Genomic DNA, 56869 nt, shown 5'->3' with positions numbered 1-56869 from the left:
TGTCGATGACCTGGGGGGACGACGACGAGGGCAGCGTGGCGCACCCGGTCGCCGCAAGCCCGGTCGCGCAGGCCAGCGCCACCGACACGAGCAGGGACCGGGGCCGGGTCATGGCCGGCTCTCCCCTGCCCCGGGGACCCGCTCGAGGGGGGTCGGCGAGCCGGTACGCACGAGCCTGGCCTCGTCCTCGGGGGTGAGGGGCAGCGGGCTGGAGGTGAGGGTGCCGCCGCGGCGCCGCGGGATGGTCAAACGGAAGCAGGACCCCTCCCCCGGGCTGCCCCAGCAGTCCAGCCGGCCCCCGTGGAGCTTGGCGTCCTCGAGGGCGATCGCCAGGCCGAGCCCGGTGCCGCCGGAACGTCGCACCCGTGAGGGGTCGGCGCGCCAGAAGCGGTTGAACACCCGGGTCTCCTCCCCGGGTTTGAGCCCCACCCCGTGGTCGCGGACCGAGACGGCGAGGGCGGCGTCCGAACACCGCAGGGTGACCTTCACCGGCTTGGACTCACTGTGGTCGAGCGCGTTCGCCACGAGGTTGCGCAGGATCCGCTCGACGCGCCGCGAGTCGACCTCGGCCATGACCGGCTCGTCGGGCATGTCGACCTCGACCTCCACCCCGGCGGCTTCGGCGATGTGGGCCACGGTGCCGACCGAGTCCGCGACGGAGGTGCGCACGTCCATCTCGGCCGTCGCGAGCTCGGCCATGCCGGCGTCGTGGCGGGAGACCTCGAGCAGGTCGGTGAGCAGGCTCTCGAACCGGTCGAGTTCGGATTCGAGCAGCTCCACCGCGCGTTTGGCGGGGGCGTCCAGGTCGGCGGCGGAGTCGGAGATGATGTCCGCCGCCATCCGGACGGTGGTCAGCGGGGTGCGTAGCTCGTGGGAGACATCTGAGGTGAACCGCTTCTGCAGGTCACCGAACTCCTCGAGCTGGGTGATCTGGTCCGAGAGGCTCTGCGCCATGTCGTTGAACGCCATGGCCAGGCGCGCGACGTCGTCCTCGCCGCGGATGACCATCCGTTCCTTGAGGTGGCCGTTGGCGAAGCGCTGGGCGATGGAGGCCGCCTGCCGCACGGGCAGGACGACCTGCCGGGCCACTATCCACGCGATCGCCGCGGACAGGACGATGATCGCCAGGCCCGCGGTGGCGACGATCCCCCGCATGATCCCGAGGGTCTGTTCCTCCGCGGTGAGCGGGTAGACGAGGTACAGCTCGAGTCCGGGAATGGAGGAGTCCGTCGGCGTGCCGAGCATGAGCGCCTTGGCCTGCTCGCCACGGAAGTCGACGGTGACGTACTGGGAGGCGATCCTGCCCCGCTGGACCAGGGACTGCAGCTCCGGTGGCACCTGCGCCCCGGAGGGGCTGACCACCTGGCCGCGGCCGGTCTGGTCCGGCACCACGAGGATCGGGTCGAAGGTGCCGGCGTGGACGGAGTCCCCGTCGGAGGCGAGCCCGCGGTCGCTGATGGCGCTCCGCGCCTGGTCGATCCGGGACTGCTCGCTCGTGCCCTCGTCGGTGGCGGCGATCTGCGCCTGCACCGTGAGGCGGAGCCTGCTGGCCTGCTCGATGGCCGCATCGAGTTTGGTCGACAGCAGCTGGGCGGCCATCTGGCTCTGCAACATGAACGCGATCGTGAGGATCACGCCCATCGACAGCGCCAGCGTGGAGGTGACGACCCGCAGCTGCAGCGACCGCCGCCACAGCCGCGCGATCCGACCGCCGATGGCGGCCGGGTCGAGTTCGGACAGTCGCTCCCGGAAGGTCGGTGACGAGTCGGTCACGTCCCGGGTGTCGGGCTCGTCCCCGGTGGACGCCACCGCGTCGTCGGGACGAGCGGTGGTCACGAGACCGGACCGGCCTTGTAGCCGACGCCGCGCACGGTGAGGACGACCTCCGGGTTCTCGGGGTCCTTCTCGATCTTCGCCCGCAGGCGCTGGACGTGGACGTTGACCAGCCGCGTGTCGGCCGAGTGGCGGTAGCCCCACACGTGTTCGAGCAGGACCTCACGCGTGAACACCTGGCGGGGCTTGCGGGCCAGTTCCACCAGGAGGTCGAACTCGAGCGGGGTGAGCGGGATCGGCGTGCCCTCGCGGGTGACCGTGTGCGCGGGGACGTCGATCGTCACGTCGCCGATGTGCAGGACCTCGCTGGGCTCGTCCTCGCCGCGACGCAGGCGGGCCCGGATGCGGGCCACCAGCTCCTTCGGCTTGAAGGGCTTCATGATGTAGTCGTCCGCGCCGGACTCCAGGCCGAGCACCACGTCGACGGTGTCGGTCTTGGCCGTGAGCATGACGATCGGCACCCGGGACTCGGCGCGGATCTCGCGGCACACGTCGATCCCGCTCTTGCCCGGCAGCATGAGGTCCAGCAGAACCAGGTCGGGCTGCACCGCGCGGAACGTCTCGATGGCCCGGACTCCGTCGCCGACGATCTCGGTCTCGAACCCCTCGCCCCGCAGGACGATGGTGAGCATCTCTGCCAGTGCGGCGTCGTCGTCGACGACGAGGATCTTCGGGGTCATGGTCACCACTTGTGTCGGCGTGTCGTGTAGGCGTCGTCAGGCTCACCACCCGTGGGCACGCACCGCGGGTCGTGTTCCTGCCCTCTCAGACCTTACCCGGCCGACCCGACGGACCGGGGTGCGGCGCGGCGGCCGGAGGGGGGACGACGACGAGGTCGGCCAACTCCCGCACGTGGGGGTCCGCCCCGATCACGCGCCAGGTCGAACGCCACCCTGCGGCGGCGAGCCGACGGTAGACCCGCCCGGTCGCCGCCTGCAGCTCCGCGTCGCGTTCGTAGCGGTCGCGGACGCGCGCCGGATCGGCGGCCTCCCGGGAGCCCGCGCGCCGTGCCGCCAGCTCCACCGGGGTGTCGAGCAGGATCTGCAGGTCGGGGACGGGCAGCCCGAGCCGGTCGAACTCGAGGGTGCCGATCCACTCGACCACCTCGGACTCGCGGTCCGGACCGAGCCGGGCGGCGGTGTACGCGGCGTTGGAGGCCACGTACCGGTCGAGCAGCACCACGTCGTCGGTGGACCCCAGCTGCGCGAGCTCGCCCAGCGCGGCGTGCCGGTCCATCGCGAACAGCAGTGCCATCGCGTGGGGCGAGTCCGCGGTGCCGGCCTGGCCACCGTGCAGTGCGTCGGCGGCCAGGTCGGCGTGCAGGGTGCCGTACCGGGGGAAGGCCAGGCGGCCGACCGAGAGACCGCGGGAGGCGAGCTCGGCGACGAGCGCCGTCGTCAGCGTGTTCTTCCCCGCGCCGTCGAGACCCTCGACGACCACCAGCCGTGCGACCATCCCCGGCGTCGCTCAGTAGCGGTAGTGGTCGGGCTTGAAGGGGCCCTCGACGTCCACGCCGATGTACTCGGCCTGGTCCTTGGCCAGCGTGGTCAGGGAGCCTCCGAGCGCCTCCACGTGCAGGCGGGCGACCTTCTCGTCGAGGATCTTGGGCAGCAGGTGCACCCCGATCGGGTACTGGTCGGCCTTGGTGAACAGCTCGATCTGGGCGATGACCTGGTCGGAGAAGCTGTTGGACATCACGAACGACGGGTGCCCGGTGGCGTTGCCCAGGTTGAGCAGACGCCCCTCGGACAGCACGATGATCGAGCGGCCGTCGTCGTCGAAGACGAACTCGTCGACCTGCGGCTTGATGTTGATCCGGGTGACGCCCTCGGCGGACTCGAGCCCGGCCATGTCGATCTCGTTGTCGAAGTGGCCGATGTTGCCCAGGATGGCCTTGTTCTTCATCCGCGTCATGTGCTCGAACGTGATGATGTCCTTGTTGCCCGTGGCGGTGATGATGATGTCCGCATCGGCGATGGCCTCGTCCACGGTGACCACGTCGAAGCCGTCCATCAGCGCCTGCAGCGCGTTGATCGGGTCGATCTCGGTGACCTGCACGCGCGCGCCCTGCCCGGCCAGCGCCTCCGCGCAGCCCTTGCCCACGTCGCCGTAACCGCACACCAGGGCCTTCTTGCCGCCGATGAGGGCATCGGTGCCGCGGTTGATGCCGTCCAGCAGCGAGTGGCGGGTGCCGTACTTGTTGTCGAACTTGCTCTTGGTGACCGCGTCGTTGACGTTCATCGCCGGGAACGGCAACACGCCCTCGTTGTGGAAGTGGTACAGGCGGTGGACGCCGGTGGTGGTCTCCTCGGTCACGCCCTGGACCGACTCGGCGATCGCCGTGTACTTGCCCGGGTTGGCCGGAACGGACTCACGCAGCAGCGCGTGGAAGACCTTCTCCTCCGCGGACCAGGCCGAGTCGTCCGAGGGCACGGCGCCGGCCTGCTCGAACTCCTTGCCCTTGATCACGAGCATCGTGGCGTCGCCACCGTCGTCGAGGATCATGTTCGGCTCGGTCTCCGGCCAGGTCATGATCTGCTCGGTGCACCACCAGTACTCGGTGAGCGTCTCGCCCTTCCACGCGAACACCGGCACGCCCCGCGGAGCCTCCGGGGTCCCCTCCGGGCCCACCACGACCGCCGCGGCCGCCTCGTCCTGCGTGGAGAAGATGTTGCACGAGGCCCACCGGACCTCCGCACCCAGCGCGGTCAGCGTCTCGATCAGCACCGCGGTCTGCACCGTCATGTGGATCGACCCCGCGATCCGGGCACCGGCCAGCGGCTGCTCGGCCGCGTACTCCTCACGCAACGCCATCAGACCCGGCATCTCGTGCTCGGCCAGACGGATCTGCTTGCGGCCCGCCTCCGCCAGCGACAGATCCGCCACCTTGAACTCGACACCGTTGACGGACTGAACCTGCAGATCAGCGGACATGTTCCTCGACCAGCTCCTCGTTGACTCGCGAAAGACTTCCGCCCCACACTAGCGGGACGGCCCGCCGGGGTGTCGGCCCCGTCACCCGCCGGCGACGCGGGTCCGGAACACGGTGGCCCCGGCGGTACTGCGCAGACACACCCGGGAGGTCGAGGCCGGTACCCACACGGCCCGCCCGGGCGCGAGGGCCTCGCTCGTCCCGTCGGAGTCCACGACCGCCTCGCCGGAGGTGCACAGAAGCACCTCGGGGCCCTCCGGTCGCCAGGCGGCCGGGTCGCCGTCGGCCGGCACGTCGATGCGCGACAACGCGAAATCGGGTTCGGGCGTGGGGTAGTCGACCTCGCCGGGGATGTCGCGGTCGGCCTCGACCGCCCGGACGGTGGGGTCTGCGAGCGGGCTGAACTCGAGCACCCGCATCAGTTCGGGGACGTCGACGTGCTTGGGGGTCAGGCCGCCGCGCAGGACGTTGTCCGAGTTGGCCATGACCTCCACGCCGACGCCCCGTAGGTAGGCGTGGAGTTGCCCGGGCCCCAGGTAGACGGCCTCACCGGGCTGCAGGATGACCCGGTTGAGCAGCAGCGCGCCCAGGACCCCCGGATCGGTCGGGTACCGCTCGGCGAGTTCGGTGATCGTGGCGGCCACCGGGGACCACGGGCCCTCGACGCCGTGCTCCGTGAGGTAGGACACCGCACAGGTCACCAGGTCGGGCACGACGCCGGCCAGTACGACGTGCGGCATCGTGACGAAGGTGGTGAAGACCGCGCGCAGACCCTCGGCGTCGGGCTGCCCGGCGAGCATGTCCCGGTAGGGCTTCAGGGACGCGACGCCCAGCGCGTCGAGCAGGGCCACCGTGCTCTCCACCGGGCGGAAGCCCACGAGGGCGTGGAACTCGGTGAGCGCGACGAGGATCTCGGGCTTGTGGTTGGCGTCGCGGTAGTTGCGGTCCGCCGCGTCGACGGCGATCCCGCGCGCGTCCTCCGCCGCGAAGCCCTCTCGCGCCTTCTCCGGGGACGGATGGGCCTGGAGCGACAGTGCCTGTTCGGCGGAGAGCAGCTTGACCAGGAACGGCAGTCCCCCGCCGTGCTCGGCCAGCACCCGCGGGCCCAGCTCGCGCTCGGGGTCGGCGGCGATCCGTGCGTCGAGACCACGACCGTCGGAGCACCGCGAGGAGCCGGAGTCGTGCGCGCCGAACCAGTGCTCGGCGACGGGGTGGGGCGCCGGCGAGGTGGTCCCGCACAGCTCGGGAAGCGCGGTCCGGGAGCCCCAGGCGTAGGCCTGGACCACCGGTTCGAGTGCGACCACGGACCTACAGACCTCCGACGAGGAGGTAGGCGGCGGCCAGTTCCGTGCGGGCCATGAGCGCTGCCACCTTTCCGCTCAACGGGGCCGGGGCGTCGCCGGCCGTGTCCCGACCGCGATCGGTGATCCACTCGACATCCGCGAGCGGGCCCGCGGCCAGCCGGACGATCTCCTCGTCCGCGCCCAACACCATACCGACGTACCTGACGGGCAGATCGTCGCGTGGTCCGTCCAGCTCCTCGTCGTGGAACAGGCTCGCCAGCGGATCCGTCGGGGGACGCCCCTGGGCCCGTTCGGCGTGCGCACGCACCGCGTCGGGGACCGAGGACGCGGCCGTGACCCTGCCGGCGTCGCAGAACGCGGCGACCGCGCGGTCACAGTAGGCCGCGGACACCGGGTCCGAGTGGATCCACACGAGCGGGTCACGGCCCGCCACCGATGTCGCGAGCAGCTTCGCCGGGTTGACCGGCGTGGCCAGTTCGGGGCCGAGCCCCTCGAGTTCGATGTCGACGGCGTCGGCGGCGGCGGCCACGTCCAGGCCCTGGGCGCCCAGCGCGGCGAGCACGGCCATCCCGGCCGCCAGGTGCCGCAGCACACCACGGTGGGGCGGCACGTACGGGAGTGGTTCGAGCCACGTGGCGCGGCCGCGGCCGGACTCGGCGACCGGGCCCTCCCGGGGTACGTCCACGATGACGGTCGCGCCGCGGCCGGCGGCGGAGTCGATCGCGGTCACCAGTCGAGGGTCGCCGGCGTCGTCCCCGGAGACGAGGACCACGTCGAGAGCGCCGACCCACGCGGGCAGGGTGCGCGCGAGCACCAGCGGGGGGACGGCGGGGCCGCCGCCGATCTCCGCCAGTGCGGCCACCACGCCGGCCGCGTGGCGTGCGCGGTCGGACCGTCCGGACACCCAGACCACCGCGCGCGGACGAAACCGGTCGAGGGCGTCGAGCGCCCCACCGTCCACCGCGGTGGCCACGGTGCGCAGCTGGGCTCCCGCCATCGACGCGTGGAGCAGGGCCCCCGTGGCGTCGGCCGCGCGCAGCGACTCGGAGTCGTCGAGATCGACCCGTCCCGCCCCGGTGTCGCTGGTCAGGTCAGGCACGGACGATCGCGAGGACCTCGTCGACCACCGCGGCGACGCCCTCCCTGGTCGGCGCCTCGGCGTTGAGGCGCAGCAGCGGCTCGGTGTTCGAGGCGCGGAGGTTGAACCACGACCCGTCACCGAGGTCCACGGTCACACCGTCGAGCCGGTCGATGGACTCGGCCCGGTCTGAGAACGCCGCGAGGACCGCCTCCATGCGCTCGGTCTGCGCCTCGGCGGAATCCAGCGTGGAGTTGATCTCCCCGGAGGCGGCGTACCGGGTGTACTCGGCCATGAGCGCCGACAGGGTCCCGTCCTGCCCGCCCAGCGCCGCCAGGACGTGCATCGCGGCGAGCATGCCCGAGTCGGCGCCCCAGAAATCGCGGAAGTAGTAGTGCGCCGAGTGCTCCCCTCCGAAGACGGCACCGGTGTCGGCCATCTGCGCCTTGATGAAGCTGTGCCCGACCCGGGTACGGACGGCGACGCCGCCCTTCTCCTCGACGAGCTCCGGGACGGCCCGGGACGTGATGAGGTTGTAGATGATCGAGGCGCCCGGGTCCTTGGCCAGCTCACGCTCGGCGACGAGGGCGGTGATGGCCGACGGCGCGACCGGCTCGCCGCGCTCGTCCACCACGAAGCACCGGTCGGCGTCGCCGTCGAACGCCAGGCCGATGTCGGCCCCGCTCTCCCTGACGAGGGCCTGCAGGTCGACGATGTTGGCCGGCTCCAGCGGGTTCGCCTCGTGGTTGGGGAAGTTGCCGTCGAGCTCGAAGTACAGCGGCACGATCTCGAGCGGCAGACCGCCCAGGACGGCCGGCACGGTGTGGCCACCCATCCCGTTGCCGGCGTCCACCGCCACCGTGAGCGGGCGGATGCCCGACAGGTCGACCAGTCCGCGCAGATACTCGCCGTAGCCGTCCAGGACGTCCCGCTCGGTGGCGGTGCCGGCCTCGCCGTCGTGGGCGGGGACCCCCTCGATGACCTCGTCCGCGATGGTCCGCAGGCCGGACTCCTGCCCGACCGGCTTGGCGCCGGGGCGACACAGTTTGATGCCGTTGTAGGCGGCGGGGTTGTGGCTGGCGGTGAACATGGCACCGGGGCAGTCGAGTGAACCGGAGGCGAAGTAGAGCTGGTCGGTCGAGGCCAGGCCGATGGTCACCACGTCCAGTCCCTGGGCGGTCACCCCGTCGGCGAAGGCGGCGGACAGGCCCGGGGACGAGTCCCGCATGTCGTGGCCGATCACCACGGTGCCGGCACCCTCCGAACGCATGAGGCGGGCGAACGACGCCCCGACCTCGCGGACGAAATCCTCATCGATCTGTTCGCCGACGACACCACGGACGTCGTACGCCTTGATGACTGCTCGGACGGACTCGGCGCTACGTGCCACGTGTTGCTCCAGGGGTGTGAGACGGGTCGGTCGGTGTTCTGCCTGACCCTACCCGCGCCGTACTGGCGGCGGACCGACCTCGTGGCCCGCGGCTCAGCGGGGGGCGGGGCCCGGCTCCGGTCGGCCGTCACCGGACCCGCCGGCCCCGGCGTCGGGCGCGGTGGCCATGTCCGGCACGACCCGCAGGTGGGGACGTCCGGTCGCGCCGGGGGAACCGGTGGCGGGGCCGGACCCTTCCTCCGTGCGGCTCCGTGCGTCGTCGAGGACCGGCCCGGGATCGGAGACCCCGAGACGGCGCAGGCGATCGGCGTCGACCAGGGCGGCGCCGGTCCTGCGTCCGCCGACCGGGCCGCCGGTGACCGCGTCGAGCAACGCCGTGAGGTCCGAGTCCTCGGCCGAGGTGTCGATGTCCGGGTGGCGCACCAGGTCCCAGCCCCGGGGGGCGGTGATGCGCAGTGCGTGGGCCGCGCAGAGATCCCAGGCGTGCGGCTCGCGGACCGCGGGCAGCGGACCGATGACGGCCGTGGAGTCCGCATAGACGTAGGTGAGCGTGGCAACCGCGCGGTTGGGACATCCCGGACGGCAGCAACGACGGTTCTCACTCACGAGGCCCCAGGGTAGTCCCGCACCCGGGGCGGAGGGGCCGCGACCCGCCCACGCCGGTTCGACGCACCCGCCACGAGCGGGGTTATCCTCGCGCCATGACCCCCACCGCCCCGGTACCCGGCCGACCGCCCACCGGCACCGCGATCCCCGGTGCCGGCCAGAGCGACGTGTGCGCCGGCAGCCGGATCTCGGTCCGAGATTTCCCCGGGGACCCGGGGCGTCGCGGCCCGCGTGTGGTCACCTCCCGGCGGGCGGACCGACGCGGGCACGGCCCCCGCGGCCCGATCCTGCCCCCGGAGGTGCCGAGGTGGCGCAGCCGGTCGGCCGAGTTCGACGCCGCCGCGCTCGAGGCGTTCGCGGAGATCGACCAGCACTGGCACTCCCGACTGGTGCATCTGGACCTCGCGGTCGACATGGTGCCCCGCATGCGACTGCGTCCCGGCGAGACGTGGCCCGAGGAGGTCGTGGCCGACGGCGACGTCCCGCTCGCCCGCCTGGTGCCAGCGGGCGTCGACCGCTCGGGGCAGCCGACCCGGGCGCGGCTGGTGTTGTTCCGCAAGCCCCTGTCCCGGCGCGCGCCGGACAGCGATGACCTGCGGGACCTCATCTACTCCGTGCTGGTCGAACTGGTCTCCCAGCACTTGGAACTCTCCCCCGACGAGGTCGAGGCCGGCCCCGACGAGAACTGACCGCCCGGTACGGGGCGGTCAGGGGTGGGAGGTGGCGCCGGAAGACGGGGCCGGGTGACGGGCTGGGATGACCCGCACGCGGCTCACATGACGGCGTCGCGCTTGATGCGCCGCCGCTCACGCTCGGACAGCCCGCCCCAGATGCCGAAGCGCTCGTCATTGGCCAGCGCGTACTCGAGGCACTCGGCCTTGACCTCGCAGCCGGTGCAGATCTTCTTGGCCTCGCGGGTCGACCCGCCCTTCTCCGGGAAGAACGCCTCGGGATCGGTCTGCGCGCACAGAGCCCGTTCCTGCCAGCTCTCCTGCTCGTCCTCGACGAACAGGCCGGAGACACCGAGGTCGACCAGGGCCAGCTCGGGTCCCGCGACGGTGCGTGACTGTCGATCCACGGTCATCCCTTCGTGTTGCATGTTCGTGCGCGATGGTCCGCGTCGGAGTGCCCGTCGCTGACACGGCCGAGGGAGCCCTGCCGGATCGCGGATTGTCTGATGTCTGTGCGATGTTTACCGTCACCCACCAGGGAATGACACACCTGTGATTACACACATGCAAGCCGCGTAGGTCAAGCGAAATCGGGGATACCTACCATTTTCCCCACCCGCCGCGGCCGGTGACACGCCGCCCCGATTGTGGCGTGGGACACGTCCCCGGCGCGCCCGCCACCCTCCCGGACCGGGCCTGTCCGGCCCACCGGCGCAGCGTCGCACGCACCGTCACTACTCTCGTCCGTGTGAAGATCTGTGTTCTGGCCGGCGGCGTCGGTGGCGCCCGTTTCCTGCTCGGCGCCCGCCGACTACTCGGACTGGACGCCGAGTCCGCCCGAGCGGGTTCGCCGCATCGTATCGACGCGGTGGTCAACGTCGGCGACGACGCCTGGATGCACGGGGTCCGCATCTGCCCCGACCTCGACACCTGCATGTACACCCTCGGCGGCGGCATCGACCCCGAGCGCGGCTGGGGCCACGCCGGGGAGACGTGGAACTGCCGGGACGAACTCGCGGCATACGGCGTGCAGCCCGACTGGTTCGGGCTGGGCGACAAGGATCTGGCCACCCACCTGGTGCGCACGCAGATGCTCGACGCCGGCTACCGGCTCACCCACGTCACCGAGGCGCTGTCGACCCGCTGGTCCCCCGGCGTGCGCCTGCTGCCCGTGACCGACGACCGCTGCGAGACGCACGTGGTCGTGACCGGCGGCACGGCCGACGACGGGACCGGCGCGGGCGACGCGGCGACCCCCGGCGACGGCCCTGACGCGGACGCCCCCGGCCCGCGGGCGATCCACTTCCAGGAGTGGTGGGTCAAGCACCGGGCGCAACTGACGCCTTCCGGCTTCGTGCAGGTCGGCGCCGATGCCGCCACGCCGACCCCGGAGACGCTCGAGGCGATCGAGACGGCCGACCTCGTCGTCGTCGCCCCCTCCAACCCCGTGGTCTCCGTCGGCGCGATCCTCGCGGTGCCCGGGATCCGCGCCGCGCTGCGGTCCACCCCCGCCCCCGTGGTGGGCATCAGCCCGGTGATCGGCGGGGCGGTGCTGCGCGGCATGGCCGACACGTGCCTCACGGCGATCGGAGTCGAGACCTCCGCGACGGCCGTGGCGCGCCACTACGGCGCCCGCTCCGGCACCGGCCTGCTCGACGGCTGGCTCGTGGCCCCGGGCGACGCGCCCGCCGACGGCTCCGGCGCGGTCGACGGCGTCGCGATCCGGGAGGTCCCGCTGCTCATGACCGACCCCGACGCCACCGCGGACATGGTCGCCGCCGCGATCGACCTGGCCGGCCTTGAGGTCCCCGCCCGGACCGACCGATGACCGACGGCGCGCTCCCCGAGATCCGCCGCTGGACCGTCGAACACGCCGCGCCCGCGGACGTCGTCATGTGGGCACCCGACGGCCTGCCCGAGTTCCGGCCCGGTGACGACCTCGCGCGCGCCCTCGCCGACGCGCTCACCGCCGACCGGCACGGCCTCGTCGACGGCGACGTGGTGGTGCTGACCTCCAAGGTGCTGTCCAAGACCGAGGGGCGGATCGTTCCCGCCCCCACCGACCCGGACGAGCGCGACGCCCTGCGCCGGCGGCTCGTGGACGCCGAGTCGGTCCGCGTGGTCGCGCGCGTCAACCGCACGCTCATCACGGAGAACCGGCTGGGGATCGTCCAGGCCGCCGCCGGGGTCGACGGCTCCAACGTCGAGGCCCGCGAGCTCGCGCTGCTCCCCGAGGATCCTGACGCCTCCGCCGCCGCGCTCGCCCGCGAACTCCGACGCCTCACCGGCGCGCGCGTCGCCGTCGTCGTCACCGACACGATGGGGCGGGCCTGGCGCACCGGCCAGATCGACATGGCCATCGGCGCCGCCGGACTGCGGGTGTCGGTGGGGTACGACGGCGCCGTGGACCGCCAGGGCAACGAACTGTTGGTGACCGACGTCGCCGTGGCCGACGAGATCGCGTCAGCGGCGGACCTGGTCAAGGGCAAGCTCGGGGCGCGACCGGTCGCCGTGGTGCGCGGGATCGGGCACCTGCTGCTGGACGACGGTCACGACAACGGCGACGACGACGACACCAACAACGACGACGACGAGGTGGACGTCCCCCGGCGGGCCCGTGACCTGGTCAGGGACGGGTCCTCGGACCTGTTCCGGTTGGGCACCGCCGAAGCGGTGGCGCTGGGGCGGCGGGAGGCCGTTCCCGCCCGTCGCTCGGTGCGACGGTTCTCCGACGAGTCCGTCGACGCGGACCTACTGGCCGGCGCCGTGGCGGATGCGCTCACCGCCCCCGCACCGCACCACTCCACGCCCGTCCGGTTCGTGCGCGTCGCGGGCCGCGCGCGCATGCGGCTGCTGGACGCCCTGCGCGCGGACTGGGAACGCGACCTGCGCGCCGACGGGCACACCGGCGAGATCCTGGCCCGTCGACTCGGGCGCGGTGACCTGCTGCGCACCTGCCCCGAGCTGATCCTGCCGTTCGTCGACGACGACGCCGGTGCACACGACTACCCGGACGCCCGCCGGGCCGCCTGCGAGGAGACCATGTTCACCGTCGCCGGAGGTGCCGCGGTGCAGTCGCTGCTGGTGGCGCTCGCCGCGCGCGGCCTGGGCTCGTGCTGGGTGGGGTCGACGATCTTCGCCGCCGACACCACCCGCCGCGAACTGGGGTTGCCGGGCTCGTGGCGGCCGCTCGGCGCGGTCGCGGTGGGCGTGCCCGCCGAGACGGTCCCGCCACGGGAGCCGCGGCCGGCAGGCGACGCCTACCTGACGGTCGAGTGAGTCGGTAGCCGCCATGAGCGCCACCTATCCGATGTCGCGCCACCTGCCGGATCCGATGGGTGGCGAGACATCGGATGGGTGGCGAAGGCCGGCCGGGCCTACATGTCGGTGGAGTAGCGGATCCCGCCGTCGGGGATCTGCACCCCCGGCCACACGCGGGCACCGCGCAGGAGCTCGCAGCGCGCACCGATGTCGGCGCCGTCACCGATCACGCCGTCCCGGATGAGCGCCCGGTGGCCAATTCTCGCGCCGAATCCGACGATCGAACGCTCGACCGTCGCCCCGGCCTCGATGCGGGCACCGTCGAAGACGACCGCGCCGTCCAGTCTGGCCCCGGCCCCGATCTCCGCGCCGCGCCCCACGACGGTCCCGCCGACCAGGACGGCGCCCGCCCCGATCCCGGCACCCTCGTGGACCAGGGACTCCCCCGCGTGGCCGTCGAGCGCCGGCGACGGAGCGATGCCGCGGACCAGGTCCGCCGAGCCGCGCACGAAGTCCTCCGGCGTGCCCATGTCCCGCCAGTAGGCGGAGTCGACGAACCCGTAGACGCGCCGGCCCTCACTGAGCAACTGGGGGAAGGTCTCACGCTCGACCGACACCGGCTGGCCCTCGGGGATCTGCTCGATGAGCTCACGGCGGAACACGTAGCAGCCGGCGTTGATCTGGTCGGTCGGCGGATCCTGGGTCTTCTCCAGAAAGTCCTGGACGCGCCCGTCGTCGTCGGTGGTGACGCAGCCGAACGCGCGCGGATCGGAGACGCGGACCAGGTGCATCGTCAGGTCGGCGTTCTTCTCGCGGTGCAGGGCGAGGATTTCCCGCAGGTCGGTCCCGCCGAGGACGTCGCCGTTGAACACCATGACCGTCGAGGCGGTGAGCTCGGACAGGACGTTGCGGATGCCGCCGCCGGTGCCCAGGGGTTCGCTCTCCACGACGTAGGAGATGTCCAGGTCCAGGGCCGACCCGTCGCCAAAGTACTCCTCGAAGACCTCGGCCTTGAAGGAGGTCCCCAGCACGACGCGCCGGATGCCGGCCGCCCGGATCCGGGAGAGCAGGTGGGTCAGGAAGGGCAGGCCCGCGGTGGGCAGCATCGGCTTGGGCGCCGAGATCGTCAGGGGCCTGAGCCGGGTGCCCTTGCCGCCGACCAGCACCACCGCCTCGGTGTCCGCGATCAGGTCGTCGTCGGCGGTGGCACTCCCGGGGGTCGTCGAGGTCACGGTGAAGGCTCCTGCTGTCGAAAGGGCCGCGGGCGGGGGCGCGCTCGCCCCGCTCCGGTGGCCGGTGGATGGGTCTCGGTTCCGGGGTGTCGGGCTCAGCCCGCGGCGCGCCGGGCGGACCGGATCGCCAGGCGACACCGCAACTCCAGGCCCGCTCTGAGCGCCCAGCGTATCGGTGCCTGCCAGGCGTGTGGGTGCCTGTCCGCCTGGAACAGGTACGCGCTGCGGTGGTGCGCCCGGAGGGTGAACTCCGGCACCGCGTTCGCAGCGTGACCCTGGTCGTGGTGGATGACGGCGGCGGGCACGTAGACGTTCTGCCACCCGGCCCTGCCGAGACGGTCGCCCAGGTCGATGTCCTCGAGGTACATGAAATACCGCTCGTCGAACCCGCCCAGGGCATCGAACGCCGCCCGGCGCAGCAGCAGGCACGAACCCGACAGCCACCCGGCGGCCCGCTCGGTCTCCATGTCCGCGTCGTCGAGGTATCCCGCCGTCCACGGGTTCCGCGGCCACACCTGGCCGAGCAGGGCGTGGCCGATCCCCGCGCCCAGACGTGGCACCGCCCGGGCGGACGGGTACACGGACCCGTCGGTCTCGGAGATCCGCGGGCCGAACGCGGCGGCCCGCGGCCAGCGTGCGGCGGCGGCGAGGAGCTCGTCCACCGACCCGGGTTCGAAGGTCACGTCCGGGTTGACCACCAGGACGAACTCCTGGTCGAAATCCTCCGGCCGGCCAGCGATCAGCGTCACCGCCCGGTTGATGGCGGTGCCGTACCCCAGGTTGTCGCCCGTGGGGAAGAACTCGGCGAACCCGTACTCCGCCGCGACCTCCTCCGGCACCCCGTCCGTCGACCCGTTGTCCGCCATCACCAGGCCGACCTGCCGGGTCGTGGCCGCGGGGAGGGTCTCGACGAAGCTGCGGAGGTGGTCGCCCGGCGAGTACGTCACCGTCACGACGGGTAGTCGGGTCGTCACGCGAAACACCCTACGACGCACCCCACGGATTCCGACGCCCGGCGCGCGGCGCGGTACCGTTGATCATCATCGGCGGCCTCGAGCGGCCCTACTCGACGACAAGGACGGTGGATGAGCGCCGAGCTGCCAGCGACTCCCCGTCGTGCCCCCGGCCGGGCACGGAGACGGCGTCACGCCACCCCGGCCCGCCCGGTCGCGTACCGGGTCGGTCGCGTCGTGGCCGCCCTCGTCTCCGCCCTGTGTCTCCTGGTCACCGGCGTCGGGTGGACCCTGTTCAACGGACTCAGCTCGGACCTGACCTCCGCCGGCGGTCTCGACGTGGGTGACGGTGGCCTCGACGGCGCCGTCGACATCCTTCTGGTGGGCACGGACAACCGGACCGACGCGCAGGGCAACCCCCTCAGCCAAGAGGAACTGGCCACGATCCGGACCGGCGAGGAGGAGGGCGAGAACACCGACACGATCCTGCTCATCAGGATCCCCGAGGACGGCAGTTCCGCCACCGCGATCTCCATCCCCCGCGACGTCTACGTGGAGACCAACTCGGTCGGCGGGAGCAAGATCAACGGCGTCTACGCCGCGAACAAGGAGGCCCATCTCGAGCGTGCCGTCGCGTCCGACCCGGACGGTGGACTGACCGAGGAGGACCAGCGCGCCGCGGTCAAGGCCGGGCGCAACGGCCTCATCGGCGCCGTCGAGGATCTCACCGGCGTCCAGGCCGACCACTACGCCGAGATCGGCCTCCTGGGGTTCGTACTGCTCACCGACGCGGTCGGCGGCGTTCCCGTCTGCCTCAACGAGCCGGTCGACGAGCCGCTGTCGGGCGCGAACTTCCGTGCCGGCGTCCAGACGGTCTCCGGATCGGACGCCCTGAGCTTCGTGCGCCAACGCCATGACCTGCCCGCGGGCGACCTCGACCGGATCGTCCGTCAGCAGGTGTTCATGTCCCAGCTGGTCAAGAAGATCCTCTCCGCCGGCACCCTGGCCGACCCCTCGAAACTCGGTGCGCTGGTCGACGCCGCCAAGCGGTCCTTCGTCATCGACGAGAACTGGGACTTCGTCGACTTCGCCATGAAGCTCCAGGACATCAGCGGCGGCAACGTCCGATTCGAGACCATCCCGGTCACCAGCATCGACTCGTTCACCGAGTGGGGCGAGTCCATCGTCACCGCCGACCCCGCCGAGGTGTCGGAGTTCGTGGCCGGTTTCGCCAGCACCGAGGATCGGGAAGCGGACGCCGACGCCACCACCGATCCGGAGCAGACCCCCACCGACGCGCCGGGGCCGGACCCCGCCGAGGTGACGGTCTCCGTGGTCAACACCACCGCGATCGACGGTCTGGCCGCGCAGGTCTCCGGAGCCCTCACCGAACTCGGCTACACCGCAGGCGACCTGCTCACCGACCCGGCCGCCGCCTACACCTCGCACGTCGCCGCAGCCTCCGCCGACGACGACGCCGCCTTTGCCGTATCGGAGGCCCTCGGCGGCCTGCCCGTGCAGGTCGACCCAGCGCTGCCCGACGGCTCCGTCCGCGTCGTCCTGGCCGAGGACTACAGTGGCCCCACCGGCAACGCCGCCGGCACCGAGTCCTACTCCCCCACCACCTCCTCCTATGCGCCGCTGCCGCCGTCCATCGCGGATCGCCCGACCTTCGACGCCGGCTCGGACGTGCCCTGCGTCAACTGACCGACTGCGCCCACCGACCGACTGCGCCCACTGACCGACCACCACCCGGGAGGCCCAGAGTGACCACCGCCGCCGACACCGTCCTGCAGCCGCTCCTCGCACTCGACCCGGGAACCCCCATGGTCACCCACTACAACCAGGCCGCCCCGTCACGAGTGGAACTGTCTGTCACCTCCACCGCGAACTGGGCCGCGAAGATCGCCGGACTCCTGCGCGACGAACTCGGGGTGGTGCCGCGCGACGTGATCGTGTGCGACCTGCCCGCGCACTGGCTCACCGCGGGCGTCCTCCTCGGCGCCTGGTGGGCGGGCGCCGAGGTGAGCACAGGGGCCGCGGACGACGCCGTCGCCGTCGTCACCGTCCCCGACCGCCTCGCCAGCCACCCCACCGACATCGAGACCCTCCTCATGACCACCGACCCGATGGGCCGCCCGCTGGCGGCCGCCGGCGTCGAGGTCCCCGCGGGCGTCACCGACCTCGCCGAGGCCTGCCGCATCCACCCGGACGCGTTCGTGCCCTCCGGCGGGGGCCCGCTCGCCCTCGACGGCGCTCCGCTGTCCGAGCTGGCCGACCCCGCCCTTGCGGGCCGCGCCCTCGTGGCGGGCTCCGATCGCGACGACGTGGTGCAGGTCCTGGCCCGGGTGTTCGCCTCCGGAGGCACGGCGGTGCTCGTCACGGGAGCAGACGCGGACGACCCCGCGGTCGCCGACGTGGCGGCCACCGAACGCACCACGCTCACCCTCTGACCGCCCGGCGCCCGCGACACGCGCCCCAACGACGCCGCGACCCAGCGCCCCAGCGACGCGGAAATCCGCTACTCCGATTCCGGATCCGCTCCCCTGATGCGGGTAGCAGATCCGGAATCGGAGTAGCGGATTCGTGGAGGGTGTACCGGTCAGCGGGCCGGCGGCACGGGCATCAGGCCAGGATCTGACGCGCCATGACCATGCGGTTGATCTGGTTGGTGCCCTCGTAGATCTGGGTGATCTTGGCGTCGCGCATCATGCGCTCGACCGGGAAGTCACGCGTGTACCCGGCACCGCCGAACAGCTGCACGACGTTGGTGGTGACCTCCATCGCGACATCCGAGGCGAAGGTCTTGGACGCCGCGGCCATGAAGCCCAGCTTCTCCCCACCGGGCGCGGAGCCGCGCTCGGCGTTCGCGGCGGCCGTGTAGACCATCAGACGCGAGGCCTGCACCTTCATCGCCATGTCGGCCAGCATGAACTGCGTGTTCTGGAAGTCCGAGATCGCGCGGCCGAACTGCTTGCGCTCCTTGGTGTAGGCGATCGCCGCGTCCAGGGCGCCCTGCGCGATACCGACGGCCTGCGCGCCGATGGTCGGGCGGGTGTGGTCGAGGGTCTGCAGGGCGGTCTTGAAGCCGGTGCCCGGCGCGCCGATGATCCGGTCGCCCGGGATGCGGACGTTCTCGAAGTACAGCTCCGCGGTGGGCGAACCCTTGATGCCGAGCTTCTTCTCGGTCTTGGACACGCCGAAGCCCTCGTCGTCGGCGTGGACCATGAACGCGGAGATCCCGCCGGCACCCTTCTCGGGGTCCGTCACGGCCATAACGGTGTACCAGGTCGACTTGCCGCCGTTGGTGATCCACGCCTTGCTGCCGTTGAGGATCCAGTCGTCGCCGTCCTGGCGAGCGCGGGTGCGCATGGCTGCCGCGTCGGAGCCGGCCTCGCGCTCGGACAGCGCGTAGGAGGCCATCTTGCCCTCGGCGATCTCGGGAAGGACCTTCTGCTTGAGCTCCTCCCCACCGGCCAGGATCAGGCCCATGGTGCCGAGCTTGTTGACGGCGGGGATCAGCGAGGACGACCCACAGACGCGGGCGACCTCCTCGATCACGATGCACGCCGCCACGGAGTCCGCGCCCTGCCCGCCGTACTCCTCCGGCACGTGGACCGCGTTGAAACCCGAGGCGTTGAGCGCGTCGAGGGCCTCCTGGGGGAACCGCTCGTCCTCGTCGACGGCCGCGGCGTGGGGCTCGATCTCCTTCTCCGACAGGGCTCGGATCGCGGCCCGGAGCTCTTCGTGCTCCTCCGCCGGGCGGTACAGGTCGAAGTCGGGGTTACCGGACATATGCGGGCCTCCATAAGGGATTCGTCGGTGCTGATCGCGCGGCGGGCGCCGGCCAGGTTCTCGCGGAGGGGCCGCTGACGTTCGTCGGCCGCCAGTATCGCCGCGGGAGACGCGAGGCCGCGTCCGGCCCTTCAAATTACCAGCCGGAAGTCGGCCCCCGTCGGCGCCGTCGGCCCCGCCGCGCCCCCGCGGTGGCGATCAGCCGAGCAGTTGTCGGCGCAGGGCCTCGTCCTTGCGCTCGACCATCGCCTCCAGCTCGGCCTGGAACGCCTCCATCCGCTCGCGCAGGGCGGGGTCGGAGGCGGCGAGGATCCGCACCGCGAGCAGACCCGCGTTTCGCGCCCCGCCGATCGACACGGTGGCCACCGGGACACCGGCGGGCATCTGCACGATCGACAGCAGGGAATCCATGCCGTCCAGGTGCTTGAGCGGCACGGGGACACCGATGACCGGCAGCGGCGTGGCCGAGGCGACCATCCCCGGGAGGTGCGCGGCGCCGCCCGCACCCGCGATCACCACGCGGACGCCCCGGCCGGCCGCCGAGTGGGCGTAGTCGAGCATCTTCTGCGGGGTGCGGTGTGCCGAGACCACCCCGACCTCGAAGGTGATCCCGAACTCGGCGAGTGCCTCCGCCGCTGCCTCCATGGTGGGCCAGTCGGAGTCGCTGCCCATGATCAGACCGACCTGCGGCCCGCCGTGTCGCTCGGTCATCCCGTCGCCTTTCCTCAGTGTGGTGCGCTCAGCGTTCCGGTGGTGCGCTCAGCGTTCGAAGTCTCCGGCCGGCGCCCCCGAGTGGGGGTCCCAGCCGTCGGCCCACTCCCCGTGGGAGAGCCAGTGGGCCGCGAGTTCCGCGACCGCGCGGACGGATGCCACCTGGTCCGCGTCGTCCGGGTCAACACCCGGGTCGGCCAGGACGTTGACGTGGCCGATCTTGCGGCCGTGCCGCTCCGACTTGCCGTAGAGGTGCACCTTCGCGTGCGGGAACCGCGCGGCGAGGTGGTGGACGCGCTCGTCCATGCTCATCTCCGGCGTCTCGGGAGCGCCGAGGACGTTGGCCATCACGGTGAGGGGCGCGGTCGGGACGGTGGAGCCGAGCGGGTAGTCGAGTACCGCCCGCAGGTGCTGCTCGAACTGGCTGGTGGTGGCCCCGTCCATCGTCCAGTGGCCGGAGTTGTGGGGTCGCATCGCGAGCTCGTTGACCAGTACTCCCGGGCGACCGTCCGAGCCGATCACCTCGAACAGCTCCACGGCCATCACGCCGGTCACGTCGAGGTGCTCGGCCAATCGCAACGCGGTGGCCTGCACGGCCGAGCGCAGGTCGTCGGGCAGCCCGGGGGCGGGCGCGATCGCCACCGAGCAGATCCCGTCACGCTGGACGGTCTCGACGACCGGCCACACCGCCCCCTGCCCGAACGGGGACCGGGCCACCATCGCGGACAGCTCCCGGGTCCACGGGACGCGGGCCTCGGCCATCATCGGCACCCCGGCGGCGAGCTGCTCGTCGGCGATCCGCTCGGCTTCCTCCAGCGAGCCCGGCATCCAGACGCCCCGACCGTCGTACCCGCCCCGCGCGGCCTTGAGGACGATGTTCCCGTCCTGTTCGTCGTGGAAACGTCGGACGTCGGCGAGCGAGTCCACGCCGGTGAACGGCGGGACAGGGGCGCCGATCTCCGCGAGCGCGCGCCGCATGACCAACTTGTCCTGGGCGTGGATGAGCGCGGATGCACGGGGACGCACGGCGACCCCGGCGGATTCCAGCTCGAGCAGGATCTGCGGGGGCACGTGTTCGTGGTCGAAGGTCATCACGTCGGCGCCCTCCGCGGCGGCGCGGACGGCGTCGGGATCATCGTGCGCGCCGATCACCACATCCGGCGTGACCTGGGCGGCCGGGTCCTGCGGGTCGGCGGCGAGCACGCGGAGCGTCTGGCCGAGGGCGACGGCCGCCTGGTGGGTCATGCGGGCGAGTTGTCCCCCGCCGATCATCGCCACGACGGGCGTGCCGAGGGGATTGCGGCGGATGCGCGAGTCGTCGTTCACGTCGCCCATGGTCTCACGCGGGGCGGGGTCGTCACCGCCGCCCCGGGAGCCCCCAGCGGAACCGTGGCGCCGCGGCGACCGGAGCGGGCGGGGGCGGGGGTGGCAGTCGCATGAGCTCGTCGTAGACGGCGGCGTGGACGCGGGCGACCTCCGGGACGTGGTCGATCTCCACCGGCGGCAGGTGACCGAGCTCGAGGATCAGGCATCCCGTGCCCAGGGCGCGGTCGGTGAGGGTGTGGCGGAACCTGACGGCGCTGATCCTGCGCAGCGGCACGTCCACGCACCGCCGGGAGGACCCGGCCGGCCGGTAGAGCACCCTCTCGTCGGTCACCACGAGGTCGGTCCGTGCCCACCGGGTCAGGGGCCAGAGCCCGAACCGGAGGAAGACCAGGGCGTACAGCACCGCGACCATGGCCCAGGTCGCCGTACGGTCCCCGGCGTGGACCACCTGTACCTCGATGAAGCCGCCGGCGATCCCCGCGAGACCGGCCCCGACCACCGTGACCAGGGCCGGGCGGACGAGGGCGCGCCAGTGCGGGTGGGTGTGGACGATGAGCGTCTCCCCTGGCGCGAGGACCGATCGGATGAAACCCACGGCTCAGCCGCCCCACCGACCGCCGACGCCACGGACGTGGGTGACGTCGCCGGCGGCGACGGCGAACTCACCGTCGGGGTCGACGACGACGAGGCGGCCGTCGCGGTCGACCCTGTCCGCGCGCCCGGTCCGCACGACGTCCCCGGGTAGCTCGACCCTCACCTCGGCGCCGACGGTGGAGCAGGCCTCGGTGTAGGTCGTCATGAGCAGGTCCGAAACGGTCGATCCGCTCCCGCGCTCGCACTCGCCCCACTGGCGGTGGCGCAGGGCCAGCGCCTCCAGGACGGCGCGGGCCACGCGGTCCCGGTCACCGGACCCGCCGGCCAGCGCCAGCGAGGTGGCGTGGGGTACCGGTAGCTGCTCGCGGGTGAGTGAGACGTTGATGCCCACCCCCACCACCACGGCCGGCAGCCGGACGGGGAAGTCCCCGCCGCCCGGGACGGTGGTCATCTCGGCGAGGATGCCGGCGATCTTGCGCCCGTCCACCAGGACGTCGTTCGGCCACTTGAGCGTCGCGTCGACGCCACCGGCCTCCCGCAGCCCGTCCCTCACCGCGAGACCGGTGACGAGGGGCAGCCATCCGAAGAGGGTCGGCGAGATCGCTCCGGGGCGCAACAGGACGCTCACGGCGACCTGCGTGCGCGGCGGGGCGGTCCACACGCGACCGAGGCGACCGCGACCGGACGCCTGGTGCTCGGCCAGCAACACGCTGCGGTCCGGGGCACCCCCGGCCGCGCGGGAGATCAACTCGGCGTTCGTCGAACCGATGTCGTCGACGACGTCGAGCGACGAGTACGGCGCGTCCGGGCCCTCCACCAGAGCGCGACGGAGCGCGTCGGCGTCCAACCTGGGCGGGGTCTCGGTACCTGGATCTGCGTGCACGACCCCCAGCGTATGTGGCCGCTCGGACATCGGTCGGGGTCGCCGCCGGGGGATGTACGCCGGGTCACGTCGCCACGGAGGCGGGTCACTGGTTAGAGTCTTGCAACATGACGACTGCCTCAGAACCGGACGTGAACTCGGCTCTGTCTAACGACGTACCGACGGCATCCGCGACCCCCGACATCCACACGACCGCCGGGAAGCTGTCCGAGCTGCGTCGGCGCCTCGACGAGGCCCGGGCCCCGATGGGGCAGGCCGCGGTGGACAAAACCCACGACAAGGGCCTGATGACGGCCCGCGAGCGCATCGAGAACCTTCTCGACCCGGGCTCGTTCGTCGAGATCGACGCCCTGGCCCGCCACCGGGCCACGACGTTCGGTCTCGCCGAGCGCCGGCCGCTGGGCGACGGTGTCATCACCGGCTACGGCACGATCGACGGCCGGAGCGTCTGCGTCTTCTCGCAGGACGCCACCGTCTTCGGCGGGTCGCTGGGCGAGGTCTACGGCGAGAAGATCGTCAAGGTCATGGATCTGGCCCTCAAGACCGGCCGTCCGATGATCGGCATCAACCACGGCGCCGGCGCCCGGATCCAGGAGGGCGTCGTCTCGCTCGGCCTGTACGGCGAGATCTTCCACCGCAACGTGCTCTCCTCGGGTGTCATCCCGCAGGTCTCCCTGATCATGGGCCCGTCGGCCGGCGGCCACGTCTACTCCCCCGCCCTCACCGACTTCACCGTGATGGTCGACAAGACGTCGCAGATGTTCGTGACGGGCCCCGACGTCATCAAGACCGTCACCGGCGAGGAGGTCTCGCAGGAGGAACTCGGCGGCGCCACCACGCACATGACCAAGTCGGGCGTGTCCCACTACACCGCCAGTGACGAGCAGGACGCCCTGGACTTCGTCAAGGACCTGCTCTCCTACCTCCCGAGCAACAACCGTGCCGAGGCCCCGCGGTTCCCGTTCCCCGTCGCCGAGGGTGCGATCGAGGACAATCTCACTCTCGAGGACCACGATCTCGACACGATCATCCCCGACTCCTCCAACAGCCCGTACGACATGCACGAGGTCATCTCGCACATCGTCGACGACGGCGAGTTCCTGGAGATCCAGGGCCAGTACGCGATGAACGTCATCGTCGGCTACGGCCGCATCGAGGGCCGCAGCGTGGGCGTGGTGGCCAACCAGCCCACCCAGTTCGCCGGCTGCCTGGACATCAAGGCCTCCGAGAAGGCCGCCCGCTTCGTCCGCACCTGCGACGCGTTCAACATCCCCATCCTCACGCTGGTCGACGTACCGGGCTTCCTGCCCGGGACCGGCCAGGAGTTCGACGGGATCATCCGCCGCGGCGCCAAGCTGCTCTACGCCTACGGCGAGGCCACCGTCGGCAAGGTCACCGTCATCACCCGCAAGGCCTACGGTGGCGCATACGACGTCATGGGGTCCAAGCACATGGGTGCCGACATCAACCTCGCGTGGCCGACCGCCGAGATCGCCGTCATGGGCGCCTCCGGAGCCGTCGGCTTCGTCTACCGCGACCAGCTCAAGCAGGCCGCGGCCAACGGCGAGGACGTCGACGCCCTCCGGCTCAAGCTCCAGGCCGAGTACGAGGACACGCTCGTCAACCCGTACGTCGCCGCCGAGCGTGGCTACGTCGACGCGGTCATCCCGCCCTCGCACACCCGCCTGCAGGTCGCCCAGGCACTGCGGCTGCTCGACCGCAAGGTCGTCGAGGTGCCGGCCAAGAAGCACGGGAACATCCCGCTGTGACCGCCGAGCAGCAGCAGGACCCCGCCGGTCAGCCGGAGAAGCCGTTCTTCGAGATCGTGGGCGGCAACCCCACTCCCACGGAGGTGGGCATCCTGTCCGCGGTCTTCGCGACCGCGCAGGGGAACGCCGCGCACGCGAGCGAACACGACACCGGCGTCAAGGACGACTGGGGATCCTACGAGGACCGCCTGCGTCCGCCGTTCGGATACAGCCCGAGCTCGTTCCTCAACCGCCGCCAGTACTGAGCGCAGAGGACCGACCACACCACGAGCCGCCCCCGTCCCCGTCCCCCGTGTGTGCCGATGCACACTCCGGAGTACGGGCACGGGGGCGGCTGCGGTGGATCAGGGCCGTTGTGCCGGATCAGTAGGGTGGTGGGACCGCCGCCGGACCGGTCGGCGGGCAGTTCCCGAGGAGGATCGTCGATGTCCGAGGAAGCCACCTCCGACGGGCGGGAGGCCACGTCCCCCGGGCGGGGTGCCGGGGCGCCCGGCGGCTCCACCCGCGACCCCGCGGCCGAGGATCGCGATCACGGCCGCCGCGCCGGGACCGACGAGGGAACCGCCACCCACCACACCGACGTCATCGGGAGGGCGACGCCGTCCGCCACCCGCCCCGGGGCCACGGTCGTCCACCGGGACGAGACCGCCAAGATCGTCGCGTTCGAGTTCGACGAGGGCCAGGAGATGCCCGACCACGCCGCGTTCCACCCCATCCTGGTCCAGGTGCTGCGGGGACGCGTGGAGTTCGGCCTGCCGGACCGCACACTCGAACTGCGCACCGGCGAAATCCTCCACCTCACAGCAAAGCTCCGTCACCGGGTCCGGGCACTCGAACCCACCACGCTGACCATCACGATGCTGCTGCCGCGGTCCTGACCCGGTGGCTACGCTGAGGCCCATGATCGCGCTCGTCCTCGCCTCCGCCTCCCCGTCCCGACTGCGGATCCTCGAGCAGGCGGGGGTGGACCCGCTCATCCGTCACCCGCAGGTCGACGAGGACGCCCTGCAGGCCGCCCTGCCGCCGGGGACCCCGCACGTGCGGGTCGTGGAGGAACTGGCCCGCGCCAAGGCGGAGGACGTCCTGCAGCGCGAGGGTGAGTCGCTCGCGGCCGAGGCGAGGTCGGCCGGCGCCGACACACTCGTGGTGGTCGGGTGCGACTCGATGTTGTTGGTCGACGGCCACCTCGAGGGGAAACCACACACCTACGAGCGCGCCATGGAGCGCTGGCGGAGGATGCGCGGGCGTCACGGGGTCCTGCTCACCGGCCACGCGTTGATCGTGGCCGATCTCACCGGCGACGACCCCCTCGCCGTCACCTTCTCCGAGACCGACACGTCCGACACCACGGTGCACTTCGGCGCACCTTCCGACGCCGACCTCGACGTGTACCTCCGCACGGGGGAGCCGCTCGAGTGCGCGGGCGCGTTCACGATCGAGTCACTCGGCGGCTGGTTCATCGACCGGATCGAGGGCGACCCGTCGAGCGTGATCGGGCTCAGCCTGCCTCTGCTGAGACGACTCCTCGAGGGTGCCGGAATCAACGCCCACCGCGTCTGGCGACCCGAGCTCCGGACGTGAATCCACCCGGGTTTCCCCACCCGGGGACGTGACGGCCACAACAACCTCGCAGGTCAGGTCGCCCGACGCCTCGCGGGCCCGCCCCCGCGGGCCAGCCCTTGGACCCCCAACACCACACATGAGGGGGGCCTCTCATTAGACTGCGGAAGAACTCGGTGGGCCCCACGGCCGATCGACAGTAGAGACGTTTACCTCCAGGAGGCCCTGAGTGCCCAGTCATGCCAGCTCTCACATCACCAAGGTCCTCGTCGCCAACCGCGGCGAGATCGCCGTCCGTGTGATCCGTGCGGCGAAGGACGCCGGCCTGGCCAGCGTGGCCGTATACGCCGAGCCCGACGCCGACGCACTGTTCGTCAAGCTGGCCGACGAGGCCTTCGCTCTCGGAGGAACCACCTCCGCGGAGTCGTACCTGGTCTTCGACAAGATCCTCGACGCCGCCGCCAAGTCCGGCGCCGACGCCATCCACCCCGGCTACGGCTTCCTCTCCGAGAACGCCGACTTCGCGCAGGCCGTCATCGACGCCGGCCTGATCTGGATCGGCCCCCCGCCGCAGGCCATCCGGGACCTCGGCGACAAGGTCACCGCCCGCCACATCGCCGAGCGGGCCAACGCCCCGATGGCCGCCGGTACCAAGGACCCCGTCGCGGGAGCCGACGAGGTCGTGAAGTTCGCCGAGCAGTACGGCCTGCCCATCGCGATCAAGGCCGCCTTCGGTGGTGGCGGTCGCGGCATGAAGGTCGCCCACAGGATGGAGGAGGTCGCCGAGCTCTTCGAGTCGGCCACCCGTGAGGCCGTCGCCGCGTTCGGCCGCGGCGAGTGCTTCGTCGAGCAGTACCTCGACAAGGCCCGCCACGTCGAGGCCCAGGTCCTCGCCGACCAGCACGGCAACGTCATCGTCGCCGGCACCCGCGACTGCACCCTGCAGCGCCGCTTCCAGAAGCTCGTCGAGGAGGCCCCCGCGCCGTTCCTCACCGATGACCAGCGCAAGCGGATCCACGACTCCGCCAAGGCCATCTGCAAGGAGGCCGGCTACTACGGCGCCGGCACCGTCGAGTACATGGTCCAGGGCGACACGATCTCCTTCCTCGAGGTCAACACCCGCCTCCAGGTGGAGCACCCGGTCACCGAGGAGACCGCGGGCATCGACCTCGTCCTGCAGCAGTTCAAGATCGCCGAGGGCGAGGTGCTCGAGTTCACCGAGGACCCCGCCCCGCGTGGCCACGCCTTCGAGTTCCGCATCAACGGCGAGGACGCGGGTCGCGGCTTCCTGCCCGCCCCCGGCACCATCACCGGTTACCACGAGCCCACCGGCCCCGGAGTGCGCATGGACTCGGGCGTCGAGCAGGGTGACACCATCGGCGGCCAGTTCGACTCCATGCTCGCCAAGCTGATCGTGTGGGGCGAGGACCGCGACCAGGCGCTCGCCCGCTCGGCCCGCGCCCTGGCCGAGTACAAGGTCGAGGGCATGGCCACGGTCCTGCCGTTCCACCAGCACATCGTCACCAACCCGGCGTATGTCGGCGACGGCAAGAGCTTCGACATCTACACCAAGTGGATCGAGGAGGAGTGGGACAACCCGATCGAGCCGTGGTCGCCCACCGGTGCGCCGGCCGACGACGACGAGCCCGTCGAGCGCAAGAAGGTCGTCGTCGAGGTGGACGGACGTCGCGTCGAGGTCTCCCTGCCCGGCGACCTGGCCTTCGGCGGCTCGCACGCCGGCGGGACCGTCCGCCGCAAGGCCAAGTCCCGCACCCGTGGTGGCGCCGCCGGTGCGGCCGCGTCCGGGGACGCCGTGTCGGCTCCGATGCAGGGCACGGTCGTGAAGGTCGCCGTCGAGGAGGGCCAGGAGGTCTCCGCCGGCGACCTGGTGGCCGTGCTCGAGGCCATGAAGATGGAGAACCCGGTCACCGCGCACAAGGACGGCGTCATCACCGACCTCGCCGTCGACGCCGGTGCCGCCGTCACCCAGGGAACGGTCCTCTGCGAGATCAAGTGATCCGCGGGTAGAGCCTGCAGCCCGGAGGGCCCCGGCGACCGACTCCGGTCGCCGGGGCCCTCCGGCGTCAGCGCCAGCACCTGACCGGGCGGCCCGGGCTCTGCGACGTCAGCGGCAGAGCGCGGGCGGTGTTCCGCCGGGCCCGGGCGGTGTTCCGCCGGCCGGGTTCGCTTCCCGTGCGCTTTGCGCGTCCGCGATGGACCGTTCGAGGCGCGCACCCCCACACAATGCGGGCAGACCGGGCGCGCAGGTAAGCGAGAGCGCGCAGGTGCGCCCAGTCGGGCCGGGTCAGCCGGTCGAGCTGTCGACCACGGGCTGGGCGCTGGCGGGATCGAACGTCGCGTCCGCGAGGAACTCCCGGACCTCGGGCACACGCCGGAGGAATCCGTCCGCTTCGTCGTCGGACTCCGCCACCTGGCTCGCCTCCTCGGCGGCGACCCGCCGCTCGAACAGCTCCACCTCCCTGGCGATGCGGTCGTCGTCCCAGCCGAGAACTCCCGCCATCAACTCGGCGACCTCGCGAGCGCAGTCGACGCCACCGTGCTGGTACTCCATGGAGATCCGGGTGCGGCGCACGAGGACGTCCTCGAGGTGCAGGGCGGCCTCCGCGAGGGCGGCGTGCACGATCTCCACACGCAGGTAGCGCTCGGCTCCCCGGACGGGATCGAGGAGGTCGGGCCGGTCGGCGGCGAGCTCGAGGACGTATTCGGCGAGCGTCCCGTACCGCCCGAGCAGGTGCTGCATCTGGTCGTCGCGGATCTCGTACTGGTCGGCGATCCGGTCGGCGCGGTTGACCATCCCGGGGTAACCGTCGGCGCCCAGCAGCGGGATCCGCTCTGTCGTCGACGGCGGCACCTCGGCGGCCCGCTCCCCCAGTTCCGCCACGGCGGCGTCCACCGCGTCGGCGGCCATCACGCGGTAGGTCGTGTACTTGCCGCCCGCCACGACCACCGCGCCGGGGGCCACGGTCATCACGGCGTGTTCGCGGGAGAGCTTGGCGGTGGAGTCGGCGCCGCCGGAGAGCAGCGGGCGCAGGCCGGCGTACACGCCGCGGACGTCCTCGCGCCGGATCGGGGTGGTGAGCACCGAGTTGACGTGGCCGAGGATGTAGTCGATGTCCGCGCCGGTGGCCGCCGGGTGGGCCAGGTCGAGCTGCCAGTCGGTGTCGGTGGTGCCGATGATCCAGTACTCGCCCCACGGGATGACGAACAGCACGGATTTCTCGGTGCGCAGGATGAGCGCGGCCTCGGAGTCCACCTTGTCGCGGTCCACCACGATGTGCACGCCCTTGGACGCCCGCACGGTGAAGCCGCCCTCCTCGCCGAGCATCTTCTGCAGCTGGTCGGTCCACACGCCGGCGGCGTTGAGCACGGCCCTGGCCCGGACGTCGGTCTCGCGACCGGTCTCGGCGTCACGCACCCGCACACCGGTGACCCGGTCGCCGTCCCGAACGTAGCCGATCACCTGGGTGGAGTTGGCCACGACCGCCCCGTGGTGAGCGGCGGTGCGCGCCAGGGTGAGGGTGTGGCGGGCGTCGTCGACGAGAGTGTCCCAGTACCGGATGCCGCCCACGATGGCGTCCTCGCGCAGTCCCGGGGCCACCCGGCGCGCTCCCGCGCGGCTGTAGTGCTTCTGCGGCGGGACGCTCTTGGAGCCGCCCATCACGTCGTAGAGCACGAATCCCGCGGCCATATAGGGGCGTTCCCAGAACCGACGGGTGAGCGGGAAGAGGAACTTCAGCGGCGTGACCAGGTGCGGGGCCAGGCGCGTCATGCTGAGTTCGCGCTCGTGGAGGGCTTCGGCCACCAGGCCGAAATCGAGCTGCTCGAGGTAGCGCAACCCGCCGTGGAACATCTTCGAACTGCGTGAGGACGTGCCGGCGGCGAAGTCGCGGGCCTCGACGAGCGCCACGTTCAGCCCCCTGGTGGCCGCGTCGAGCGCGCTGCCGGTGCCGACCACACCCCCGCCCACGATCACGATGTCGAAGGTGTCCTCCGACAATCTGCGCCAGGCCTCGGCGCGGCGGTCGGGGCCGAGGACCGATCGGGACCTGGTCGTGGGCATGGGCGCTCCCTCCGGGGCCGTGCGCGGGTTCCGGCCCGTCGCCGACGACTCTACGCGCGAGGCGGACGTGTCCACGCGAACGCGGACGTAGTCTTGGCCGTGTGACTCGCAGCTCCTACATCCTCGCGATCGACCAGGGCACCACCTCGACACGGGCGATCCTCTTCGACGACCGGGGCATGCCGGTGCCCGCGGCGACGGCGCAGGTCGAGCACCGGCAGATCCTGCCGAGGGCGGGCTGGGTCGAGCACGACCCGCTGGAGATCTGGCAGAACGTCCGCGCCGCCATGGCCCAGGTCGCGAGCAGCGTGGATCTCGAACCGGCGGCGGTGACCGCCATCGGCATCACCAACCAGCGCGAGACGGTGGTGGTGTGGGACCGGGAGACCGGCGATCCGGTCTACAACGCGATCGTGTGGCAGGACACCCGCACCTCCGGCATCTGCGCACGGTTGTCCGAGGCCCACCCGGACGGCGACGACCGGTTCCGCGCCGCCACCGGCCTGCCCCTGTCGACGTACTTCGCCGGCCCCAAGATCCGGTGGATCCTCGAGCACCTGGACGAGCGGGGCGAACGCGGGACCGAGCGGGCCGAGGCCGGGGAACTGCTGGCGGGGACCATCGACTCGTGGTTGGTGTGGAACCTCACGGGTGGGCGCCGGGGTGGCGACGACGGCGAGGCGGCCCTCCACGTCACGGATGTCACCAACGCGTCGCGGACCCTGCTCATGGATCTGCGGTCCCTGGAGTGGGGTGACGAGCTGTGCCGTGAGGTCGGCGTCCCCCGGGCGATGCTGCCGCGGATCGTCCCCTCCTCCGGGGTGCTGGGGCACGTGACGACGCGGCGGATGTTCGGCGGTACGCCCATCGCCGGGATCCTCGGTGACCAGCAGGCCGCGATGTTCGGGCAGACCTGCTTCGAGCCGGGCGAGGCCAAGAACACCTACGGCACGGGCGCGTTCCTGCTGCTCAACACGGGCACGACGCCGCAGTTCAGCGAGAACGGTCTGCTCACCACCGTCTGCTACCAGCTGGGGGACGCCGATCCCGTGTACGCCCTGGAGGGGTCCGTGGCCGTGGCCGGGTCACTGGTGCAGTGGCTGCGCGACAACCTCGGGGTGATCTCCACCGCCGACGAGACCGAGGACCTCGCGACGTCATTGGAGGACAACGGCGACTGCTACCTGGTGCCGGCGTTCTCCGGGCTGCTCGCCCCGCGGTGGCGGCCGGACGCCCGCGGCGTGATGGTGGGCCTGACCCGCTTCCACACCCGGGCGCACCTGGCGCGGGCCGCGCTCGAGGCGACGGCCTTCCAGAGTCGCGAGATGGCCGCCGCGATGGTCGCCGACGCCGGGGAGTCCGCCGATTCGCTGCGGGTGGACGGTGGGATGGTGGTCAACGACTTCCTCATGCAGTTCCAGGCCGACATCCTCGGGGTGGACGTGATCCGGCCGGAGGTCACCGAGACCACCGCACTGGGTGCCGCGTTCGCCGCCGGGCTGGCGGTGGGTCAGTGGGACTCCCCCGACCGGCTCCGTGAGCTGTGGAGGGAGGACTGCCGCTGGACGCCGCGGATGCCCGAGGAGGAACGTCAGCGGTTGATCGACCGGTGGGACGAGGCGGTCGAGCGGACGCTGGGCTGGGCGGACGTCGAGGGCTGACCCGGCGGCGACCGGTGCGGTCGACCGGTGCGGTCGACGGGGTGTCAGACGGCGTGGAAGACCGCCGGCCGCAGCGGACGCACGGCGAGGCGGGAGCCCGTCCCGACGCGCTGACCCGTGGGTACCGGCACGGCGCAGATCTGGTCGGTGCCGTCGAATCGCATCCGCACCAGGGTCCGGGCACCCCCGAACTCGACGGCGGTGCACACGGCGTGACCCCGGATCTCCTGGTCGTCGTACCCGTCGTCGTACCCGACATCGTGCCCGGCGGCCCCGACTCCCCGCACCTCCAGGCTCTCGGGGCGCCACAGGACTGTCCCCCGTCCCTCGGCGGGCGAGTCCAGCGGCACGGTGCCGAGGACCGTCTCCGCGGTCGCGCCGGTCGCGGTGGCCGGCAGGGCGACGGTCTCGCCGGAGAGGTCGGCGACCCCGCGGCTGACCGGATGGTGGTAGAGCCGCTCGGGGGTGTCGACCTGGGCGAGCTCACCGTCGATGAGGACCGCGACGCGGTCAGCCGTCGCCATCGCCTCGGAACGGTCGTGCGTGACGAGGATGGAGGTGGCCCCGGCCTCGGCGAGCAACGCCGCGACCTCCGCTCTCACCGCTCCGCGCAGGGCCGCGTCGAGCGCGCTGAAGGGCTCGTCGAGCAGGATCAGCCCGGCTCCGGGGGCGAGTGCCCGCGCGAGCGCCACCCGCTGCTGCTGACCGCCCGACAGTTGCGACGGCCGGTCACCCGCCCGGTCCGCCAGCCTGACCAGGTCGAGCACCTCGCGGACCCGCTCGGCACGCTCGGCGCGGCCGCGCCACCTCGCCAGGGGGCCCGGCGGCACCAGGCCGAACCCCACGTTGTGCGCCACGTCCAGGTGGGGGAACAGCGCGCCCTGCTGGGGGACCAGCCCGATCCCGCGCCGCTGGGCACTGAGCCGGTCGATGCGGCGGCCGTCCAGGAGGATCCGTCCGGACGACACCGGGTGCAGGCCCGCGATCATGCGCAGCATCGTGGTCTTCCCCGACCCGGAGGCGCCCAGGACCGCCACCGATTCTCCCGCCTCCACCCGGAGCGCGACGCCGCGGACCACCGGGGAGCCGTCGTATCCGCCCGAGACGGAGTCGAGTTCGAGTACCCCGCCGGGGCTGGGTTTCCAGGTCACGTCGCGCTCCGTTCGGTCTCGTTCGCCCGGCCCGAGGCCGCGGTCGCCGTGCCCGGGTCGCCTCGGCCGCCCGCGCCCCAGCCGAACGACCGACTCAGCACGAACGCGGGGATGACGGCCACGACGACCAACATGGCGGCGTACGGGGCCGCCTGCGAGTAGGCCGCCACCTCGGTGTGCGACCACATCGCGGTGGCGAGCGTCTCCGTGCCCGTGGGTCGCAACAGCAGCGTGGCGGGCAGTTCCTTGGCCACGCTGAGGAACACGAGGCTCGCCCCCGCGAGGATCCCCGGCATCGCCAGTGGCGCCACCACCCGGGCGAACGTGCGCAGACGCCCGGAGCCCAGGCCGGCCGAGACGTCCTCGAGGCTCACCGGGATGGCACTGACCGACGAGCGCACCACTCCCACCGCGAGCGGCAGGAACAGCACCACGTAGGCGAACACCAGCATCGGTGTCTGCTGGTAGAGGCCCGGTACCAGCCGGATCCCGACGAACACCACCGCGAGGCCCACCGTGATGCCCGGGAGCGCGAAGCCGACCTGCGCGACGGTCTCGGTGGCCCGCGCGACGAGCCCGTCCGAGCGTGCCGCGAGGATCCCGATGGGCAGCGCCAGCACGATGGTGGCCAGCGCCGCCACGGCCGAGACCCCGGCGGTGGTGCCGGCGGCCTGGAACACCGGCGCCCACGAGACGTCCACGCTCGCCGCGGCGCGCACCCACCGGGCGAGGCCGACGAGTGGGCCGAACACCCCGCCCGCGAGGATGACGGCGACGACGACGAGGGCGAGCCCCTTCAGGCGACCCAGCGGTATCCGGGTGGGCGCCGTGTCCACCCCGGCGCCGACCCTCGCGACCTCGCCGCGTCGGGCCCGCCGCTCGCCGACCATCACGACCAGGGCCAACGCGATGAGGACGCAGGCCAGGACGGCCGCCGGGACGCGGTCGAACGCCGCCCGGTAGGAGTGGTAGATGCCCAGCGTGAACGCCTCGTAGCGGAGCATCGCGACCGCACCGAAGTCGGACAGCGTGTACAGCGCCACCAGGAGCCCGCCCGCGGCGACCGCCGGTCGGATCTGTCGGAAGGTCACCCCGAACACGGCACGGGTGGTGCCGTGCCCGAGGGTGCGCGCGACCTCCTCGAGCCCCGGGTCCACCCGCCGGAGGGCGGCGGAGGCGGGAAGGAACACGTACGGGTAGCAGGAGATGGTGAGCACCGCGACGGCCCCCGGCAACCCGAGGACCTCCGGGAAGTCGGCCACCCAGAGGTAGCCGAGGACATACGACGGCGTGGCCAGCGGAACGCACAGGAGCGCTCCGATGACCGGGGCCCCCGGCAGGTCGGTGCGGACCACGAGCCACGCCATCCCCACCCCGACGATCACGCTGGCGGTGGTGACCAACACGACAAGCACGACGGTGTTGCCGAGGAGGGTCAGCGTCCGACCTGAGCCGAGCACCTCGGCGGCGGACGCCGGGCCCCGTTCGCCCGCCCGGATGACCAGGTAGACCAGCGGGATGAGCGTCGCCGAACACGCCAGCACGGCGGCGGCCCCGAGCAGGGGCCGGCCGCAGCGCAGTCGCGTCAGCAGGTCGATGTCCGGTCCGTCAGATCATGCCGACGCGGGCGAGCATGGCCTGCGTCTGCTCGAGACCGTCCAGCTGACCGAGGTCGATGTCCGGGCCGCCGAGCGTGTCCAGCGGAGGGAGGCCGGCCGCGTCCGTGGCGATCCCCGGGACCACGGGGTACTCGCTGGTCTCCTCGACGAAGTACGTCTGGGCCGGCTCGGCCAGGAATGCCTCGACCACGCGGCGGGCGTCGTCGGGGCGGTCCGTGGAGGCGAGGATCGCCACGCCCGCCACGTTGACCAGCGCTCCCGGATCACCCTGCGCCATGTACTTCACGCGGGCGCGCATGTTCTCCGTACCCCTCTCCGCGGCCGAGTTGTACCAGTAGTAATGGTTGGTCAGCCCGAGTTCGACGGTGCCCGCGTCGACGGCCTGCAGGAGCGCGTTGTTGTTCTCGAATGTCTGCGGGTCATTGGCGAGGAAGTCCCGCAGCCACTGCTCGGCGGCCTCGTCGCCCCGGTCCACCCGCAGCGCCGTGACGAAGGACTGGAACGACGCATTGGTGGGCGCGTAGCCCACGCGCCCCTTCCACTCGGGAGCCAGGACCGCGTCGATGGTGTCGGGCACCTCGGCCTCGTCCAGTGTCGCGGAATCGTAGATCAGGACGCGCGCCCGGAGGCTGGTCGCGACCCAGGTGCCGTCCGCCGCGCGGTATTCCGGAGGGACGACCTCGGTCACGGACTCGTCGAGCTGTTGCAGCAGGCCCGCGTTGTCGAGGGCACCGAGGGCCCCGGCGTCCTGAGAGAAGAACACGTCCGCGGGGCTGGCCTCCCCCTCCTCCGCGATCTGCGCCGCCATCTCGGGGGTGGAGGCGTACCGCACCTCGATGTCCACCCCGGTGGAGTCCGAGATCTGCTCGATCAGCGGGGCCACGAGGCTCTCGCTGCGACCGGAGTAGAGCACCAGCGCGTCCGATTCGTCGGAGTCCGAGGTGCAGGCCGCCAGCCCGAGTACGAGGGATCCGGCGGCGGCCAGGGCTGCAACACGACGCAGCTTCATTGTGGCTCCTTAGCGGTTCCCGACGCCGTGTCGTCGACGTCGACGGAGCTTAGCCTAACCTGAACGGCCCCGCCGGTCGGTGCGCAGGGCACGCGACATCGTCTCCATCGCACCGGATGCCGGGGTCAGTCGAGGTCGTCGTGGCGCATGAGCTGGCGCGCGGCCTCGGTGATGGTGCCCGTCATCGACGGGTAGACCGAGAACGAGCCCGCGAGATCGCCCACGGTGAGCTGGTTCCGCACCGCCACCGAGATCGGCAGGATGAGCTCGGAGGCGGTGGGGGCGACGACGACCCCGCCGACCACCACGCCCGACGCCGGGCGACAGAAGAGCTTGACGAACCCGCGGCGCAGGCTGCGCATCTTGGCCCGGGGGTTGCCTGCCAGCGGCATCACCTCGACGCGGGCCGGTACCTCGCCGCTCTCGATCTGCGCGTGCGAGATGCCGACGGTGGCGATCTCCGGCCGGGTGAACACGGCCGAGGCCACGGTCTTGAGCTTGATGGGGCTGACGCCCTCGCCGAGCGCGTGGTACATCGCGATGCGGCCCTGCATGGCGGCCACGGAGGCGAGCGGGAACAGGTCGGTGCAGTCGCCGCCGGCGTAGATCCCCGGCGCGGTGGTACGCGAGACGCGGTCGACCTTGATGTGGCCGCTGCGCTGCAACTCGACACCGGCGCTCTCCAGTCCGAGGCCCTCGGTGTTGGGCACGGAACCGACGCAGATGAGGGCGTGGGATCCCTTGACCGTGCGACCGTCCCCGAGGCGGACGATGATGCCGTCCTCGAAGTGTTCGACCGCGTCGGCGCGCGCGTGCTTGACCAGCGAGACGCCCCGCTCACTGAGCGCCTCCTCCAGCACCAGGGCGGCGTCGGCGTCCTCGTGCGGCAGCACACGGTCGCGACTGGAGACCATGGTGACCTTGACGCCCATCTCCGTGAACGCCGAGACGAACTCCGCACCGGTGACGCCCGAACCGATGACCACGAGGTGCTTGGGCAGCTCAGTGAGGTCGTAGAGCTGACGCCAGTTGAGGATCCGCTCGCCGTCCGGCTCTGCCCCCGACAGCACCCGGGGACTGGAGCCGGTGGCGATGAGCACCACGTCGGCGTCGAAGATCTTCTCCTGGCCGTCGTCGAACGTCACGGCCACCCGGTGGGAGGCCATGCCGGGCTGGGAGTCGTGCAGACGGGCCCGTCCGGACAGCAGCCGCACGCCCTCACGCTGGAGCTGCGACCGGATGTCCGCGGACTGGGCGCGCGCCAGGGACTTGACCCGGCCGTTGACCTGACCCAGCTTGTAGGCGGTGGGATCGAAGTGCGCCTGGACGCCCATCTCCTCGGCCCGGCGCATGTCCGTGCGCACGCCGGTGGTGGCGATGAACGTCTTGGACGGCACGCAGTCACTGAGGACACAGTTGCCGCCGATGCCGTCGGAGTCGACGATCGTGACGTCCGCACCGTACTGGGCTGCGACCAGCGCGGCCTCGTAGCCGGCGGGGCCGCCGCCGATGATGATGATGCGTTGCGTCACATGTCCTCCACGGCTCACAGGGGTAAGGGCCGGGCGCCGCAGCCCGCTGTGGCGGATCGCGTCACGTCCGCGGTACACGGTAGTCGAACGTCTCGATCGGGGACGCCGGGACATCTGGCCGCCACCGCCGAAGGGGCTAGGGTTGTGGGCGTGCCTCTCTACGCCGCGTACGGGACGAACATGTATCCCGATCAGATGAACACCCGCGCGCCGCACTCGCCCTTCGCGGGGACGGGCTGGCTCGAGGGCTGGCGCCTGACCTTCGCCGGGGACGACCCCACGTGGGAGGGCGCCGTCGCCACCGTCGTCGAGGACCCGGACTCCAGGGTGTTCGTGGTGCTCTACGACGTCCCCGACGAGGACGTGCGCGCCCTCGACCGCTGGGAGGGCACGGATCGGATGCCCGCGCGCAAGATCCGGGTCCGCATCACCCGCCGGCCCACCGTGCCCGACGGTCCCCCGGTCGGCGCGCAGGAGTCCGAGTTCGCCGTGGACATCGCCCCGGCCGGCACCGACGACACCGTGCTCGCATGGCTGTACGTGATGGACGCCTTCGAGGGAGGCCTGCCGTCCGCGCGCTACCTCGGCCTGCTCGCGGACGCCGCCGAGTGCGCGGGGGCCCCCGAGAAATACGTGCACGAATTGCGCACACGCCCGTCGCGCAACGTCGGCCCCGGCGCCTGACGCGGATGGCGCCCCTGCTGACGCCCACCGACGAGGCCCGCGCGGCCGCAGCCCGGATCGCCGAACTGAGCGGCCGCGACCACCACGACGTGGCCCTGGTCCTGGGGTCGGGCTGGTCCGAGGTAGTGACCGGACTCGCCGACCAAGGCACCGCCGTGACCATCGCCCCCGCCGACCTCCCCGGGTTCGCCACCCCCGCCGTCGCCGGGCACCGCGGGACCGTCACCAGTTGCCTGGTCGACGGGGTGCCGCTGCTGTCCGTGGCCGGGCGCACCCACCTCTACGAGGGCCGGGGTACCGGACCCGTCGTGCACCCCGCCCACGTCGCGGCCGCCGCCGGGGCGCGGGCGCTCGTGCTCACCAACGCCGCCGGCGGTCTGCGAGACGACCTCGCCGTCGGCGACCTCGTCCTCATCCGCGACCACCTCAACCTCACCGGTCGCTCGCCGCTCACCGGGCCACTGTTCGTGGACATGGTCGACGCCTACTCCCCCCGCCTGCGCGCGGCGGCCGCCGACGCGATGGCCGCGGTGGACGCGGGCGGAGCCGCCGGGGCCGGGGTCACGAGCGGGTCCACGACAACGCGAGAGTCTGCGACCCGCCCCTCCGAGGGCGTCTACGCCGCCATGCCCGGCCCCCAGTACGAGACCCCGGCCGAGATCCACATGCTGCGCACCCTCGGCGCCGACCTCGTGGGCATGTCGACGGTGCCCGAGACCATCACGGCCCGCGGGCTGGGACTCGAGGTGGTCGCGGTGTCGCTCGTGACCAATCTCGCCGCCGGCGTCACCGGGCAACCGCTGGACCACGCCGAGGTGCTCGCCGCCGGAGCCGCCGGATCCGACCGCCTCACCGGGGCCCTGCGCGCCCTCGTCCCCGCCGTCGCCCGCTGCTGAGGGGCACACCCGTGACCGCGCCCGTGCCTGATCCCGCACCGCTGGCCTTCGGCACCGCCGGCGTCCGCGCACCCCTGGGGCCCGGACCCGACCGGATGAACGACCAGACGGTCACCCTCGTGGCCACGGCCGTCGCCCGGTACCTGCGGGAACGTGAATCACCCGGGTCGACGGTCATCGTGGGCGGGGACGCCCGGCACGGGTCGGCCCGATTCGTCGACGTCGTGGCTGCGGTGTTGGCGGCGCACGACCTCGTCGTCGTCGTCCCCGGCGCCCCCGTCCCCACCCCGGTGGTGGCCGCGGCGGTCCGCGCGCGCGGCGCGGCGGCCGGGCTCGTGGTGACCGCGTCCCACAACCCCGCGAGCGACAACGGCATCAAGGTCTACGGACGCGGCGGCGCACAGATCGTGCCGCCGACGGACTCCCGGATCGAGCGGCACCTGCACGCCGCGACGCGGGAGGGGGTCGCCGTCCCCACGGCCGTACCCGGATCGGTGCGGGTGGACCCCGCGCTCGTCGACGACTACGTGGCCTCCGTCGTCACGGCCCTGCCACGGCCCGCCCGGCCGCCCCGCGTGGCACTGACCCCCGTCCACGGGGTCGGAGGCGATCTCTGCCGCCGCGTCCTGGCCGGGATCGGCGTGCACGACGTGACGCTGGTGGCCGAGCAGGCGGACCCGGATCCGGACTTCCCCACCGTCGCCTCCCCGAACCCCGAACGGCCCGGGACGACCGCGCGCCTGCTGGAGTTGGCGGCGCGGATCGACGCCGACGTCGCGATCGCGCTCGACCCGGACGCCGACCGGTGCGCCGTGGGGTTCGCCGACCCGGACGGGCGGTGGCGGATGCTCGACGGCGACGAGACGGGCGCGGTACTCGCCGACCATCTGCTGCGCGCGCCGCTGCCGGGGTCGACCGCGGGCGACGAGCTCGGTGTGCCGGTCGTCGCGTCGACGATCGTCTCCTCGCGGGTGCCATCGCTGCTGGTCCCGGCGCGCGGCGGTCGGCACGTGGAGACGCTGACCGGGTTCAAGTGGCTCGTGCGGGCCGGCGAGCCGCTGCGGTACGCCTACGAGGAGGCCATCGGGCACTGTGTCCTGCCGGACGTCGTGGCCGACAAGGACGGGATCTCGGCGGCCGCGGTGTGGTGCGCGATGGTCGGATCAGGCGGACCGACGGTCGGCGCGCGACTCGACGCACTGGCCACGGAGTTCGGGGCGCACCTCCGGCGCAATGTGTCACTGCCCCTGGCGGCCGACACGGACCCGGCGGCGGCGCTGAGGCGGGCGGCCGGGCTTCTCACCACCGTCGGCGAGGTCCGACCGCTGGAGGGGACCGCCGGCATCCGCGTGGACTCGGATGGTGCGCGCGCGGTGGTGCGGCCCTCGGGCACGGAGCCGCTGCTCAAGACGTACGTCGAGGCGTGGACCCCGCCCGGGCCCTCGGCGTCGGACCGCCGCGACGCCGCACGCCGGCTCGCGCGGCTCGGTGATGCGGTCGCAGGCGCGGTGGGTGGCTAGCGGTTGGTGCTTGCCGGTGGGCGGTTGTCGGTTGCCGGCTAGCGGGGGCCGAAGAGGCGATCGCCCGCGTCGCCGAGGCCGGGGACGATGAACGCGTTCTCGTCGAGGCGCTCGTCGATCGTCGCGGTGACCAGGGTTGCGGCCAGCCCGGAGGCGCGCACCGCCTCGATCCCCTCCGGCGCACACAGGACGCACACCACGGTGACCCCGGTCGCGCCGCGCGCCGCGAGCGTCTCCAGCGTCGACACCAGCGATCCGCCCGTCGCGAGCATCGGGTCCAGGACCACGACGTGGCGTCCGGCCAGGTCCTCCGGCAGCGAGCACAGGTACGACACCGGCTGGTGGCTCTCCTCGTCGCGGGCCAGGCCGATGAACCCGACCTGAGCGCCCGGCATCAGACGGGTGGCCGGATCCAACAGACCCAGGCCCGCCCGCAGCACCGGCACCACGAGCGGCACGCCGTCCACCGCGACCGCGGTCGTGTCCGTGATCGGGGTGCTCACGGTGACCTCGGTGGTCGGCACGGACCGGAAGGCCTCGTAGCAGAGCATGGTGCCGAGGGCGTCCATCGCAGCGCGGAACCCGGCCGTATCGGTGGCGGAGTCGCGCAGCGTACGGAGCCGGTCCCCGACCAGCGGGTGATCCACGACGGTGATGTCCATGCCCGCCAGGATTCCATACGGAGGAAATCCCGGACCGGCTGGAACCGGATCGTCTTCTCGACGCGTCGAACCCTGTGACGGGACGAGAGAGAACGACGAGGGGACGCAGGACATGACGGACGGGGCGATCGACGTCCATGTCGACGGTTTACGCGAACTGGGAACGGGGCTGACCACCCTGGCCGACACGCTGGGGGGTGCGCTCGAGGCGGTGGACGGGCTGCCGATCGAGGCGGTGACGCCCGTGGTCGGGCCCGTGGGCGCCGACTTCATGTCCGCGCTCATGGCGGCGACCGCGCGGCACCGCGAGGTGTTGGCCGGGCTCACGCGGGTCACCGACGCCGCCGGGGAGCTCGTGTTGGAGACGGCCAGGCTCTTCGACGAGTCCGACGCCGCCGGCGCTGCGGCGATCGGCGCCGCCGGTGCCGCCGGTGCCGCCGGCGCCGATCTCACCGGGAAGTGGGTGTGATCCGGTGATCGCCGACGCGCTGGCCTACGCCGGCCCCATCAAACAGATCCTCGATCTGCTGTCCGCGGAGGAGTTCGTCCCCGCCGAGGCGCAGGACATCATGCGGCCGGTCAGTGACGGACTCGAGGCCGCGCAGCAACTCGGCCCGCCGCTGGAACGTCTGCTGTCGGAGTCGTGGGACTCCCTGGCCTCCCTGGGGGCCGCGCACTCGATCGCCGAGGTCGGCCGGACGATGGGCGCGCTCGGCGAGTCCGCCGCGGAGATCGCGCGGGTCACCGCCGTGGCCGCGGAGATCGTGGTCCGGGGGACTGTCGAGGTGATAGGGATTGTGCAGCAGTTCCTCGCCCGTGCGGCCGCCATGGGGCCGGCCCTCCTCACCCCGCCGGGACAGGCCGGCCTCCTCGGGCTGGCCGCCGAGCACCTCGCGCGTGGGATCCAGGTGGCCGAGCGGGTCCAGACCGAGCTGAGGGTGCCGACCGCGGAGATGCGGGCCATCGCCGCCGGTATCCCCCCGGCCCCCCGCATGCCGGGCACGGTCGGGGCCGGTTCCGGCACCGGCGGCGCGATCGACGCCACCATGGTCGCCTACACCGAGTCCGGTCCGGACGCGGTCTTCGCTGCGGGCGGCGACGCGGGCGGCGCGGTCTTGGCTGCGGGCGGCGGCGCGGACGGCGCGGGCGGCGGCTCGTTTGACGGCGGTTCGTTCGACAGTGGCTCGTCGGGTGTCGCGGCGGAGTCCGCCGCCGGGTCCGGGTTCGTGCCCGGGACGGCGGGGTTCGGTGACGCCGGGTCCGGGGTGATCGGCGGCGGAACCGAGGTGACCCTGCCCGACGGCTCGGTCGTCACCGCCCCCAACGAGCAGGCCGCCGGCGCTGTCCGCAACGCGCTCAGTCAGCAGGGTGTGCCGTACGTGTGGGGCGGCACCTCTCCCGGCCAGGGGCTGGACTGCAGTGGCCTGACGCAGTGGGCGTACGGGGACGCCGGTGTGGAGATCCCCCGCCTGGCCCAGGAACAGGGCGTGGGTGTCCAGGTGTCCCCGCAGGACGTCCTGCCCGGTGACCTGCTCGTGTGGGACGGCCACGTCGCCATGTACATCGGCAACGGTCAGATCGTGGAGGCCGGGGACCCTGTAGCGGTGTCCGGGCTCCGCACCGACAATATCGGCATGTCGTTCCACGGCTTTTACCGTCCGACCGGCTGATGGCACCCGACAGCTGCCGGCACACCGACCCGATGACCGGGGTGGTCGCCGAGGTCGGCACCGACGGCGTCCCGGTGGGCCTGGCCCTTCCGGAGGCCCTCCTCGACCGCCCGCCCGCGGAGGTGGCGCGCGCGGTCCTGCGCAGCCTCACCGCGGCCGCGGGCGACGCCCGCGATCTGCTGGAACGCCTCGCCGCCGACGACTGGGACGAGAGGGACTGGGACGAGAGGGACCCGGGCGACGAGCCGGGCGGGTCTGTCAGGTGAGCGCCGGAGGACTGGACGTCGAGGCGTTCCTCGATCGTCTGCGCGGGATCGCGACCGAGTGGGAGTCGGCACACGACCAGCTGGAGACCTTGCGCATCTCGACGACCAGCCGGGACCGACTCGCCACCGCGACCGCGGACTCCGGCGGGAGCGTGGTGGACCTCGTGCTGGCGCCCGGGTTGCGCAGGCACGGGTCCGAGGTGGTCGCGGCGTCGATCCTCGAGGCCACGTCGGCTGCCGTGGAGCAGGCCAACACCCGTCGCGCGGAGCTGGTCTCGGGCTCGGTGGCCCTCGCCGTGAGCGGTCGGAGGCGGGCGGCCGAGGACGCCGCCCGTCATCACACCGACCCCGCCCCGGCGGGCCGTGGCACCGCCTGACTAGCCGTGGATATGCTGACCGGCATGGCCAAGGACATCGTCCCGATCGAGCTCGGTCTCCCGGAGGGAGACGTCACGACCCTCTGGGCACCCAGCTGGCGGGAGGACAACGACGACTGGGAGGCGTTCCTCGGGCTGGACGAGGACCTCTACGCCTTTGACTCGACGGCCGAACTCCTCGCCCTGGTCCGCAGCGGCGCGGAGCACGATCTGCAGGACCACCCCTCGTGGGAGGAGTTCGCCGGATCGGACGTGCTCGCCTTCCGCGCCGCCGAGGAGAACTGCTACGACCTCGTCGGCGTCCTCGAGCTCCTCGGGGACGATCCGACCGAGTCGTCGGTCGACGAGATCGATCAGTCCTTCGCGATCGCCCGCTCGATCGGCGAGGTGTGCGAACTGGACACCGTCACCAAGTTCTTCAACGGCAACCCGGTGCTTGCGTCCGTCACGCACGGCATGGACGAGTTCTACGGCCGCGACGGGCTCAAGCTGTGGAAATCCATCCGCAAGACGGTCGCCAAGGGCTGGGACGACGTCCTCGACGCCATCCAGGACGTCATGACCACCCCGGAGATCGACCGCGCCGAGGTCGAGCGTGCGCGCCACGACCTGGAGACCGCCGAGGCCGCGCTCCCCGAGCCGGAGCCGGAGCCCGAGCCCGCCCCGACCGGGTACCCGGACGGCTCGCTCTGGAAGAGCGTCGGGATCGACCCCGTCAGGATCGTGTTCGCTGACCAGGAGTACCTGAGTCTGCGCTGCTACCTGGGCGACCGGCCGGTGTTCCTCGGCGACGGCGACCAGGCGTACGTCTTCACCAGTGCGCGCGGCCTGTCCCGCTACCTGGCCGACAACGACGACGACACCCTGAGCCGGGTGGCCACCTACGAGCGCGTCAAGATCGCCGCGACCGACGGCAGCCTGGACGTGCACGTCACAGACGACAACGTGTACGTCCTGGCCGGGCTCGACCGCGACATCGAGGTCGGGCCGGAGATGGTGGACTCCGAGCAGCTCGGCCTGGCGGTCGAGTTCGTCACCGACCTGGCCAACTACGTCGGCGACGCCGAACTCGAGGCGTCGGTGACCGGGCGCGGGTCGGCGCTACGGCGCTACCTGCACTACGTCCTCAACCCCGACGACGCCAAGCTGCTCGAGCCGACCGCACCGTATGACGACGAGGCGTCCGAGTGGCGCGACCTGGTCGACGACGTCGAGAAGCTCGTCACCACGCCCGACCTCGCCTGATCCGGGGTGCGTCGTCCCCGGCGTCCGTTCCCGGACGGTCACCAGCCGCGCAGTCGCTCGGTCACCACGCCGGCAGGACCGCGATCCGGGCCCGTCCCGAACGCGGCCGCCACCTCGTCGAGTGCGGCCGGCAACCGTGCGGTGTCGCCCGCGTGGACGGTGGCCACCACCTCGCCGACGCGGACGTGTTCGCCCTCGACGCGGTGCAGCATCACGCCCGCGCCCGGGTCGACCGCCTCGCCGGGGCGGGTCCGCCCCGCCCCGGCCAACCACGACGCGCGACCGACCCCGAGCGCGTCCCACCTGATCGGACCCGACGCCGGGGCCCGCACCTCCTCGACGTGCGCCGCCCGCGGTAGGACCGCGTCCGGGTCCCCGCCCTGCGCGGAGATCATCGCCCGGTAGGAGTCCATGGCCCGCCCGTCCGCCAGCCGGGCACGCGGGTCGGCGTCCGGGATCCCCACCGCGGCGAGCGCCTCGAGCGCCAGCGCGCAGGTCAGGTCGACCATGTCGGCAGGCCCCCCGCCGGCGAGGATCTCCCGCGCCTCGGCCACCTCGAGCGCGTTGCCCACGGCGCGACCGAGGGGCGTGTTATTGGCGGTCACCAGGGCACTGGTCCGCACACCGGCGGCGGCGCCGATCCCGACCATCACCCGCGCCAGCTCGGCGGCGTCGGCGGGGTCGGGCAGGAACGCGCCGGAGCCGAACTTCACGTCCAGCACCAGCGCACCGGTGCCCTCGGCGATCTTCTTGCTCATGATGGACGTGGCGATCATCGGGATGGACGGGACGGTGCCGGTGACGTCCCGCAGCGCGTAGAGGGCCCGGTCGGCGGGGGCGAGGTCGGCCCCGGCAGCGCAGATCACGGCCCCGGTCCGCGTCAGGACGGCACGCATCTCGTCGGCGTCGAGGTCCGCGCGCCACCCGGGGATGGACTCGAGTTTGTCGAGCGTGCCGCCGGTGTGGCCGAGCCCCCGGCCCGACAGTTGCGGCACGGCCACGTCCCACGTCGCCAACAGCGGTGTCAGGACGAGGGTGATCGCGTCGCCCACGCCGCCGGTGGAGTGCTTGTCGACGGTGGGCACCACCCTGCCGCCGCGGGTCAGATCGGACAGGTCCATCCGGGTTCCGGAGCCCACCATCGCCGTGGTCCACCGGGAGATCTCCCGGTCGGTCATCCCGCGGAAGTAGATCGCCATCGCGAGCGCGGACATCTGCTCGGGTGCGACGACCCCGCGGGTGAACCCGTCGACGATCCAGTCGATCTCGTCGTCGTCGAGTTCCCGCCCGTCCCGCTTGGCCTCGATGATCCGCACGGCGTCGTGTCGCGCGCTCATCCCGGAGCCACTCACCGCAGGTCCCCCGGTCCGAAGGCGTCCGGGAGGAGCTCGGCGAGGCGCACCGCGCCGCGCGCGGTGTGGACCACCAGCCCGGGGCCGCCGTGTTCGTGCAGGAGTTGTCGGCAGCGTCCGCACGGCGCGAGGGGGTCCCCGGTGTGGGAGACGACGACGAGCTCGAGCAGCCTCCCGCCGCCGGTGCGGTAGAGGTCGGAGACGAGCGAGCACTCGGCGCACAGGGTCAGGCCGTAGGAGGCGTTCTCGACGTTGCACCCGACGACCATCCGTACCCGCCCGTCGGGGTCGCCGGCGGGCGGGTCCACGTCCGGGCCAACGGCCAGCGCGGCGGCCCCCACCCCCAGCCCGGAGTACGGACGGTAGGCACCCCGTGCGGCGGCGAGGGCGGCGTCGGTGAGGCCGGCGACGATCGCGTTGTGTTGTGCTGCGGTTTCGTCCTGGGACACCTGGCTTACCCCTCGGTAACATCTTTTAGGCTTCCCTAACTGGGAGAACCCGCTCGGTCCACGGTACCCACCCTGCTTTCGCCTAGTCAGATCTCAGGTCTAAAGTCCTAGTAGGCGCCCGCTGTGCTCTCGGGCCGGAACGCGCGCCGATGGCATCAGGCCCAGACGATTCGGAGGCACGACAAGCCCATGAGTACTGCGCAGGCGCCGGCGCGTCCGGCCCCCACAAAGAAGCTCAACCTCTACAAGGGTGACCCGGGGATGTGGTCCTGGGTCGCGCACCGCATCTCGGGCGTCGCGATCTTCTTCTTCCTCTTCGTACACGTGCTCGACACCGCGCTCGTCACGGTGAGCCCGGAGAGTTACAACGCGGTCATCGACACGTACAAGACCCCGATCGTCGGCCTCATGGAGATCGGTCTGGTCGCGCTCGTGCTCTTCCACGCGCTCAACGGTCTCCGGATCGTCCTCGTCGACTTCTGGTCGAAGGGCGCCAAGTACCAGCGTCAGATGCTGTGGGCCGTCCTGGCGATCTGGGTCGTGGTGTTCGCCGCGGCCACCGCCCGCCTCCTCTTCCTTCTCTTCCAGCACCTCTAAGGGGAACGATCACCATGGCAGACGCACCTGTTCTCCAGACGTCCTACGACCGGCCGGCCTCCCTGGCGCAGCCGCGCTCGCCCCGCCTGCGCTCGCGCGGCAACTTCGAACGCTCGGCGTGGATCTTCATGCGCTACTCGGGCGTCGCGCTGGTCATCCTCACGATCGGTCACCTCACCGTCGGTCTGATGATCGACGAGGGCGTCCAACGCATCGACTGGGCGTACGTGGCGGACCGCTGGCAGAGCCCGTTCTGGGCCGTGTGGGACCTCCTCATGCTCTGGCTGGCCATGCTCCACGGCGGCAACGGTGTCCGCACCGTCATCGCGGACTACTCCCGCAAGGACTCGACCCGGTTCTGGCTCAACTCGATCCTGTTCGTCGCCACCGGCCTCGTCCTGGTCCTGGGCACCTACGCCATCTTCGGCCTCGCCTACGACCTCTGACCGCGGCCGTCTTCGTCTGCGGACTTCACTTCTCCGAAAGCGAGCACTGAGTAACCCATGACCGATCGTCAGGTCCACCAGCATCAGTACGACGTCGTGATCGTCGGCGCCGGCGGCGCGGGTATGCGCGCGGCCATCGAGTCGGGCCCGCGTACCCGCACCGCCGTCCTCACCAAGCTCTACCCCACCCGCTCCCACACCGGCGCCGCCCAGGGCGGCATGTGCGCCGCCCTCGCGAACGTCGAGGAGGACAACTGGGAGTGGCACACGTTCGACACGGTCAAGGGTGGCGACTACCTCGTCGACCAGGACGCCGCGGAGATCATGGCCAAGGAGGCCATCACCGCCGTCATCGACCTGGAGAACATGGGCCTGCCGTTCAACCGCACGCCCGAGGGCAAGATCGACCAGCGGCGCTTCGGCGGCCACACCCGTGACCACGGCAAGGCTCCCGTACGTCGCGCCTGCTACGCGGCCGACCGCACCGGTCACATGATCCTGCAGACGCTCTACCAGAACTGCGTCAAGCACAACGTCGAGTTCTTCAACGAGTTCTACGTCCTGGACCTGTGCCTCACCGAGACCCCCGAGGGCCCCGTCGCCACCGGCTGCGTCGCCTACGAGCTCGCCTCCGGCGACCTGCACGTGTTCCACTCCAAGGCCACCGTCTTCGCCACGGGCGGCTCGGGCCGCATGTACAAGACCACGTCCAACGCCCACACCCTCACCGGTGACGGCATGGCCGTGGTCTTCCGCAAGGGCCTTCCGCTGGAGGACATGGAGTTCCACCAGTTCCACCCGACCGGCCTCGCCGGCCTGGGCATCCTCATCTCCGAGGCCGTCCGCGGTGAGGGCGGCATCCTGCGCAACGCGGACGGTGAGCGCTTCATGGAGCGCTACGCCCCCACCATCAAGGACCTCGCGCCCCGTGACATCGTCGCCCGCTCGATGGTCCTGGAGGTCCGCGAGGGCCGCGGCGCCGGCCCCGAGAAGGACTACGTCTACATCGACGTGACCCACCTCGGTGCCGACGTGCTCGAGGAGAAGCTGCCCGACATCACCGAGTTCTCGCGCACCTACCTCGGCGTGGACCCGGTGACCGAGCTCGTACCGGTCTTCCCCACCTGCCACTACGTCATGGGCGGTATCCCGACCAACGTGCAGGGCGAGGTGCTGCGCAACTCCGAGGACGTCGTCCCCGGCCTCTACGCCGCGGGCGAGTGCGCCTGCGTGTCCGTCCACGGCTCCAACCGTCTGGGCACCAACTCGCTGCTGGACATCAACGTGTTCGGCCGCCGCGCCGGCATCGCCGCCGCCGAGTACGCCGCGGGCCATGACTTCGTCGAGCTGCCCGCCGAGCCCGAGCAGATGGTCCGTGACTGGATGGAGCGCATGCTCGCCCCGCACGGCAGCGAGAACGCCGCGGACATCCGCAGCGAGATGCAGGCCATGATGGACGACAAGGCGTCGGTCTTCCGCACCGAGCAGTCGCTCACCGAGGCCCGTGACGAGCTCCGCGCCCTCAAGGCCCGCTACGCCGACGTCACCGTCTCGGACAAGGGCAAGCGCTTCAACACCGAGCTCCTGGAGGCCGTCGAACTGGGCTTCCTGCTGGAGCTGGCGGAGGTCACGGTCGTCTGTGCCCTCAACCGCAAGGAGTCCCGCGGCGGTCACTCCCGCGAGGACTTCCCGGACCGCGACGACGCCACGTACATGAAACACACGATGGCGTTCAAGGAGGGCGGACTCGACCTGCTCTCCGACATCCGGCTGGATTGGAAGCCGGTTGTGCAGACCCGCTACGAGCCGATGGAGCGTAAGTACTGATGAGCACCGCAGTCGACACCACCAAGGCCAACGACGGCAAGGACCCCGGCGCCAACCGTCCCGTGCCGCCCGGCTCGACCATGGTCACGCTGAAGATCGCCCGGTTCAACCCGGAGGATCCGGACTCGGCCGGCTGGAAGGAGTACGAGGTCCCGGCGCTGCCGTCCGACCGTCTGCTCAACCTGCTGACGTACGTCAAGAACTACATCGACGGATCGCTGGCGTTCCGTCGATCGTGCGCGCACGGCGTCTGCGGCTCGGACGCCATGCAGGTCAACGGTGTGAACCGCCTGGCGTGCAAGGTTCTGATGAAGGACATGCTCCCGAAGGACGGCAAGCCCGTCACCATCACCATCGCCCCACTGCGCGGGCTGCCGGTGGAGAAGGACCTGTACGTCGACATGGAGCCGTTCTTCAAGTCGTACCGCGACGTGATGCCCTACCTCATCACCTCCGGCAACCAGCCGACCGCCGAGCGCATCCAGTCGCAGACGGACCGGGCCCGCTTCGACGACACCACCAAGTGCATCCTCTGCGCCTGCTGCACGAGTTCCTGCCCGGTGTTCTGGGCCGACGGGTCGTACTTCGGGCCGGCGGCGATCGTCAACGCGCACCGGTTCATCTTCGACTCGCGTGACGAGGGCGCCGCCGATCGGCTGGAGATCCTCAACGACGCCGAGGGGGTGTGGCGTTGCCGCACCACCTTCAACTGCACCGACGCGTGCCCGCGTGGAATCCAGGTGACCAAGGCGATCACGGAGGTCAAGCGCGCGCTGCTGTTCGCGCGCTGATCACCGGGTAGCCACCACGCCGGCGCGCGTCGTTCCGACGTCGCCTCGCAGCACCGGCCGGGGCCGCATTCTACACAGACGGAGAGTGCGGCCCCTCCGCCGTTTCCTTCCCTCGTGGCCCCGACCCTCCCCGCCGCCCCCGGCATCCGCACACGCGCCTGCCCGCTGCGACCCCAGCCGCACGCCCGGGGCCACAGCCGCACGCCCGGGCCACAGCCGCACGCCGAGATGGCGTCTCGCCTGCTCCGAAGCGGGTGCGAGACGCCACCCCGGGGAGCGGCTGCGGGGCGAGCGCGGGTCCGAACCGGGCCAGCGGGTCCGACCCGGCGCGGTATCGACCGGACGTAGACTCGACTCCCGTGACCAGCACCCGACGACGGCCCGTCCAGCGAGCCGCCGGACTCGTGACCGCAGCCCTCGTCGCACTGGCACCGCTCGCCGCAGCAGTTCCCGTGGCAGCAGTGGAGCCGGCCCCCGCCGTTCCGCTGACGGAGCCGCCACCGGTCGCGGTGTTGCCGTCGACCACGTCACCCGAGTACTTCGACACCCCCCGCGACATCACCGGGTGTCCGTTCCGCACCACACCGCCCGCTCCCGTCGACGAGTCCGAGGTCCCGCTCCCCGGGCAGACGTCCCCGACGCCGCCCCCGGTGCCCGACACCCCTCCGGGCGGTGACGGGCTCGCGGGCTGCGAGATCGTGGCGCCCGACGGATTCGAGGTGCCACGCGACGTCACCGCCAGCGCGTGGCTGATCTCCGACCTGGACACCGGGGAGATCGTGGCGGCCAAGGACCCGCACGGCCGATACCGCCCCGCGAGTGTGATCAAGACGCTGCTCGCCTCCGTCACGCTGGACGCACTCGACGTCGACCGGGTCGTGAAGGTCACCGACGCGGACCTCGAGGGGGCCGAGGGCAGCCTCGTGGGCATCGGGCCGGGCGGGGAGTACTCCGTGGGGCGGCTCCTCGGCGGGCTGCTCATGGCCTCCGGCAACGACGCAGCGGTGGTACTGGCGCGGCAGATGGGGGGCTTGGAGCAGACGCTCGCCGCGATGAACGCGCACGCCGTCTCGCTCGGGGCCCGCGGTACGTACATCGCCACCGTGAACGGGCTCGACGGCCCGGGCATGATGTCCACGGCCTACGACATGTCGCTGATCTTCCGGGACGCGATGACCCGCCCGGCGTTCGCGGAGATCGTCGCCACCCCGTCCACGGGCTTCCCCGGATACCCCGCTGGTCCGGGCACCGAACCACCGGATCCGGCGGCGGTACCGGAGCACACCGGCCCGACGATGGGCGCGGACGGGACCATGATCAACCCCGGCTTCGTGCTGGGCAACGACAACCTGCTGCTCTACAACTACCCGGGCGCGATCGGCGGTAAGACCGGCTTCACCGACGATGCCCGGCACACGTTCATCGGGGCGGCCGAGCGGGACGGTCGGCGGCTCGCGGTGGTCCTGCTCGACGGCACGCGTGTGCCCAGCCCGCCGTGGCAGCAGGCGGCCGCGCTGCTGGACGCGGGTTACGCGGCGGGTGATTCGGACCCTGTGGGCGTGCTCGAGGCCGGGCCGCAGGAGTCGACCGATCACGCCACCGAGCACCTGGCCGGCGGCCTCGGCACGGCGGGCACACCGGAGACGGCGATCGTCGGTGGCTCGGTGCTCGCGCGTTACAGCACGTGGCTGGCGCTGGGCGCGGCGGGACTCGTCGTGGTGGCCGGGGCGGTCCTCACACTGCGGTCACGGAACTAGCCCGAGGCCCGGCCCCACGTCCGTAGCGGCCGCCGCGTCGGCGCGTCGGCGCGTCGGCGCGTCGGCGCGTACGGCCGGGGAGCGGCCGGTCAGGAGACGGCGCCGGCGCCGGCGAGGATGACCCGCAGTCGCCCGGCGCACTCGTCGACCGTGGTGCGGGCGTCGGAATCGTCGGCCATCTCGACGAGGGCGCGGAGGAGGACGACGACGACGAGGTCGGCCGCGATGTCGATGAAGGTGTCCTCCGCTCCGGAGAGCGTCTCGAGCCGACCCAGGGTGATCCCCAGCCGGCGGCGGGCGGAATCGACGGCGGCCGCGAGGATCCGGTGGTCTGGATGCGCGGTGTCGACCAGGCCGCGGGCGAGCATGGCCCAGGTCTGCGGATCCCGGGTGGCGGCGGCGGAGGCCAGCCGGGGCCAGTCGGTCGCGGGGTCGTCGGTCGCGGTGGAGATCAGCTCGTCGATGAACGTCCCGAGGGCGTCGGCCGCGCCGGACGCGAGTTCCGATGCGAGGTCGTCGACGGACTCGAAGTGCCGGTAGAAGGCGGTGGGGACGATGCCGACCTCGCGCGCGAGTTCGCGGACGACGAGCCCGGTGAAGCCGCGCGTGGCCACCCCGTTCCGGCCCGCCTCGACGATGAGTGCACGGGTGTGCCGTTTCTGTTCCGCACGTGTCCTGGGCGTCGTCACATTCGCCATCCTATCGACAGCCTGGACTGACGCGTCAGAAACCACCCGTCCGCGGGGTGTGGGCCGGGCCACAAATCGACCCTCTTCCCATTTCGGAGAACGGCTGTACACTCAAAAACGTCCGGTGGTCGAACCGGACGGATGCGCACCCCGACCGCGACGGCACCGACCCGGTGCGAGGCGCGACGACCGCCGGGGAGCGACCGCATCCGACGGCGTCCGACCACACCGACCCACATCCTCGACGGAGGTCCACATGACCGCCCCGCCCATCCGCAGACTCTTCTCCCGCAGGGTCACGCGCACCCTGCTCACTCCCCATCCGGTCGAACACTACGTCCGCTCCCTGGGCGTGGACTGGTCCGACGACCCCACCGGGGCGACCGTCGTGACAGTCGACCGGCCGGTCCCCGACGTCACGGTCCTCACCCTGCGGTTGCCCGCCGGGGTCGACCGCCCCGCCCCCGGCGCCGCGCTCGAGATCGGGGTCGTGGTGGACGGCGTCGTCCACCGCCGCCACTACTCCCCCGTCGATCCGGCGTCCCGCCGCGACGGGTTGGCGACCATCGCCGTCCGCAGGCACCCCGACGGCGTGGTCTCGAACCATCTCTGGGACGAGGCCGCGCCCGGGATGCGACTTCTCCTGGGTAACCCGGTCGGCGAGATGGCGTTGCCCGAGCCCCGCCCCGCCGATGTGCTGCTGGTCAGTGGCGGCAGCGGCATCACCCCGATGCTGGCGATCGCCTCGACCCTCGCCTCAGACGGCCACTGTGCCGACGGGGCGCCGGGCCGCGTGGCGTGGCTGCACTACGCCCGCCGCGTGGAGGACGTGCCCTTCCGGGACCAGCTCCGTGAGCTGGCCCGGTCCGGGGTGACGGTCACGGTGGTCCCCACCGCCGAGGGGACGACCCCCAGCGGCCTGTCCGGCCACCTCTCTGCCGACCATCTCGAGGAGACAGCCCCCTGGCACGATGACGCCGCGGTGTTCCTCTGCGGCCCCGAACCGCTGGCCCGGGGCCTCGAGGAGGTCCTCGGTGCCGAGCGGTTCTCCGGCGTCCTGCGTGAGCGTTTCACCTCCGCGACCGGGCCGGTGCCCGACGGGGACGGCGGCACCGTGACCCACCTGCGCAGCGGAGTCACCGCCCGGAACGAGGGAACCACCCTGCTCGAGGGCGCCGAGGCTGCCGGCCTGAGCCCCCAGCACGGCTGCCGGATGGGTATCTGCCACACCTGCACGGCCGTGCGCGTCTCCGGCACCACCCGCGATCTGCGCACCGGCGAGGTCGACTCCACGCCCGACTGCCACGTCCAGATCTGCGTCAACGCGCCCGTCGGCGACGTCGAGATCGAGCTCTAGACCTGCATCCCCACCCGCCCGGAACGACCCGGAAGGACCCCATCATGACACTCCTGCAACTGCCCAGCCTCCGCCCGAAGAAGACCACCACGCCGAAGGCCCCCAAGGCCGCGAAGCCGCCGAAGGTCAGCGGCAAGACGTCCGGCAAGGCGGCCGGCAAGGCCGCCGACGCGAAGACCGCGAAGACCCCCGGCCCCGAGCCGATCGTGCTGTCGGCCGAGTCGGTCGAGATCATCGGCCGCGAACTCGATGCCATCCGCGACCGCGTGAGGGCCGACCTCGGCACCGCCGACCGCGACTACATCCTGCGGGTGGTGCGCACCCAGCGCCGCCTGGAGTTGGCCGGCCGCGGGCTGATGTTCCTCGGCTTCCTGCCCCCGGCCTGGCTGGCCGGCGTCGCCGCCCTGAGTGCGTCCAAGATCCTCGACAACATGGAGATCGGCCACAACGTCATGCACGGCCAGTACGACTGGATGCGCGACGACATGCTCCACTCGTCGAGCTTCGAGTGGGACAACGTGTGCCCGTCGGACCAGTGGCGGCACTCGCACAATTACATGCACCACACGTACACCAACATCCTCGACCTGGACCGCGACATCGGCTACGGCCTGCTGCGGATGGAGTACGAGCAGGAGTGGACCCCGCTGCGCCTGGGCAATCCCGTGTACGCGTTCGCGCTGATGATGCTGTTCGAGTGGGGCGTGATGATGCACGACCTCGAGTACGACAACGTCCTCAAGGGCAAGCGCAAGTGGTCCGACGTCAAGGGCCTGCTCGGCGGCTGGTGGAACAAGGTCCGCGGCCAGGTGGCCAAGGACTACATCGTGCACCCGGCGCTGACCGGCCCGCTGTTCCCGCTCACGTTCGCCGGCAATCTCACCGCGAACGTCGTCCGCAACATCTGGGCCTTCTCGGTGATCTTCTGCGGCCACTTCCCTTCCGGCGCCCAGGTGTTTACGCAGGAGGAGACGGCCGAGGAGACCCGCGGCGAGTGGTACGTCCGGCAGATGCTGGGGTCGGCCAACATCTCGGGCAGCCCGTTCATGCATCTGGCGACCGGCAACCTGTCGCACCAGATCGAGCACCACCTGTTCCCGGATCTTCCCGCGCACCGCTACCCGGAGATCGCGGACGAGGTGCGCGCGATCTGCGAGGAGCACGGCCTGCCGTACACGACCGGCCCGTTGTGGAAGCAGGTCGGAGGAGTCTGGTCCAAGATGTTCCGCCTGGCGCTGCCCCTGCCTCCCACCGCGGCGGACACGCCGGCGGTGATCATCGAGCGCAGGAAGACTCCCGTCGCCGCCTGAGCCGCGGGTACCGTCTAAGGGCATCACCGACGAAGGGAGCGGTCCATGAGCGACTTCGAACGCAACAAGGACCAGGTCCAGGCAGGTGTCCAGGCGGGCGCGTCGCTGGTGGGACGGATCGCCGTCATCATCACCGACGCGATCGGCTCGATCGCCAAGGAGGTCGGCGACTTCGTCACCGAGGGCATCGAAATGCGTGAGGCCGCCCGAATCTCCCGCCGCGAGGAACAGCAGCGCGGGGGGCGACCCGGCGCGGAGAAGGTCGCGGAGAAGGACACCTGGCCGATCGACCTCGACGGCATCGAGGACGGCGACCTCCAGGGCTGACACGCGCGACGGGGCTCGGTGGCCCGCGGTCGCCGGGACGCCGCCCAACTCCACCGCGCCAGGCAATCCACCTATCGAATTGCGATCCACCTAGGGAATTCCGTAGGTGGATCGTAATTCGATCGGTGGATCTTGGATTGAGGCTCAGCCCGTCTGCAGCTCAGTCGTTCAGCCTGTCCGCGGCTCAGCCCCGGGGAGCCGGTGAATGGTCGCGTCCGCAACGGTGGCAGGATCGTCGACCGTGACGATCATCGCCGCAGCGGACGGCTCCGCCCTCGGAAATCCAGGCCCCGCCGGCTGGGCCTGGTACATCGACGACTCGACGTGGCGCTGCGGCGGCTGGAAGCGCGGGACCAACAACCAGGGCGAGCTCACCGCCGTCCTGGACCTGCTGCGCCAGACCGCGCACGTCCCGGAGCCCCTCCACGTCCTGTGCGACTCGCAGTACGTCATCAACTCCATCACCAAGTGGATGGCGGGCTGGAAGCGCAAGGGCTGGAAGAAGTCCGACGGCAAGCCCGTGCTCAACGTCGAGGTGATGAAGGCCCTCGACGAGGCCATGCAGGGCCGCAAGGTCACGTTCGAGTGGGTCAAGGGTCACGCCGGCCACGAGCTCAACGAGAAGGCCGACGTCCTGGCCAACGGCGCCGCCAAGGCGCATGCCGCCAAGAAGGAGCCGGAGGCCGGCCCGGGTTATCCGGGCGCGCAGGCCGTCGGCGCCGGCGACGACCCGGCCGCTCCCCCAGCGGCGGGTGGCACCGTTCGGCGGTCGGCGTCCGCGTCGGTGCCGGCGTCCGCCCCGGCAGGCGGGGGCAAGGCGAGGGAAACGACGACGAAGGCGACGACGACGAGGGCATCCTCCGCCGCCGAGCCCGATCTGTTCTCCCTGGCCGACGACGCCGACGAGGCGCCGGACCGGACGGACCTGGACCTGGTCGTGGATCTCGAGCGGTCGCTGCTCACGGAGGCGGTCCGGGGTGACCGCGACCGGCTGGAGGAGTTGCTGGATCCCTCGTGGAGCCACGTGTGCGCCCGGGGCGAGGTGTGGTCCCGCGCGGACAGGCTCGCCGCCGCCGGATCATCCGGTCGGTCGACGGCTGAACGCACGATGGATCTCATCGAGGCCCGCCGGGTCGGGGCGCAGTCGATCCTGCTCGTGTGGCGGGAGCGGTCGGGCGACGGTTCCACGCTGCGCAGCTCGGTCTGGGTCCGCTCCGGCGGGTCGTGGCGTCAGACGTTCCAGCAGGGGACGCCGGAGGCCTGAGCTTCGTCCCGCACGAGAAGGTGCCCCTCACCGCGTCCGGTGAGGGGCAGCATTGCCCGGCGCTGGCGGGCGCCTACAGGCCACCGAGAAGCAGGTGGAGGAGATCGCCGGCGATTCCGATGAGACCGGCAACTAGACCCATTGTGTGACTCCTTGTCAGGTGACGGGATACGACCGATCGTCGGAGCTTCATCTCCGATGAGCTGGGTCCGACTCTAAGGACGTAGTGTGACGTCGACGTTTCAGTCGACGATGAACGTCGTGAACTCGACCGCCGCTAGAGTTACTACACCTGACTAGTAGTTTTTGGGCCTATCATCACTGGTCAGCCACGGCGGGGCGCGGTGAAGCCGACTGACTGGTACACCTGCGAGAGGACCGGGCTGGCCACCGCGCGGGCACGGTCCGCGCCGTCGGCGAGGATCCGTTCGA

General features: G+C 71.8%; 55 protein-coding genes (2 of these 55 cut by a window edge). 28 read left to right on the top strand and 27 right to left on the bottom strand.

The features are described 5' to 3' along the window. The 9 genes from NR111_RS03675 to NR111_RS03635 form a co-directional block, all read right to left on the bottom strand. A protein-coding gene (locus tag NR111_RS03675; protein ID WP_256819908.1) for an LpqB family beta-propeller domain-containing protein crosses the window boundary here: on the bottom strand, positions 1–112 show its start. Its footprint begins 1628 nt before the window's first position; only the first 112 of its 1740 coding nucleotides appear in the window; its start codon is at positions 110–112; its stop codon lies off the left edge, out of view. Continuing rightward, complete coding sequence (gene mtrB / locus NR111_RS03670) at positions 109–1836, bottom strand: MtrAB system histidine kinase MtrB (protein WP_154830294.1); 1728 nt, start codon at positions 1834–1836, stop codon at positions 109–111. The genes NR111_RS03675 and mtrB overlap by 4 nt, the downstream gene beginning before the upstream one ends. Continuing rightward, on the bottom strand, positions 1833–2513 hold the full coding sequence (gene mtrA, locus NR111_RS03665) for an MtrAB system response regulator MtrA (RefSeq protein WP_069388702.1): 681 nt from the start codon (positions 2511–2513) through the stop codon (positions 1833–1835). Before mtrA ends, mtrB begins: the two co-directional genes overlap by 4 nt. Positions 2514–2598: 85 nt before the next feature. Then, positions 2599–3288, bottom strand: coding sequence for a dTMP kinase (locus NR111_RS03660; RefSeq protein ID WP_256819906.1), 690 nt, complete (start codon positions 3286–3288; stop codon positions 2599–2601). A 12-nt stretch (positions 3289–3300) separates the two neighbouring features. Beyond that, positions 3301–4767 (bottom strand): adenosylhomocysteinase, encoded by a 1467-nt coding sequence (gene ahcY, locus NR111_RS03655; RefSeq protein ID WP_069388700.1) that lies wholly within the window; start codon positions 4765–4767, stop codon positions 3301–3303. Positions 4768–4848: 81 nt separating this feature from the next. After that, complete coding sequence (gene manA / locus NR111_RS03650) at positions 4849–6069, bottom strand: mannose-6-phosphate isomerase, class I (RefSeq protein WP_256819904.1); 1221 nt, start codon at positions 6067–6069, stop codon at positions 4849–4851. 4 nt (positions 6070–6073) lie between these two features. Further along, positions 6074–7168, bottom strand: coding sequence for a hypothetical protein (locus tag NR111_RS03645; protein WP_206474565.1), 1095 nt, complete (start codon positions 7166–7168; stop codon positions 6074–6076). Continuing rightward, positions 7161–8537 (bottom strand): phosphomannomutase/phosphoglucomutase, encoded by a 1377-nt coding sequence (locus NR111_RS03640; protein WP_206474563.1) that lies wholly within the window; start codon positions 8535–8537, stop codon positions 7161–7163. The genes NR111_RS03645 and NR111_RS03640 overlap by 8 nt, the downstream gene beginning before the upstream one ends. A gap of 93 nt (positions 8538–8630) precedes the next feature. Continuing rightward, positions 8631–9143, bottom strand: a complete 513-nt coding sequence (locus NR111_RS03635; protein ID WP_206474561.1) for a DUF3499 domain-containing protein — start codon at positions 9141–9143, stop codon at positions 8631–8633. Between the two features lie 167 nt (positions 9144–9310). Here NR111_RS03635 and NR111_RS03630 point away from each other — a divergent pair, with 167 nt between their 5' ends. Then, positions 9311–9832, top strand: coding sequence for a metallopeptidase family protein (locus NR111_RS03630; RefSeq protein ID WP_307872458.1), 522 nt, complete (start codon positions 9311–9313; stop codon positions 9830–9832). A gap of 83 nt (positions 9833–9915) precedes the next feature. Here NR111_RS03630 and NR111_RS03625 read toward each other — a convergent pair whose 3' ends face one another. Next, positions 9916–10227, bottom strand: a complete 312-nt coding sequence (locus tag NR111_RS03625) for a WhiB family transcriptional regulator (protein ID WP_067712264.1) — start codon at positions 10225–10227, stop codon at positions 9916–9918. Positions 10228–10562: 335 nt separating this feature from the next. Here NR111_RS03625 and NR111_RS03620 point away from each other — a divergent pair, with 335 nt between their 5' ends. Beyond that, a complete protein-coding gene (locus tag NR111_RS03620; protein WP_067712261.1) occupies positions 10563–11642 on the top strand; it encodes a 2-phospho-L-lactate transferase CofD family protein in 1080 nt (359 codons plus the stop codon). Next, positions 11639–13093 (top strand): coenzyme F420-0:L-glutamate ligase, encoded by a 1455-nt coding sequence (locus NR111_RS03615; RefSeq protein ID WP_256819903.1) that lies wholly within the window; start codon positions 11639–11641, stop codon positions 13091–13093. The genes NR111_RS03620 and NR111_RS03615 overlap by 4 nt, the downstream gene beginning before the upstream one ends. Before the next feature lie 98 nt (positions 13094–13191). Here NR111_RS03615 and NR111_RS03610 read toward each other — a convergent pair whose 3' ends face one another. Continuing rightward, entirely contained in the window at positions 13192–14307 is a 1116-nt protein-coding gene (locus NR111_RS03610) for an NDP-sugar synthase (protein ID WP_256819902.1), read from the bottom strand. 95 nt (positions 14308–14402) lie between these two features. Beyond that, positions 14403–15281, bottom strand: coding sequence for a glycosyltransferase family 2 protein (locus NR111_RS03605; RefSeq protein ID WP_119191966.1), 879 nt, complete (start codon positions 15279–15281; stop codon positions 14403–14405). A gap of 111 nt (positions 15282–15392) precedes the next feature. Between NR111_RS03605 and NR111_RS03600 the strand changes: the two genes are divergently transcribed. After that, positions 15393–16967: an LCP family protein gene (locus tag NR111_RS03600; protein WP_256819901.1), complete on the top strand. Its 1575-nt coding sequence runs from the start codon at positions 15393–15395 to the stop codon at positions 16965–16967. 59 nt (positions 16968–17026) lie between these two features. Further along, the gene (locus tag NR111_RS03595; protein ID WP_256819900.1) at positions 17027–17713 is read left to right on the top strand and encodes a TIGR03089 family protein; all 687 of its coding nucleotides are present in this window, start codon (positions 17027–17029) and stop codon (positions 17711–17713) included. 172 nt (positions 17714–17885) lie between these two features. On the opposite strand, the gene NR111_RS03590 is transcribed toward NR111_RS03595, so the two are convergent. The 5 genes from NR111_RS03590 to NR111_RS03570 all read right to left on the bottom strand — a co-directional run bounded on the left by NR111_RS03590 (position 17886) and on the right by NR111_RS03570 (position 22599). Then, the gene (locus NR111_RS03590) at positions 17886–19055 is read right to left on the bottom strand and encodes an acyl-CoA dehydrogenase family protein (protein ID WP_206474556.1); all 1170 of its coding nucleotides are present in this window, start codon (positions 19053–19055) and stop codon (positions 17886–17888) included. Positions 19056–19253: 198 nt separating this feature from the next. After that, positions 19254–19766 carry a 5-(carboxyamino)imidazole ribonucleotide mutase gene (gene purE / locus NR111_RS03585; RefSeq protein ID WP_154830301.1) on the bottom strand — a complete coding sequence of 171 codons (513 nt, stop codon included), beginning with the start codon at positions 19764–19766 and terminating at the stop codon, positions 19254–19256. Between the two features lie 48 nt (positions 19767–19814). Next, on the bottom strand, positions 19815–21101 hold the full coding sequence (locus tag NR111_RS03580) for a 5-(carboxyamino)imidazole ribonucleotide synthase (RefSeq protein WP_206474555.1): 1287 nt from the start codon (positions 21099–21101) through the stop codon (positions 19815–19817). A 22-nt stretch (positions 21102–21123) separates the two neighbouring features. Then, positions 21124–21687, bottom strand: a complete 564-nt coding sequence (locus tag NR111_RS03575; protein WP_132063711.1) for a PH domain-containing protein — start codon at positions 21685–21687, stop codon at positions 21124–21126. Positions 21688–21690: 3 nt separating this feature from the next. Beyond that, entirely contained in the window at positions 21691–22599 is a 909-nt protein-coding gene (locus NR111_RS03570; protein ID WP_256819898.1) for a biotin--[acetyl-CoA-carboxylase] ligase, read from the bottom strand. Positions 22600–22676: 77 nt separating this feature from the next. On the opposite strand from NR111_RS03570, the gene NR111_RS03565 reads away from it, so the two are divergent. The 5 genes from NR111_RS03565 (at position 22677) to NR111_RS03545 (ending at position 27915) form a co-directional block, all read left to right on the top strand. Further along, positions 22677–24338: an acyl-CoA carboxylase subunit beta gene (locus NR111_RS03565; protein WP_067712234.1), complete on the top strand. Its 1662-nt coding sequence runs from the start codon at positions 22677–22679 to the stop codon at positions 24336–24338. Next, positions 24335–24583, top strand: a complete 249-nt coding sequence (locus NR111_RS03560) for an acyl-CoA carboxylase subunit epsilon (RefSeq protein WP_154830305.1) — start codon at positions 24335–24337, stop codon at positions 24581–24583. Before NR111_RS03565 ends, NR111_RS03560 begins: the two co-directional genes overlap by 4 nt. Positions 24584–24763: 180 nt before the next feature. Then, on the top strand, positions 24764–25216 hold the full coding sequence (locus NR111_RS03555) for a cupin domain-containing protein (protein WP_256819897.1): 453 nt from the start codon (positions 24764–24766) through the stop codon (positions 25214–25216). 22 nt (positions 25217–25238) lie between these two features. Then, on the top strand, positions 25239–25919 hold the full coding sequence (locus tag NR111_RS03550; protein WP_154830306.1) for a nucleoside triphosphate pyrophosphatase: 681 nt from the start codon (positions 25239–25241) through the stop codon (positions 25917–25919). A gap of 208 nt (positions 25920–26127) precedes the next feature. Then, positions 26128–27915: an acetyl/propionyl/methylcrotonyl-CoA carboxylase subunit alpha gene (locus NR111_RS03545; RefSeq protein ID WP_119191961.1), complete on the top strand. Its 1788-nt coding sequence runs from the start codon at positions 26128–26130 to the stop codon at positions 27913–27915. Between the two features lie 288 nt (positions 27916–28203). On the opposite strand, the gene NR111_RS03540 is transcribed toward NR111_RS03545, so the two are convergent. Continuing rightward, the gene (locus NR111_RS03540) at positions 28204–29979 is read right to left on the bottom strand and encodes a glycerol-3-phosphate dehydrogenase/oxidase (RefSeq protein WP_256819896.1); all 1776 of its coding nucleotides are present in this window, start codon (positions 29977–29979) and stop codon (positions 28204–28206) included. Positions 29980–30080: 101 nt separating this feature from the next. Between NR111_RS03540 and glpK the strand changes: the two genes are divergently transcribed. Beyond that, entirely contained in the window at positions 30081–31640 is a 1560-nt protein-coding gene (gene glpK / locus NR111_RS03535; protein WP_256819895.1) for a glycerol kinase GlpK, read from the top strand. A 44-nt stretch (positions 31641–31684) separates the two neighbouring features. On the opposite strand, the gene NR111_RS03530 is transcribed toward glpK, so the two are convergent. The 4 genes from NR111_RS03530 to NR111_RS03515 form a co-directional block, all read right to left on the bottom strand. Beyond that, complete coding sequence (locus NR111_RS03530; RefSeq protein ID WP_256819894.1) at positions 31685–32791, bottom strand: ABC transporter ATP-binding protein; 1107 nt, start codon at positions 32789–32791, stop codon at positions 31685–31687. Continuing rightward, a complete protein-coding gene (locus tag NR111_RS03525; protein ID WP_256819893.1) occupies positions 32788–34335 on the bottom strand; it encodes an iron ABC transporter permease in 1548 nt (515 codons plus the stop codon). The genes NR111_RS03530 and NR111_RS03525 overlap by 4 nt, the downstream gene beginning before the upstream one ends. Positions 34336–34399: 64 nt before the next feature. Then, on the bottom strand, positions 34400–35419 hold the full coding sequence (locus NR111_RS03520; protein ID WP_256819892.1) for an iron ABC transporter substrate-binding protein: 1020 nt from the start codon (positions 35417–35419) through the stop codon (positions 34400–34402). A gap of 125 nt (positions 35420–35544) precedes the next feature. Next, positions 35545–36951, bottom strand: coding sequence for an NAD(P)H-quinone dehydrogenase (locus tag NR111_RS03515; RefSeq protein WP_069389277.1), 1407 nt, complete (start codon positions 36949–36951; stop codon positions 35545–35547). A gap of 150 nt (positions 36952–37101) precedes the next feature. On the opposite strand from NR111_RS03515, the gene NR111_RS03510 reads away from it, so the two are divergent. The 3 genes from NR111_RS03510 to NR111_RS03500 are packed head-to-tail and all read left to right on the top strand — an operon-like array spanning position 37102 to position 40051. Further along, a complete protein-coding gene (locus NR111_RS03510; RefSeq protein ID WP_069389279.1) occupies positions 37102–37635 on the top strand; it encodes a gamma-glutamylcyclotransferase family protein in 534 nt (177 codons plus the stop codon). A 5-nt stretch (positions 37636–37640) separates the two neighbouring features. Then, the gene (locus tag NR111_RS03505) at positions 37641–38531 is read left to right on the top strand and encodes a purine-nucleoside phosphorylase (protein ID WP_256819890.1); all 891 of its coding nucleotides are present in this window, start codon (positions 37641–37643) and stop codon (positions 38529–38531) included. Positions 38532–38542: 11 nt separating this feature from the next. After that, positions 38543–40051 carry a phospho-sugar mutase gene (locus tag NR111_RS03500; RefSeq protein WP_256819889.1) on the top strand — a complete coding sequence of 503 codons (1509 nt, stop codon included), beginning with the start codon at positions 38543–38545 and terminating at the stop codon, positions 40049–40051. A 38-nt stretch (positions 40052–40089) separates the two neighbouring features. Here NR111_RS03500 and upp read toward each other — a convergent pair whose 3' ends face one another. Next, positions 40090–40713, bottom strand: a complete 624-nt coding sequence (upp, locus tag NR111_RS03495) for a uracil phosphoribosyltransferase (protein WP_069388394.1) — start codon at positions 40711–40713, stop codon at positions 40090–40092. A 112-nt stretch (positions 40714–40825) separates the two neighbouring features. Between upp and NR111_RS03490 the strand changes: the two genes are divergently transcribed. From NR111_RS03490 to NR111_RS03470, 5 genes are read left to right on the top strand one after another with little or no spacing between them, the layout of a single operon-like run. After that, entirely contained in the window at positions 40826–41182 is a 357-nt protein-coding gene (locus NR111_RS03490) for a type VII secretion target (RefSeq protein ID WP_067712196.1), read from the top strand. Positions 41183–41186: 4 nt separating this feature from the next. Next, positions 41187–42383 carry a C40 family peptidase gene (locus NR111_RS03485; RefSeq protein WP_206474542.1) on the top strand — a complete coding sequence of 399 codons (1197 nt, stop codon included), beginning with the start codon at positions 41187–41189 and terminating at the stop codon, positions 42381–42383. Beyond that, positions 42383–42649, top strand: a complete 267-nt coding sequence (locus tag NR111_RS03480) for a hypothetical protein (protein ID WP_069388393.1) — start codon at positions 42383–42385, stop codon at positions 42647–42649. Before NR111_RS03485 ends, NR111_RS03480 begins: the two co-directional genes overlap by 1 nt. Beyond that, complete coding sequence (locus NR111_RS03475) at positions 42646–43026, top strand: YbaB/EbfC family nucleoid-associated protein (protein WP_067712187.1); 381 nt, start codon at positions 42646–42648, stop codon at positions 43024–43026. Before NR111_RS03480 ends, NR111_RS03475 begins: the two co-directional genes overlap by 4 nt. Positions 43027–43050: 24 nt before the next feature. After that, positions 43051–44271, top strand: coding sequence for a hypothetical protein (locus NR111_RS03470; protein ID WP_173674777.1), 1221 nt, complete (start codon positions 43051–43053; stop codon positions 44269–44271). A gap of 38 nt (positions 44272–44309) precedes the next feature. Here the strand turns inward: NR111_RS03470 and NR111_RS03465 are convergent, their stop codons facing one another. Beyond that, positions 44310–45608: a thymidine phosphorylase gene (locus NR111_RS03465; protein WP_256819888.1), complete on the bottom strand. Its 1299-nt coding sequence runs from the start codon at positions 45606–45608 to the stop codon at positions 44310–44312. An 11-nt stretch (positions 45609–45619) separates the two neighbouring features. Beyond that, positions 45620–46072 (bottom strand): cytidine deaminase, encoded by a 453-nt coding sequence (locus NR111_RS03460; protein ID WP_067712178.1) that lies wholly within the window; start codon positions 46070–46072, stop codon positions 45620–45622. A 189-nt stretch (positions 46073–46261) separates the two neighbouring features. Here NR111_RS03460 and sdhC point away from each other — a divergent pair, with 189 nt between their 5' ends. The 5 genes from sdhC to NR111_RS03435 all read left to right on the top strand — a co-directional run bounded on the left by sdhC (position 46262) and on the right by NR111_RS03435 (position 51490). Beyond that, entirely contained in the window at positions 46262–46669 is a 408-nt protein-coding gene (gene sdhC / locus NR111_RS03455; protein ID WP_083249443.1) for a succinate dehydrogenase, cytochrome b556 subunit, read from the top strand. 14 nt (positions 46670–46683) lie between these two features. Then, a complete protein-coding gene (locus tag NR111_RS03450; RefSeq protein ID WP_067712174.1) occupies positions 46684–47115 on the top strand; it encodes a succinate dehydrogenase hydrophobic membrane anchor subunit in 432 nt (143 codons plus the stop codon). Positions 47116–47172: 57 nt separating this feature from the next. Next, complete coding sequence (sdhA, locus tag NR111_RS03445; protein WP_067712170.1) at positions 47173–48942, top strand: succinate dehydrogenase flavoprotein subunit; 1770 nt, start codon at positions 47173–47175, stop codon at positions 48940–48942. Further along, positions 48942–49733, top strand: coding sequence for a succinate dehydrogenase iron-sulfur subunit (locus NR111_RS03440; protein WP_067712166.1), 792 nt, complete (start codon positions 48942–48944; stop codon positions 49731–49733). The genes sdhA and NR111_RS03440 overlap by 1 nt, the downstream gene beginning before the upstream one ends. A 359-nt stretch (positions 49734–50092) precedes the next feature. Further along, positions 50093–51490: a D-alanyl-D-alanine carboxypeptidase family protein gene (locus tag NR111_RS03435; protein WP_256819887.1), complete on the top strand. Its 1398-nt coding sequence runs from the start codon at positions 50093–50095 to the stop codon at positions 51488–51490. Positions 51491–51579: 89 nt separating this feature from the next. On the opposite strand, the gene NR111_RS03430 is transcribed toward NR111_RS03435, so the two are convergent. After that, the gene (locus NR111_RS03430; RefSeq protein WP_256819886.1) at positions 51580–52188 is read right to left on the bottom strand and encodes a TetR/AcrR family transcriptional regulator; all 609 of its coding nucleotides are present in this window, start codon (positions 52186–52188) and stop codon (positions 51580–51582) included. Between the two features lie 247 nt (positions 52189–52435). Between NR111_RS03430 and NR111_RS03425 the strand changes: the two genes are divergently transcribed. The 4 genes from NR111_RS03425 to NR111_RS03410 all read left to right on the top strand — a co-directional run bounded on the left by NR111_RS03425 (position 52436) and on the right by NR111_RS03410 (position 56437). After that, positions 52436–53536, top strand: coding sequence for a flavin reductase family protein (locus NR111_RS03425; protein WP_256819885.1), 1101 nt, complete (start codon positions 52436–52438; stop codon positions 53534–53536). 44 nt (positions 53537–53580) lie between these two features. After that, on the top strand, positions 53581–54846 hold the full coding sequence (locus tag NR111_RS03420) for an acyl-CoA desaturase (protein ID WP_256819884.1): 1266 nt from the start codon (positions 53581–53583) through the stop codon (positions 54844–54846). A 45-nt stretch (positions 54847–54891) separates the two neighbouring features. Continuing rightward, on the top strand, positions 54892–55173 hold the full coding sequence (locus tag NR111_RS03415) for a hypothetical protein (RefSeq protein WP_206474538.1): 282 nt from the start codon (positions 54892–54894) through the stop codon (positions 55171–55173). 205 nt (positions 55174–55378) lie between these two features. Continuing rightward, positions 55379–56437, top strand: a complete 1059-nt coding sequence (locus NR111_RS03410; protein ID WP_306227112.1) for a ribonuclease HI family protein — start codon at positions 55379–55381, stop codon at positions 56435–56437. Positions 56438–56762: 325 nt separating this feature from the next. On the opposite strand, the gene trpS is transcribed toward NR111_RS03410, so the two are convergent. Further along, positions 56763–56869, bottom strand: partial view of a tryptophan--tRNA ligase gene (gene trpS, locus NR111_RS03405; RefSeq protein WP_182608798.1) — the 3' portion only. Its footprint extends 973 nt past the window's final position; the window shows 107 of its 1080 coding nt (coding positions 974–1080); its start codon lies off the right edge, out of view; it ends in the stop codon at positions 56763–56765.

Source organism: Dietzia sp. Die43 (assembly GCF_024519835.1).
Taxonomy (GTDB): domain Bacteria; phylum Actinomycetota; class Actinomycetes; order Mycobacteriales; family Mycobacteriaceae; genus Dietzia; species Dietzia kunjamensis.
This window is presented reverse-complemented; position numbering and strand designations above follow the sequence as displayed.

What these genes read in the sequence shown, in the direction of transcription:
- NR111_RS03570 (WP_256819898.1), bottom strand. Translation starts at nt 22,599, where the DNA reads ATGTCCGAGCGGCCACATACGCTGGGGGTCGTGCACGCAGATCCAGGT.
- ahcY (WP_069388700.1), bottom strand. Translation starts at nt 4,767, where the DNA reads ATGTCCGCTGATCTGCAGGTTCAGTCCGTCAACGGTGTCGAGTTCAAG.
- NR111_RS03430 (WP_256819886.1), bottom strand. Translation starts at nt 52,188, where the DNA reads ATGGCGAATGTGACGACGCCCAGGACACGTGCGGAACAGAAACGGCAC.
- NR111_RS03465 (WP_256819888.1), bottom strand. Translation starts at nt 45,608, where the DNA reads ATGAGCGCGCGACACGACGCCGTGCGGATCATCGAGGCCAAGCGGGAC.
- NR111_RS03550 (WP_154830306.1), top strand. Translation starts at nt 25,239, where the DNA reads ATGATCGCGCTCGTCCTCGCCTCCGCCTCCCCGTCCCGACTGCGGATC.
- NR111_RS03625 (WP_067712264.1), bottom strand. Translation starts at nt 10,227, where the DNA reads ATGACCGTGGATCGACAGTCACGCACCGTCGCGGGACCCGAGCTGGCC.
- NR111_RS03555 (WP_256819897.1), top strand. Translation starts at nt 24,764, where the DNA reads ATGTCCGAGGAAGCCACCTCCGACGGGCGGGAGGCCACGTCCCCCGGG.
- NR111_RS03440 (WP_067712166.1), top strand. Translation starts at nt 48,942, where the DNA reads ATGAGCACCGCAGTCGACACCACCAAGGCCAACGACGGCAAGGACCCC.
- sdhC (WP_083249443.1), top strand. Translation starts at nt 46,262, where the DNA reads ATGAGTACTGCGCAGGCGCCGGCGCGTCCGGCCCCCACAAAGAAGCTC.
- NR111_RS03600 (WP_256819901.1), top strand. Translation starts at nt 15,393, where the DNA reads ATGAGCGCCGAGCTGCCAGCGACTCCCCGTCGTGCCCCCGGCCGGGCA.
- NR111_RS03410 (WP_306227112.1), top strand. Translation starts at nt 55,379, where the DNA reads ATGGTCGCGTCCGCAACGGTGGCAGGATCGTCGACCGTGACGATCATC.
- purE (WP_154830301.1), bottom strand. Translation starts at nt 19,766, where the DNA reads ATGACCGAGCGACACGGCGGGCCGCAGGTCGGTCTGATCATGGGCAGC.
- NR111_RS03450 (WP_067712174.1), top strand. Translation starts at nt 46,684, where the DNA reads ATGGCAGACGCACCTGTTCTCCAGACGTCCTACGACCGGCCGGCCTCC.
- NR111_RS03615 (WP_256819903.1), top strand. Translation starts at nt 11,639, where the DNA reads ATGACCGACGGCGCGCTCCCCGAGATCCGCCGCTGGACCGTCGAACAC.
- mtrA (WP_069388702.1), bottom strand. Translation starts at nt 2,513, where the DNA reads ATGACCCCGAAGATCCTCGTCGTCGACGACGACGCCGCACTGGCAGAG.
- NR111_RS03580 (WP_206474555.1), bottom strand. Translation starts at nt 21,101, where the DNA reads ATGGGCGACGTGAACGACGACTCGCGCATCCGCCGCAATCCCCTCGGC.
- NR111_RS03565 (WP_067712234.1), top strand. Translation starts at nt 22,677, where the DNA reads ATGACGACTGCCTCAGAACCGGACGTGAACTCGGCTCTGTCTAACGAC.
- NR111_RS03505 (WP_256819890.1), top strand. Translation starts at nt 37,641, where the DNA reads ATGGCGCCCCTGCTGACGCCCACCGACGAGGCCCGCGCGGCCGCAGCC.
- NR111_RS03660 (WP_256819906.1), bottom strand. Translation starts at nt 3,288, where the DNA reads ATGGTCGCACGGCTGGTGGTCGTCGAGGGTCTCGACGGCGCGGGGAAG.
- NR111_RS03540 (WP_256819896.1), bottom strand. Translation starts at nt 29,979, where the DNA reads ATGCCCACGACCAGGTCCCGATCGGTCCTCGGCCCCGACCGCCGCGCC.
- NR111_RS03480 (WP_069388393.1), top strand. Translation starts at nt 42,383, where the DNA reads ATGGCACCCGACAGCTGCCGGCACACCGACCCGATGACCGGGGTGGTC.
- NR111_RS03470 (WP_173674777.1), top strand. Translation starts at nt 43,051, where the DNA reads ATGGCCAAGGACATCGTCCCGATCGAGCTCGGTCTCCCGGAGGGAGAC.
- NR111_RS03425 (WP_256819885.1), top strand. Translation starts at nt 52,436, where the DNA reads ATGACCGCCCCGCCCATCCGCAGACTCTTCTCCCGCAGGGTCACGCGC.
- sdhA (WP_067712170.1), top strand. Translation starts at nt 47,173, where the DNA reads ATGACCGATCGTCAGGTCCACCAGCATCAGTACGACGTCGTGATCGTC.
- NR111_RS03490 (WP_067712196.1), top strand. Translation starts at nt 40,826, where the DNA reads ATGACGGACGGGGCGATCGACGTCCATGTCGACGGTTTACGCGAACTG.
- NR111_RS03415 (WP_206474538.1), top strand. Translation starts at nt 54,892, where the DNA reads ATGAGCGACTTCGAACGCAACAAGGACCAGGTCCAGGCAGGTGTCCAG.
- NR111_RS03420 (WP_256819884.1), top strand. Translation starts at nt 53,581, where the DNA reads ATGACACTCCTGCAACTGCCCAGCCTCCGCCCGAAGAAGACCACCACG.
- NR111_RS03590 (WP_206474556.1), bottom strand. Translation starts at nt 19,055, where the DNA reads ATGTCCGGTAACCCCGACTTCGACCTGTACCGCCCGGCGGAGGAGCAC.
- upp (WP_069388394.1), bottom strand. Translation starts at nt 40,713, where the DNA reads ATGGACATCACCGTCGTGGATCACCCGCTGGTCGGGGACCGGCTCCGT.
- NR111_RS03520 (WP_256819892.1), bottom strand. Translation starts at nt 35,419, where the DNA reads ATGAAGCTGCGTCGTGTTGCAGCCCTGGCCGCCGCCGGATCCCTCGTA.